56 protein-coding genes and 1 pseudogene (1 of these 57 only partly in view) are annotated in these 57,132 nt (G+C 71.3%); 23 read left to right on the top strand and 34 right to left on the bottom strand.

The annotated features are described in order from the left end of the window. Positions 1-717, bottom strand: a 717-nt coding sequence (locus E1288_RS16635) for a Clp protease N-terminal domain-containing protein (protein ID WP_328592463.1), incomplete at its 3' end; no start/stop codon positions are given. Between the two features lie 283 nt (positions 718-1,000). Next, positions 1,001-1,288, bottom strand: coding sequence for a hypothetical protein (locus tag E1288_RS16640; protein ID WP_235883599.1), 288 nt, complete (start codon positions 1,286-1,288; stop codon positions 1,001-1,003). A gap of 400 nt (positions 1,289-1,688) precedes the next feature. Between E1288_RS16640 and E1288_RS16645 the strand changes: the two genes are divergently transcribed. Next, positions 1,689-2,090: a GNAT family N-acetyltransferase gene (locus tag E1288_RS16645; RefSeq protein ID WP_207954387.1), complete on the top strand. Its 402-nt coding sequence runs from the start codon at positions 1,689-1,691 to the stop codon at positions 2,088-2,090. Positions 2,091-2,106: 16 nt separating this feature from the next. On the opposite strand, the gene E1288_RS16650 is transcribed toward E1288_RS16645, so the two are convergent. Beyond that, positions 2,107-2,982 (bottom strand): helix-turn-helix domain-containing protein, encoded by an 876-nt coding sequence (locus E1288_RS16650; protein ID WP_132486057.1) that lies wholly within the window; start codon positions 2,980-2,982, stop codon positions 2,107-2,109. 149 nt (positions 2,983-3,131) lie between these two features. Here E1288_RS16650 and E1288_RS16655 point away from each other — a divergent pair, with 149 nt between their 5' ends. Continuing rightward, entirely contained in the window at positions 3,132-4,316 is a 1,185-nt protein-coding gene (locus tag E1288_RS16655) for an MFS transporter (RefSeq protein WP_132486059.1), read from the top strand. Between the two features lie 17 nt (positions 4,317-4,333). After that, positions 4,334-5,146 (top strand): alpha/beta fold hydrolase, encoded by an 813-nt coding sequence (locus tag E1288_RS16660; RefSeq protein WP_132486061.1) that lies wholly within the window; start codon positions 4,334-4,336, stop codon positions 5,144-5,146. Positions 5,147-5,196: 50 nt separating this feature from the next. On the opposite strand, the gene E1288_RS16665 is transcribed toward E1288_RS16660, so the two are convergent. The 4 genes from E1288_RS16665 to E1288_RS16680 all read right to left on the bottom strand — a co-directional run bounded on the left by E1288_RS16665 (position 5,197) and on the right by E1288_RS16680 (position 10,009). Further along, on the bottom strand, positions 5,197-6,759 hold the full coding sequence (locus E1288_RS16665; RefSeq protein ID WP_132486063.1) for an FAD-dependent monooxygenase: 1,563 nt from the start codon (positions 6,757-6,759) through the stop codon (positions 5,197-5,199). Positions 6,760-6,808: 49 nt separating this feature from the next. Next, positions 6,809-7,432 (bottom strand): acyl-CoA-like ligand-binding transcription factor, encoded by a 624-nt coding sequence (locus tag E1288_RS16670; protein ID WP_132486065.1) that lies wholly within the window; start codon positions 7,430-7,432, stop codon positions 6,809-6,811. Positions 7,433-7,487: 55 nt separating this feature from the next. Beyond that, on the bottom strand, positions 7,488-8,156 hold the full coding sequence (locus tag E1288_RS16675; RefSeq protein WP_408013472.1) for a phosphoribosyltransferase: 669 nt from the start codon (positions 8,154-8,156) through the stop codon (positions 7,488-7,490). 95 nt (positions 8,157-8,251) lie between these two features. Next, the gene (locus E1288_RS16680; protein ID WP_132486067.1) at positions 8,252-10,009 is read right to left on the bottom strand and encodes an ABC-ATPase domain-containing protein; all 1,758 of its coding nucleotides are present in this window, start codon (positions 10,007-10,009) and stop codon (positions 8,252-8,254) included. Positions 10,010-10,359: 350 nt separating this feature from the next. Between E1288_RS16680 and E1288_RS16685 the strand changes: the two genes are divergently transcribed. Then, complete coding sequence (locus E1288_RS16685) at positions 10,360-11,139, top strand: lysozyme (protein ID WP_132486229.1); 780 nt, start codon at positions 10,360-10,362, stop codon at positions 11,137-11,139. A gap of 70 nt (positions 11,140-11,209) precedes the next feature. Here E1288_RS16685 and E1288_RS16690 read toward each other — a convergent pair whose 3' ends face one another. Together E1288_RS16690 and E1288_RS16695 are read right to left on the bottom strand one after the other, a co-directional pair. Continuing rightward, the gene (locus E1288_RS16690; protein WP_235883600.1) at positions 11,210-12,202 is read right to left on the bottom strand and encodes an LCP family protein; all 993 of its coding nucleotides are present in this window, start codon (positions 12,200-12,202) and stop codon (positions 11,210-11,212) included. Between the two features lie 331 nt (positions 12,203-12,533). Then, entirely contained in the window at positions 12,534-13,790 is a 1,257-nt protein-coding gene (locus E1288_RS16695; RefSeq protein ID WP_132486071.1) for an aspartate aminotransferase family protein, read from the bottom strand. Between the two features lie 117 nt (positions 13,791-13,907). On the opposite strand from E1288_RS16695, the gene E1288_RS16700 reads away from it, so the two are divergent. Then, positions 13,908-15,389 carry an NAD-dependent succinate-semialdehyde dehydrogenase gene (locus E1288_RS16700; protein WP_132486073.1) on the top strand — a complete coding sequence of 494 codons (1,482 nt, stop codon included), beginning with the start codon at positions 13,908-13,910 and terminating at the stop codon, positions 15,387-15,389. Between the two features lie 83 nt (positions 15,390-15,472). Here the strand turns inward: E1288_RS16700 and E1288_RS16705 are convergent, their stop codons facing one another. From E1288_RS16705 to E1288_RS16720, 4 genes are all read right to left on the bottom strand, one after another. Continuing rightward, positions 15,473-16,165, bottom strand: a complete 693-nt coding sequence (locus E1288_RS16705) for a GntR family transcriptional regulator (RefSeq protein WP_132486075.1) — start codon at positions 16,163-16,165, stop codon at positions 15,473-15,475. Positions 16,166-16,179: 14 nt separating this feature from the next. Next, positions 16,180-16,929: a maleate cis-trans isomerase family protein gene (locus tag E1288_RS16710; RefSeq protein WP_456320502.1), complete on the bottom strand. Its 750-nt coding sequence runs from the start codon at positions 16,927-16,929 to the stop codon at positions 16,180-16,182. A 137-nt stretch (positions 16,930-17,066) separates the two neighbouring features. Continuing rightward, positions 17,067-17,825 carry a maleate cis-trans isomerase family protein gene (locus E1288_RS16715; protein WP_132486079.1) on the bottom strand — a complete coding sequence of 253 codons (759 nt, stop codon included), beginning with the start codon at positions 17,823-17,825 and terminating at the stop codon, positions 17,067-17,069. A gap of 11 nt (positions 17,826-17,836) precedes the next feature. Beyond that, positions 17,837-18,331, bottom strand: coding sequence for a DUF3830 family protein (locus E1288_RS16720; protein ID WP_132486081.1), 495 nt, complete (start codon positions 18,329-18,331; stop codon positions 17,837-17,839). 259 nt (positions 18,332-18,590) lie between these two features. Between E1288_RS16720 and E1288_RS16725 the strand changes: the two genes are divergently transcribed. Both E1288_RS16725 and E1288_RS16730 read left to right on the top strand, forming a co-directional pair. Continuing rightward, positions 18,591-19,568: a D-2-hydroxyacid dehydrogenase gene (locus E1288_RS16725; RefSeq protein WP_132486083.1), complete on the top strand. Its 978-nt coding sequence runs from the start codon at positions 18,591-18,593 to the stop codon at positions 19,566-19,568. Then, positions 19,568-20,986, top strand: a complete 1,419-nt coding sequence (locus E1288_RS16730) for an amidase (protein ID WP_132486085.1) — start codon at positions 19,568-19,570, stop codon at positions 20,984-20,986. Before E1288_RS16725 ends, E1288_RS16730 begins: the two co-directional genes overlap by 1 nt. Before the next feature lie 8 nt (positions 20,987-20,994). Here E1288_RS16730 and E1288_RS16735 read toward each other — a convergent pair whose 3' ends face one another. After that, positions 20,995-21,999, bottom strand: a complete 1,005-nt coding sequence (locus tag E1288_RS16735; protein ID WP_235883601.1) for a YeiH family protein — start codon at positions 21,997-21,999, stop codon at positions 20,995-20,997. A 136-nt stretch (positions 22,000-22,135) separates the two neighbouring features. On the opposite strand from E1288_RS16735, the gene E1288_RS16740 reads away from it, so the two are divergent. Further along, the gene (locus tag E1288_RS16740; RefSeq protein WP_132486089.1) at positions 22,136-23,050 is read left to right on the top strand and encodes a LysR family transcriptional regulator; all 915 of its coding nucleotides are present in this window, start codon (positions 22,136-22,138) and stop codon (positions 23,048-23,050) included. Between the two features lie 79 nt (positions 23,051-23,129). Here E1288_RS16740 and E1288_RS16745 read toward each other — a convergent pair whose 3' ends face one another. Together E1288_RS16745 and E1288_RS16750 are read right to left on the bottom strand one after the other, a co-directional pair. Further along, on the bottom strand, positions 23,130-24,569 hold the full coding sequence (locus tag E1288_RS16745) for an aldehyde dehydrogenase family protein (protein WP_132486091.1): 1,440 nt from the start codon (positions 24,567-24,569) through the stop codon (positions 23,130-23,132). 103 nt (positions 24,570-24,672) lie between these two features. Beyond that, complete coding sequence (locus tag E1288_RS16750) at positions 24,673-25,947, bottom strand: MFS transporter (protein WP_235883602.1); 1,275 nt, start codon at positions 25,945-25,947, stop codon at positions 24,673-24,675. Between the two features lie 69 nt (positions 25,948-26,016). Between E1288_RS16750 and E1288_RS16755 the strand changes: the two genes are divergently transcribed. The 6 genes and pseudogenes from E1288_RS16755 (at position 26,017) to E1288_RS16775 (ending at position 31,234) form a co-directional block, all read left to right on the top strand. After that, on the top strand, positions 26,017-26,727 hold the full coding sequence (locus tag E1288_RS16755; RefSeq protein WP_235883603.1) for a GntR family transcriptional regulator: 711 nt from the start codon (positions 26,017-26,019) through the stop codon (positions 26,725-26,727). Positions 26,728-26,945: 218 nt separating this feature from the next. Beyond that, positions 26,946-27,320 (top strand): annotated as a pseudogene (locus tag E1288_RS48790) (DUF4158 domain-containing protein); the annotation flags it as partial. 58 nt (positions 27,321-27,378) lie between these two features. Beyond that, entirely contained in the window at positions 27,379-27,702 is a 324-nt protein-coding gene (locus tag E1288_RS48795) for a hypothetical protein (RefSeq protein ID WP_235883615.1), read from the top strand. A 366-nt stretch (positions 27,703-28,068) separates the two neighbouring features. Beyond that, positions 28,069-29,049 (top strand): thiamine pyrophosphate-dependent dehydrogenase E1 component subunit alpha, encoded by a 981-nt coding sequence (locus E1288_RS16765; protein ID WP_207954390.1) that lies wholly within the window; start codon positions 28,069-28,071, stop codon positions 29,047-29,049. Continuing rightward, positions 29,046-30,059 (top strand): alpha-ketoacid dehydrogenase subunit beta, encoded by a 1,014-nt coding sequence (locus E1288_RS16770; protein ID WP_132486093.1) that lies wholly within the window; start codon positions 29,046-29,048, stop codon positions 30,057-30,059. Before E1288_RS16765 ends, E1288_RS16770 begins: the two co-directional genes overlap by 4 nt. Beyond that, positions 30,056-31,234, top strand: coding sequence for a 2-oxo acid dehydrogenase subunit E2 (locus E1288_RS16775; RefSeq protein WP_132486095.1), 1,179 nt, complete (start codon positions 30,056-30,058; stop codon positions 31,232-31,234). Before E1288_RS16770 ends, E1288_RS16775 begins: the two co-directional genes overlap by 4 nt. 185 nt (positions 31,235-31,419) lie before the next feature. Here the strand turns inward: E1288_RS16775 and E1288_RS16780 are convergent, their stop codons facing one another. From E1288_RS16780 to E1288_RS16800, 3 genes are all read right to left on the bottom strand, one after another. Next, complete coding sequence (locus tag E1288_RS16780; RefSeq protein ID WP_235883604.1) at positions 31,420-32,649, bottom strand: integrase core domain-containing protein; 1,230 nt, start codon at positions 32,647-32,649, stop codon at positions 31,420-31,422. Between the two features lie 519 nt (positions 32,650-33,168). Beyond that, positions 33,169-33,435, bottom strand: coding sequence for a transposase domain-containing protein (locus tag E1288_RS50355; protein WP_132486099.1), 267 nt, complete (start codon positions 33,433-33,435; stop codon positions 33,169-33,171). A gap of 505 nt (positions 33,436-33,940) precedes the next feature. Further along, positions 33,941-35,131, bottom strand: coding sequence for a GRAS family protein (locus E1288_RS16800; RefSeq protein ID WP_132486101.1), 1,191 nt, complete (start codon positions 35,129-35,131; stop codon positions 33,941-33,943). A gap of 341 nt (positions 35,132-35,472) precedes the next feature. Here E1288_RS16800 and E1288_RS16805 point away from each other — a divergent pair, with 341 nt between their 5' ends. Then, on the top strand, positions 35,473-35,880 hold the full coding sequence (locus E1288_RS16805) for an FCD domain-containing protein (protein ID WP_235883605.1): 408 nt from the start codon (positions 35,473-35,475) through the stop codon (positions 35,878-35,880). 127 nt (positions 35,881-36,007) lie between these two features. Here the strand turns inward: E1288_RS16805 and E1288_RS16810 are convergent, their stop codons facing one another. Next, positions 36,008-36,460: a VOC family protein gene (locus E1288_RS16810; RefSeq protein WP_132486103.1), complete on the bottom strand. Its 453-nt coding sequence runs from the start codon at positions 36,458-36,460 to the stop codon at positions 36,008-36,010. 55 nt (positions 36,461-36,515) lie between these two features. Continuing rightward, positions 36,516-37,505 carry a helix-turn-helix transcriptional regulator gene (locus E1288_RS16815; protein WP_132486105.1) on the bottom strand — a complete coding sequence of 330 codons (990 nt, stop codon included), beginning with the start codon at positions 37,503-37,505 and terminating at the stop codon, positions 36,516-36,518. Positions 37,506-37,566: 61 nt separating this feature from the next. On the opposite strand from E1288_RS16815, the gene E1288_RS16820 reads away from it, so the two are divergent. Beyond that, complete coding sequence (locus tag E1288_RS16820) at positions 37,567-38,157, top strand: DinB family protein (RefSeq protein ID WP_132486107.1); 591 nt, start codon at positions 37,567-37,569, stop codon at positions 38,155-38,157. Between the two features lie 143 nt (positions 38,158-38,300). After that, positions 38,301-39,398, top strand: a complete 1,098-nt coding sequence (locus tag E1288_RS16825) for a winged helix DNA-binding domain-containing protein (protein ID WP_132486109.1) — start codon at positions 38,301-38,303, stop codon at positions 39,396-39,398. Between the two features lie 12 nt (positions 39,399-39,410). Here E1288_RS16825 and E1288_RS16830 read toward each other — a convergent pair whose 3' ends face one another. Beyond that, on the bottom strand, positions 39,411-40,007 hold the full coding sequence (locus E1288_RS16830) for a TetR/AcrR family transcriptional regulator (RefSeq protein ID WP_132486233.1): 597 nt from the start codon (positions 40,005-40,007) through the stop codon (positions 39,411-39,413). Between the two features lie 129 nt (positions 40,008-40,136). On the opposite strand from E1288_RS16830, the gene E1288_RS16835 reads away from it, so the two are divergent. The 3 genes from E1288_RS16835 to E1288_RS16845 are packed head-to-tail and all read left to right on the top strand — an operon-like array spanning position 40,137 to position 42,172. After that, on the top strand, positions 40,137-40,934 hold the full coding sequence (locus tag E1288_RS16835; RefSeq protein WP_207954396.1) for a class I SAM-dependent methyltransferase: 798 nt from the start codon (positions 40,137-40,139) through the stop codon (positions 40,932-40,934). A 10-nt stretch (positions 40,935-40,944) separates the two neighbouring features. Continuing rightward, positions 40,945-41,772: a helix-turn-helix domain-containing protein gene (locus tag E1288_RS16840; protein ID WP_207954391.1), complete on the top strand. Its 828-nt coding sequence runs from the start codon at positions 40,945-40,947 to the stop codon at positions 41,770-41,772. 4 nt (positions 41,773-41,776) lie between these two features. Continuing rightward, positions 41,777-42,172 carry a VOC family protein gene (locus tag E1288_RS16845; protein ID WP_132486113.1) on the top strand — a complete coding sequence of 132 codons (396 nt, stop codon included), beginning with the start codon at positions 41,777-41,779 and terminating at the stop codon, positions 42,170-42,172. Positions 42,173-42,238: 66 nt separating this feature from the next. Here the strand turns inward: E1288_RS16845 and E1288_RS16850 are convergent, their stop codons facing one another. The 3 genes from E1288_RS16850 to E1288_RS16860 all read right to left on the bottom strand — a co-directional run bounded on the left by E1288_RS16850 (position 42,239) and on the right by E1288_RS16860 (position 44,729). Then, on the bottom strand, positions 42,239-43,387 hold the full coding sequence (locus E1288_RS16850; RefSeq protein WP_132486115.1) for an SPFH domain-containing protein: 1,149 nt from the start codon (positions 43,385-43,387) through the stop codon (positions 42,239-42,241). 16 nt (positions 43,388-43,403) lie between these two features. Next, complete coding sequence (locus E1288_RS16855) at positions 43,404-43,835, bottom strand: NfeD family protein (protein WP_132486117.1); 432 nt, start codon at positions 43,833-43,835, stop codon at positions 43,404-43,406. A gap of 87 nt (positions 43,836-43,922) precedes the next feature. Further along, positions 43,923-44,729, bottom strand: coding sequence for a DUF3097 domain-containing protein (locus E1288_RS16860; RefSeq protein WP_132486119.1), 807 nt, complete (start codon positions 44,727-44,729; stop codon positions 43,923-43,925). Between the two features lie 140 nt (positions 44,730-44,869). On the opposite strand from E1288_RS16860, the gene E1288_RS16865 reads away from it, so the two are divergent. Then, complete coding sequence (locus tag E1288_RS16865; protein WP_207954392.1) at positions 44,870-45,643, top strand: hypothetical protein; 774 nt, start codon at positions 44,870-44,872, stop codon at positions 45,641-45,643. A 60-nt stretch (positions 45,644-45,703) separates the two neighbouring features. Here the strand turns inward: E1288_RS16865 and E1288_RS16870 are convergent, their stop codons facing one another. From E1288_RS16870 to fabG, 3 genes are all read right to left on the bottom strand, one after another. Next, complete coding sequence (locus E1288_RS16870) at positions 45,704-46,723, bottom strand: ferrochelatase (RefSeq protein ID WP_165968148.1); 1,020 nt, start codon at positions 46,721-46,723, stop codon at positions 45,704-45,706. A gap of 67 nt (positions 46,724-46,790) precedes the next feature. After that, a complete protein-coding gene (gene fabI, locus E1288_RS16875; protein ID WP_132486123.1) occupies positions 46,791-47,558 on the bottom strand; it encodes an enoyl-ACP reductase FabI in 768 nt (255 codons plus the stop codon). 130 nt (positions 47,559-47,688) lie between these two features. Next, the gene (fabG, locus tag E1288_RS16880; protein WP_132486125.1) at positions 47,689-48,393 is read right to left on the bottom strand and encodes a 3-oxoacyl-ACP reductase FabG; all 705 of its coding nucleotides are present in this window, start codon (positions 48,391-48,393) and stop codon (positions 47,689-47,691) included. Positions 48,394-48,674: 281 nt separating this feature from the next. Between fabG and E1288_RS16885 the strand changes: the two genes are divergently transcribed. Together E1288_RS16885 and trxA are read left to right on the top strand one after the other, a co-directional pair. Then, a complete protein-coding gene (locus E1288_RS16885; protein WP_132486127.1) occupies positions 48,675-51,527 on the top strand; it encodes an FAD-binding and (Fe-S)-binding domain-containing protein in 2,853 nt (950 codons plus the stop codon). A gap of 95 nt (positions 51,528-51,622) precedes the next feature. Further along, positions 51,623-51,976, top strand: coding sequence for a thioredoxin (gene trxA / locus E1288_RS16890; protein ID WP_132486129.1), 354 nt, complete (start codon positions 51,623-51,625; stop codon positions 51,974-51,976). 70 nt (positions 51,977-52,046) lie between these two features. Here the strand turns inward: trxA and E1288_RS16895 are convergent, their stop codons facing one another. From E1288_RS16895 to mobA, 6 genes are all read right to left on the bottom strand, one after another. Continuing rightward, complete coding sequence (locus tag E1288_RS16895) at positions 52,047-52,769, bottom strand: MgtC/SapB family protein (protein WP_132486131.1); 723 nt, start codon at positions 52,767-52,769, stop codon at positions 52,047-52,049. Between the two features lie 37 nt (positions 52,770-52,806). Next, entirely contained in the window at positions 52,807-53,397 is a 591-nt protein-coding gene (locus E1288_RS16900) for a class I SAM-dependent methyltransferase (RefSeq protein WP_132486133.1), read from the bottom strand. Positions 53,398-53,622: 225 nt separating this feature from the next. Continuing rightward, positions 53,623-54,603, bottom strand: a complete 981-nt coding sequence (locus tag E1288_RS16905; protein ID WP_207954397.1) for a VWA domain-containing protein — start codon at positions 54,601-54,603, stop codon at positions 53,623-53,625. 2 nt (positions 54,604-54,605) lie between these two features. Continuing rightward, entirely contained in the window at positions 54,606-55,559 is a 954-nt protein-coding gene (locus E1288_RS16910) for a DUF58 domain-containing protein (RefSeq protein ID WP_132486137.1), read from the bottom strand. A 14-nt stretch (positions 55,560-55,573) separates the two neighbouring features. Beyond that, positions 55,574-56,707, bottom strand: coding sequence for an AAA family ATPase (locus E1288_RS16915; RefSeq protein WP_132486139.1), 1,134 nt, complete (start codon positions 56,705-56,707; stop codon positions 55,574-55,576). A gap of 206 nt (positions 56,708-56,913) precedes the next feature. Next, positions 56,914-57,132: the 3' end of a molybdenum cofactor guanylyltransferase gene (mobA, locus tag E1288_RS16920; RefSeq protein ID WP_132486141.1), read on the bottom strand. 363 nt of this gene lie beyond the right edge of the window; only the last 219 of its 582 coding nucleotides appear in the window; its start codon lies beyond the right edge, outside the window; its stop codon occupies positions 56,914-56,916.

A 57,132-nucleotide genomic window follows, 5' to 3' on the forward strand; every position in this document is an offset into this window, starting at 1 on the left:
CTCCACGATCGCGGTCTTGCCCACCCCCGGGTCCCCCATGAACACCGGGTTGTTCTTCGACCGCCGCCCCAGCACCTCGATCGCCTGCTCGATCTCGGCATCCCGGCCCACCACCGGATCCAGCTTCCCGGCCCGCGCCAGCTCCGTCAGATCCAGCCCGAACTCGTCCAGCCGCGGCGTCACGCTCAACACCGACCGAGCCGCACCCCGATCACCCAACTCGATCGCCCGCGCCAACGCCCTCCCGGCCACCGAATCCGCATCCGCGGCCAATCCCAACACCAGGTGCCGCGCCCCCACCACGTCGACACCCTCGCCCAACGCCTGCTGATAAGCCCCCAGCAACGCCCGCCGGGCCGCCGACGACAGCACCGGTCGGCCCACCGCCCCGGAATCCTGCGCCACCACCGCCGACCGCACCGCGGCCGCCAACTCCTCCACCCGCACCCCGGAGGACACCAGCAACTCCGCCGTCGCCGGCACCTGCGTCACCGCCCACAGCAGATGCGCACCGTCCAGCTCCCGGCTGCCCCAGTCCACAGTGGCCCGAACCGCCTTCGACACCACCTCGTGCGCCTGCGCATCCAGCAACGTGCCCAACGCCAGACCGCGCTCCGACGCCGAAGCATCGCCCGACGTCCCCGAGAACACCTCGCTGAACAGCGAATCAAAGGCGGCAGAGGAATCACCGACACTGCCGCGAACCAAAGGGGCCACCTCCACACGCACACGCAGGCCCCGCCTGCAACCGAACTCCAGCAGCAGACCAGCACGCAGCACCCGCGGCAGGACCGGCGCCCGACCGCCGACCTGCCAACGCGCCCACCAGCAGCGCCGCGCTGATCCCCACGACCGCGCCACCGAGCCCGCTCCGCGGAGCGCATTCGATCATCGCGGTCGTGATGTTGGCACCAACATACTGAGAGGCCCGCAACAGCCGTGCAGCACCACTACGCTCGCCGCGGCGCAGCACCGACGGTGTTCGCCCGCGCGCCCCGCGTCAGCTCGCGCGCTTCTGCGCCTTCTCGATCGCGTCGGCCAACCGGGTCAGCTCCTTGCCGATGTGCGACAGGCGCTCCGACATCACGCTGGCGTGCCCGGACAGCGGGCCGACGTGCCCGGCCGCCCGCAGCCACTCGGTCACCCCGCCGCACCCGGCGGCCATGCCCTCGACCGTCAGCGAGAACCCGCGCATCACCTGCTCGATCTCCTCGACGCTGTGCGGCACAGCGGGGTCGCGCAGCCGATCGCCCAGCGCGGCGGCGGCCTCGCCCACCTGCCACGCCACCTCGGCCGAATAGCCCGACTCGCCGGAATCGGCACTCCGTCTCGTCCCCGACCGCCGAGGTGGCGTGTGCCTACCCGCCTGCGTCGGCGTGTTGTCGGAATGTCCAGCGGCAGTCATAACGAACCAATCAACCCGAGACGGACACCTAGCTCCACCCTGACGCGCCAGAAGCCCCCCGACCGGTGGCGCAAGTCCACCCGTTTCCCGGTTCTCCGCAGCGCAGGAGTAGGTGCCGCGAGGTTATCGCGTCATGGCCTCGGTTGGTGGAGGTTGGTCCGGAGGATTAATTTTGATCGACACTGAAATCATGAGAAATATCAAACTGAATGTCGCGGCGGGGGCGGATTCCCGCGCCGGAAAAGCGATTTGCTCCCCGGCGGCGGGCTGCGACCATCGGGCGGTGGAGATCGACTACCGATGGCGGGCCGAGGCCTCCGACGACGAACTCGTGTCCCTGACCCTCTCCCACGGCGGCACGGCCGAGCCCGGCTGGTGGGACCGGGTCCGCGCCCACAGCCTGGGCTGGGTGACGGCGCGGCTGCCAGGCGGCGCGCTGATCGGCTTCGTCAACGTCGCCTGGGACGGCTCCGACCACGCCTTCCTGCTCGACACCAAGGTCCGCCCAGACCACCAGCACCGCGGCATCGGAACGGAACTCGTGCGGCGCGCGGCGCAGGCCGCCCAGGGCGCGGGCTGCACCTGGTTGCACGTCGACTTCGAGCCGCACCTGCGCAGCTTCTACTTCGACGCCTGCGGCTTCCGCCCCACCGACGCGGGCCTGGTCCTCCTGGCGGACCGCTGACGCCCGGCGATCCGGATCAGCCGGGCAGCGACGCGGGCAGCTTCGCCGCCCCGCCGATGGAGGTTCCCAGCAGCCGCAGCGCCGCTTCGGAAGGAGAACCCGGTTCCGCGGTGAACAACTCCAGCCGCTGATCCTGCTGGTCCGGCACCTGCAAGGCCTGGTACTCCAGCTCCAGCGGCCCGACCAGCGGATGCCGCAACTGCTTGCATCCGTAGGTGCAGTCACGCACCCGTCGCCGGCCCCACAGCTCCGCGAACTCGGGGCTCTTCATCGAAAGCTCCCCGATCAGCCCCGCGATCAGCGGGTCGTCCGGGAAGCGGCCCGCGACCAGCCGCAGGTAGGCGACGTGCCCACGCGCCTCGTCCGTCCACTGCGGATAGAGCTCGCGGGTGTGCGGGTCGAGGAACAGCATCCGCGACAGGCTGGGCTGGTCCGCCACCCGGTTCGGGCTGCCGAATTCCAGGTGCCCCGCCAGCAACGCGTGCCCGAGCCGGTTCCAGGCCAGCACGTCGTTGCGGCGGCCGATCACCAGCGCCGGCACCGCATCCATCGAATCCAGCAGGTGCCTCAGCCGCGGCCGCACCGACTCCGGCCGCGGCGTCCGCCGCTTCGCGCGCACGGGCCGCGCCAGGTCCCGCAGGTGCGCCTGCTCGGTGTCGTCCAGGCGCAGCGCCCGCGCGATCGCGTCGAGCACCTCCGCCGAGGCATTGCGGCTCTGCCCCTGCTCCAGGCGCGTGTAGTAGGCGACGCTCACGCCCGCCAGCTGCGCCAGTTCCTCGCGGCGCAACCCCGGGACCCGCCGCCGCACACCGTACGACACCAGGCCCACGTCCTCGGGTTTCAGCCGCGCCCTCCTCGACCGCAGGAAGGCCCCGAGCTCACCATCGTCCACATCGGCCAGTCTGCCCGACGCACGGCGCCGCAACCTGACCCTGCCAGGGGTACGCACCGCGCTCCTACGAAACGGCGAGGCCTGGGCAGCCCCGCAGCCGCGGCCGAGGCTTGCCCGGTCAACACCAACCGGCACGAAAGGCCGTCGCCATGCCCCTGGCCCTGCTCGCCCTGGCCATCAGCGCGTTCGGGATCGGTACCACCGAATTCATCACCAACGGCCTGCTGCCCGACCTCGCCGCGGCGTTCGGCGTGTCCATCCCCACCGCGGGCCTGCTCACCTCCGGTTACGCCCTCGGCGTGGTCGTCGGCGGCCCGGTGCTCACCGCGGCCACCACCCGGTGGTCCCGCAAGCAGACCCTGTTGGGCCTGATGCTGGTGTTCCTGATCGGCAACGTCGCGTCCGCGCTCGCCCCGACCTACGGCATGCTGATGACGGGACGGGTCGTGTCGGCACTGGCCCACGGCGCGTTCTTCGGGGTCGGCTCCGTCGTGGCCGCCGATCTGGTGGACGCCCGCAAGAAGGCCGGCGCGATCGCGCTGATGTTCACCGGGCTGACGCTGGCCAACGTCCTCGGCATGCCCATGGGCACCCTCCTCGGCCAGCACTTCGGCTGGCGCTCGGCGTTCTGGGGAGTGACCGCGCTGGGCGTCGTCGGCCTGATCGGCATCGCCGCCCTCGTACCCCATCAGCCCGTCAAGCCGGGCAGCGGCCTGCGCGGCGAACTCGCCGCCTTCCGCCGCCCGCAGGTGTGGCTGGCGCTGGCCGTCACCGCGATCGGCTTCAGCGGCCTGCTCACCTCGTTCACCTACGTCGCCCCGATGCTGACCGAGGTGGCGGGCTTCTCCCCCGCCAGCATCGCCTGGCTGCTGGCGATCTACGGGGCCGGACTGGTCGTGGGCACCTACCTCGGCGGCAAGGCCGCCGACCGCGCACTCCTGCCGACGATCTTCACGCTCCTGACCGCGCTCGCGGCCGTCCTGGCGCTGTTCCCCGCAGCGCTGCACCACCCGGCCGCAGCCGTGGCCGCGCTGTTCCTGCTGGGTGCGGTCGGCTTCGGCACGATCCCGCCGCTCCAGACGCGCGTCATGCAGCTGGCCGGCGGCGCGGCAACGCTCGTCTCGGCCGCCAACATCGCCGCATTCAACCTCGGCGCCGCCGCCGGGGCGTGGCTGGGCGGGCTCGCCATCGACGCAGGCCTCGGCTATGCCTCCCCCAACCTGGTCGGCGCCGCGCTGACCGCGGCCGGTCTCGTCCTCGCCATCGTCACCGCGGGCCGGCGCCGCGCTGACAGGCATCCCGCATCCGCGAACCACGCCCCGGCCCACCACTGACCACGAAGGACATCGCCATGCCGACCACCACCACGAGCTGCGCCGTCGATTACCACTTCACCGGCTCCGGTCCCGGGCTGCTGCTCATCCACGGCACCGGAGCCGACGCCGAGAGCAGCTGGACCGAGCTGATCGACAGCGTCGCCGCCCGCTTCACCACCGTCGCGATCAACCTCCCCGGATCCGGCCGAACCCCGGTCTCGCCCGAACCGCTCGACATCGTCACCCTCGCCGACCAGGCCGCCGCCACCGCGGTCGCAGCGGGCCTGACCGATTTCCACGTCGTGGGACATTCGCTGGGGGCTGTGATCGCCACCGCCGTCGCGGCCCGCCACGGCGCCCGGGTGCGTTCGCTGGTCGCCCACGCGGCCTGGACGCGAAGCGGCGCGCGAGAGGCGTTCCAGTTCGGCCTGTGGGAAAGCCTGCTGCGCGCCGACCCGGAGCTGCTGGCCCGGCACCTCCAGCTCACCGCCATGGGCCCGGCCACCCTCGCGAGCCGAACGGCCGAGGACTTCGAGCAGGCCGTCGCCGGCTTCACCGAGATGCTGGGCCGACAGCGGTTGCAGCCGCTGATCGAGCTCGACGCACGCGTGGACATCCGCTCGCTGCTCCACTCGATCACGGCGCCTTCGCTGGTCCTGGCCAGCCGCGACGACCAGATCGTGCCCGTCTCCCACCAGCGCGAACTCGCCCGCGCGATACCCGGCGCCGGCTACCTGGAGCTGCCCGGCGGCCACGCCCTGCCCTTTGAGGACCCTGCCGCCTTCACCGCAGCCATCGCCGACTGGCTGGACTACCAGGAGTCCGCGCTCGGATCATCGCACCGGTGACCGCCCGGAATACGCGGACTGACCACAATGGACGGCCGGTGGTTTCCCGGTCAGGCGCGGGCGGTCACCGGAACGCCGAACCATCGCCCGACCGCCACCTGGAGCGCGTCCAGCTCGGTGGCATCCGGGCGGGGCGATGCCGATGTCCACGCCACGTAGCAGTCCGGCCGGAGGAGCAGGGCGGTGGCACCGATGTCGGCTCCGGCGAGCCGCCCGCGGACCACGTCCACCTGGTCGGTGCGCCCGACGAGCGTTCCCGGGGAGCCGTCCTCGGTCAGGTCGATCAGCAGCGGGCGCGCGCTGCGGGTCAGCTCCGCCAGCCGCACCGGCCCGGTTTCGGTGTGCAGCTCGAATTCCGGGGCGCACCGGCCGATGAGCGGATGCGCGCCGGCGGCTCCCATGTCGTAGCGGACGTCGGAGCCCGCGGTGAGGTCCGCGATGCGCTGGACGGTGCCGGGGTCATCGAGCAGCTCGGTGAACAGCTCGCGCAGCGCGGTGACGTCGCTGCCCGGGGCGATCAGCGCGGACTGCGCCTGGGCGTAGGTGATCATGCGCCGGGCCGCCTCGCCGCGTTCCGCCTCGTAGCTGTCCAGCAGCCCGGGCGGGGCGTCGCTGCGGAGCTCGGCGGCGAGCTTCCAGCCGAGGTTGATCGCGTCCTGCAGGCCGAGGTTGAGCCCGGGCCCGCCGCCCGCGGTGTAGACGTGCGCGGCGTCGCCGAGCAGGAACACCCGGCGGTCCCGGAACCGGTCGGCCACGCGGGTGTTGCCGCCGCTGCGGCGTCGCAGCACGTGTGGCCCCGCGCCGGCGGGCGGGCCGAGCGGCACGTCGGCGCCCAGGACCCGGCGTGCGCTCTCCCTCAGCTCGTCGAGGGTCATCGGCGCCTCGGTCTCCGGCTCGTCCCACTCGATGGTGCTGATCAGGGGGTCCTGCCCCGGCAACGGCGCGTACCCGAACCCGCCGTGCTCGGTGCGGTGCGGCAGGAACGGCAGGATCGCGCCGCTGCCGGGCACGTTCAGCGCGCCGGTCGCGGGGTCCACCCAGTCCGCGGGAACGGTGGCGTTGGCCGTCCGGTTCGTCGTCCGGTCGTAGCTGACGCCGGGGAAGCCGATGCCGGCGCGCTTGCGGATGACGCTGTGGGCGCCGTCCGCGCCGACCAGGTACCGGGCGCGCAGCCGGTACGGCCCGTCCGGGCCGGTGACCTCCGCCGCGACCGCGTCGTCCTCCTGAGACAGGCCGGTGACCTCGTGTCCCCAGCGGATGTCGGTGTCGAGCTCGGTGGCCCGCTGCGCGAGGACTTCCACGATGCGGCGCTGCGGCACGGCCAGGTTGTAGACGGGGCTGTCCGCCAGCAGGCCCAGGTTCAGGCTCATCCCGGCGAACATGAAGTACGCGGAGTTCGGCTGAGGTGGCTGCGGGCCGCCGCTGAGCGGCTCGTGCAGCCCTCGGCGGTCGACCATCTTCACGACCTGGCCGACGAGGCCGTTGGCCTTGGGCTCGTCGCTGGGCTCGGTCAGGCGCTCCAGCACGATCGGCCGCAGCCCGGCCAGGCGCAGCTCGCAGGCCAGCATGAGCCCGTTCGGGCCGCCACCGGCGATGACGACATCGGCGATCATCGGGGGTTGTGCTCCTTCGTCGAAGTGGGCGGAATGGGCCGGATCGTCCTCATGGGACCGGGAGTCCGGCGGCGATCCGGGCGAACGCCTCGCGCAGCAGCGGCAAGGCGGAGCCATGCGGGTCTTCGCGCAGCCAGTGCGTCACGGCCGTGGCGCTGCCGGCGCCGACCACTGCGGCGACCAGTTGCGGGTACAGGTCGTGCGCCACGTCGGTGCCGATGCGTTCGGCGATGGCCTTCGCCAGCTCGTCCTGCGCGATCGCGTTCGCCTTGAGGACTTCGCCCTGCACGGCGGGTTCGGCGAGCATGAGCCGCAGGCCGTCGATCCAGCCCTGGTCGCGGGGCTGCCGGTCGTCCGGCGCCGGCGCGAACTGCGCCTGCACTGCGTTGCCGATGGCCTGCCACAGCGGCTCGGCGGCCGGTCGTGCGCGCAGCTCCTCGGCGATCCGCAGGGCGCGTTCGAGGTGGCTGGCGGCGATGGCCTCGGCCTTGCCGGCGAAGTAGTTCCGGAAGGTGCGCGGCGAGACGTCGGCGGCCGCGGCGATGTCGTCCACCGTGACGTCCTGCCATCCGCGTTCGACGGTCAGGCGGATCGCCGCCCGGCTCAACGCGAGGCGTGTCTGGCGCTTCTTGCGTTCCCGCAGCCCGATGCGGGCGTCGTCTTCGGCGGTCATGCGGACAACCATAGCGAAACTTACCACATTTGCAAGATTGCCAGTTTGGCAAGTTTTACGGCTGGTCGAGCGCCCGCAAGATCTCGAAGATCTCCTCGTCCGTGGTGGCGTTGAAATCGCGGTACCACTGCCCCACCGCGGCGAAGCCGACCGGCTGCAGCACGCACACCACCACGTCGGCTTCCGCGCGCAGCGCGGTGACCGCGTCCGGCGCCCCCACCGGCACGGCCAGCACCACGCTGCGCGGCGCCGACCCGCGCAGCATCCGCACCGCCGCGCGCGCCGTGGCCCCGGTGGCCAGCCCGTCGTCGACCAGCACGACGTCACGCCCGGCCAGCGGCAGCGGTTCGCCACGCTGGAACAGCCGCTCCCGGCGCCGCGCCTCGGCCCGCTCACGCTCGCAGGCCGCCTCCAGGGTCCGCTCGTCGAGGTTGAACGAGCGCACCAGCTGCTGGTCGTAGCTCGGCGGGCCGTCGGCGGTCACGGCGCCGACGGCCAGTTCCGGCTGGCTCGGCGCGCCGATCTTGCGGGCCACGCAGACCCGCAGCGGCGCCTGCAGCATCCGGGCCACCTCGGCGGCCACCGGCACCCCTCCCCTGGCCAGCCCGAGGACCACGGGATCGACCAGCTCCAGGCCGGTCATCCGCTGGGCCAGGACCCGCCCGGCGTGCCGGCGATCGGCGTAACCAGTGGTGGTTCGATCCGGGAAACCCATGCGAGGCATCGCTCGCCTCCCGTCCGCCGCGCGTGCGCGCGACAGCACATCGGGGAAACCACTCGCCTCGATGATGCCCGCCCGCCGCCACCGGGCAAACCTCCTCACGTGCGAAAGCCGGCCACCCTCAGCACCCGGAGCCGGTTCAGCGCGGCCGCCAGCTCGAAGCGCCGCGGCACGGCGAAATCGCCCACGTAGCGCTCGTCGACGGCCAGGACACCGCGCTCGGCGACGTCCGCGGCGAAGGCGTCGAGCACCTCCGCCACGGTGCGGGCTCCGTCGAGCACACCCCGCCGCGCGCAGCTGACCAGCGCCAGCCCGATCCCGGTGACCTGCGCGGGGTCGACGACCTGCTCCACGCCGCGCAGTTCCACAGTGGATTCTCCCAGGGTCAGCGCGTCCACTCCGCGGGCGCGGACCTTCGGTCGTTCGGTGGGGATCGAGCGCGGATCCACCACGCGGTGCCGGACCTGCGGGAACGCCTCGGCCTCCGAGCGGCGGCCGGTGGGCGCGGCGGCCAACTGCCGGGCGCGCTCGGTGACATCACGGGCGTGGTAGGCGTCGAGCATCAGCACCTGGTCGGCCACGTCCATGTAGTCCCCGGAGCCTCCCATCACCAGCACCGTCGACACCCCGTGCGCGGCGTGCAGCGGCCGGATCAGGTCGACGAACGGCGTCAGCGGCTCGGACTCCTTGGCGACCAGCGCCTGCATCCGGGCGTCGCGGATCATCAGGTTCGTCGCCGCGGTGTCCTCGTCGACCAGCAGCACCTTCGCCCCGGCCTCCACCGCCTCCACGATCGCGGCGGCCTGCGAGGTCGAGCCGGAGGCGTTGTCGGTGGAGAAGTCGGTGGTGTCGGCGCCGGTGGGCAGGTGGCCGACGAACGGGCTGACGTCCACCCGGTGCACCCGCCGCCCGTCCTCGGCGCGCACCTTGACGGTGTCCTCGCGGCACACCACCAGCTCCCGGCCGTCGCCGGGAACGTGGTCGTAGACGCCGAACTCCAGCGCGCGCAGCAGCGTGGACTTGCCGTGGAACCCGCCCCCGACGATCAGGGTGATCCCCTCGGGCACCCCCATGCCGCGCACCCGGCCCCGGTTGGGCAGCTCGACCTCGACGCTCAGCGACTCCGGCGTGGTGAACGGCACCCCGTCGGTCAGCGGCCGCTCGTCGACGCCGCTGCGCCGGGGCAGCATCGCGCCGTCGGCGACGAACGCCACCAGCCCCAGGTCCGGCAGCATCCGCCGCAGCGCATCGGTGTCCTCAATGGAGTCCACGAACTCCCGCAGCCGCCGCTGATCGGCCGTGGCCCAGCGCAGCGCGGCCTCCACCGCGTCGGGCAGCTCGTCGCAGAGCGCCTGCTCCGCCTGCCTGCCGTCGATGGTCCGGCCGCGTCCCGGCAGGTCGATGCCCAGGCGCAGCACCACCGCTCCCCCGGCGATCTGGCAGGCGCTGCGGTCCAGCACCTCCTGCCGGCCGGCGTCGACCCGCAACCGGCTGTCGCGGAGCCTGCGGTACACCGCCCGCACCAGGTACCCGGCCAGCGCCCGCGCGCGCACCGGCGTCGACCACAGCTGCTCGGGGAAGCCCGCGACCGCCGGGTCGACCCGGACCTCGCAGCGGCTGGCCGGGGCGAACGGGTCCGGCTGCACGCGCTGGACCTCCAAGGTGAATCCGCCGAAGGACCAGCGGCCGCCCAAGGACTTGTAGCGGCCGTAGCTCGCGCCGTGCATGGCGCGCAGTTCCTGCCGCAGCGCTTGCTCGTCGCCGCGATCACCGCGGGGCCGTTCGTCGCGCCGGCGATCACCCGGTCGCCGGTCCCTGTACCGCCCCGCTCCGGGACCGCCCGTTCGCTGTGCCATGCCCGAGACCTACCGGACGCGAGGCCGATTCTCCAATCGGGAGACGTGGATCACGCCGATTACCACCACAGTGGACGGCCCGTGTCCACATGGGGCAAAACCGGCGAAACGCCGTGGCGGGACTCAGCGGGTCCGCAATGTGCGGGTTATTCTCCGAACGCGCAAGATCCCCACCCCACCCCGGTCCGAGACCTCGGACGCCCGGTCCCGCTCGACGACGATGCCTTTGCTGGTGAGGAGGCGAGTGCATGCTCCGCAGATTCCGCGGCCCGATCTTCAGCCGCCAACGGCGACGCCCGGCCCGCGACGTTTCCCGCCGTCCACGTAGGACCGCAGCGCTGCTCGCGGCAATGATCGCGACGGCCGCGTTGGCCGGTGGCACGGCCAACGCCGAGCAGTCGCGCACCGCGCCGCGGCTGAGCCCCGACGATCCCAACGGCGCCTGGGCGGGCTACAGCCTGCCGGGCGGCAAGGACACCCAAGCGCGTTCCCTCCCCCTCCCGGCCGGTGCGGTGTCCGGAATGGACGTCAGCGGCCACCAGGGCGACGTCGACTGGCCCCGGGCCTGGGCCGACGGTGCCCGGTTCGCCTACGTCAAGGCCACCGAGGGCACCGGTTTCCGCAACGCCCGCTTCGCCCAGCAGTACGACGGTTCCCACGACGTCGGCATGACCCGCGGTTCCTACCACTTCGGGCTGCCGGACCGCTCCACCGGCCGCGACCAGGCCAACTTCTTCGTCGACAACGGCGGTGACTGGCGCCACGACGGTCGCACCCTGCCGGGGGCGCTGGACATCGAGTACAACCCGTACGGCGAGGCCTGCTACGGCCTGGACCCGGCCGCGATGTCGCGGTGGATCGCCGACTTCAGCAACACCTACCACGACCGGACCGGGCGCTTCCCGGTCATCTACACCACGACCGACTGGTGGAACCGCTGCACCGCGTCCAATCCGGACTTCGCCCCGAACAACCCGCTGTGGATCGCCCGCTACGGCACCGACCTCGGCGCGCTGCCGGCCGGCTGGGGCTACCAGACCATCTGGCAGCACAACGACAAGGGCATCTTCCCCGGCGGGCAGGACACCTTCAACGGCAACGGCAAGCAGCTCAAGCGATTCATCTCCTGACCGTCCCTCCCAACGGCGATGCGGGCCGCTCCGGAACCTCCGGGGCGGCCCGCATCGTTGGTCGCGCGGTCTACTTGTTCAGCAGGTCCGGCGGGATCGGCTGGTCGTTGGCGATCGCGTCGAACATGCGACTGGCTGCCTTGGAGTCCCAGACGATGACCGAGCCGCCGTCGGAGTCCTTGCCGAAGCGGCCGAACGGCGCGCTGGTGGTCACGCCCTCGCCGCCGCTGATGTCGCCCATCGCCAGGCCCAGCGACGCCAGGTGCCACAGGTGGTCGCTGTCGTTGACCACGAACGTCTTGCTCGCGCTGGAGGCCAGCGGGAACAGCCGGAACGGGTTGATCAGCGTAGACGGGCTGGTCGCCTTGTTGACCAGGGCGCCCAGCAGCTTGCGCTGGTTCTCCGCACGCTCCAGGTCACCGCCCTTGAGCGAGTAGCGCGCCCGGACGAAGGCCAGGGCCTGCGGGCCGTCCAGCTCCTGGCAGCCGGCCGGCAGGTGCGCGTTCGCCATGTCGTCGTCCATCGGCTTGTCCAGGCAGATCTCCACCCCGCCGACCGCGTTGACCAGATCGGAGAACCCGCCGAAGCCGATCTCCGCGTAGTGGTCGATGTGCACCCCGGTGGCCTTCTCGACGGTCTCCGCCAGCAGCTGCGGGCCGCCGAAGGAGAACGCCGCGTTGAGCTTGGTCTTGCCGTGGCCCGGGATCTCCACGTACGAGTCGCGGGGCAGGCTGATCAGCGCGGGCTGACCACCGCCGCTGGGGATGTGCACCAGCATCACGCTGTCGGTGCGCTGGCCGCCGGCGTCGCCGGCCGACAGTTCTTCGCGCTGCGCGTCGTCGAGGCCTTCGCGGCTGTCGGAGCCGACCAGCAGCCAGTTGGAGCCGGACGAGTCCGGGGCCTGCCCGCTGAACGACAGCGCGTCGGTGCGCTGCAGCATGCTGTCGAAGTAGATCACCAGGCCGCCCAGCAGCAGCACCAGCACGACCAGGGTGATGCCGATGCGCCGGCCCCACCGCTTCTGCTTGCGCCTCGGCGGCGGCGGTGGCCGCTCGTCGTCCATCGGCCGCCGAGGGCCTTGATGAGGCGGAGGGGGCGGCGGCGGACGCCGTCCGGGTGGCGGCCCGCTCGGGGCGCCCCGGTAGTAGTCGTACCTCTCGCCGCCGCCTTGCGGTCTCCGGCTCCTCGGCGGTTGCCCCGCCGACCAGTCGCTCATGCACACACCCGCGTCGGTTCGATCCGGCGCGCCCCGCACGCGCCGGGTTTGGCGTGAAGCATCGCAGAAGACCGCCGGGGAATCACCCACCGCTACCGAACGGTGATCGGAGACCACCTGTTTCGGCTGGTGGCGGGCATGAGGGCGACCTCACAACCCGCCACCACGGCCGTGGTGGTCAGCCGTTGACGGCGTCGCGCACCGCTTCCGCCCACAGCCCGACGGCGTCGTCGACCTGCTCGGCCGTGACGATCAGCGGCGGGACCATGCGGACCACGTTGCCGTGCGGTCCGCAGGTCAGCAGCAGCAGCCCGCGCCGGGCGGCGGCCTGGTGCGCGCGGGTGGCCGTCTCGGTGTCCGGCGCGCCCTCGGGGGTGCTGAACTCGTTGCCCAGCATCAGGCCCAGCCCGCGCACGTCGCCGATCACCGGGTGTTCGGCGGCGACCTTGCGCAGGCCCTCCTGCAGCCGGGCGCCCTGTTCGGCGGCGTTGTCGACGAGCCCCTCGTCCCGCACCACGTCGAGGGTGGCCAGCGCTGCAGCGGCCGACACCGCGTTGCCGCCGTAGGTGCCGCCCTGCGAGCCGGGCCAGGCCTGGCTCATCAGCGCATCCGGCGCGGCGATGGCCGACAACGGGAAGCCGCTGGCCAGGCCCTTGGCGGTGATCAGGATGTCGGGGCGGATGCCGGCGTGGTCGTGGCCCCAGAACCGGCCGGTGCGCCCGACGCCGGTCTGCACCTCGTCGAGGATCAGCAGGATGCCGTGCCGGTCGGCGCGTTCCCGCAGGCCGGCGAGGAACTCCGGCGGCGCGGGGATGTAGCCGCCCTCGCCGAGAACCGGTTCGATGATGATCGCGGCGGTGTCGCGCGGCGAGCTGACGGTGACCAGCAGCTGGTCGAACTCGGCCAGCGCGAAGCGCACCGCGTCGGCCTCGCTGCAGCGGTGCCGGTAGGCCTCGGGGAACGGGGTGAACACGACGCCGGGCATCATCGGGCCGATCCCGGCCCGCACCTTCACCCCGGAACTGGTGAGCGCGCCGGCGCCCATCGTGCGCCCGTGGAAGCCGCCCTGGAAGGCGACGATGTTCTGCCGTCCGGTGGCCTGCCGGGCCAGCCGGACCGCGGCCTCCACCGCTTCGCTGCCGGAGTTGACGTAGAACAGCCGGTCCAGGCCGGCCGGGAGCACCTCGCCGAGCCGTTCGGTCAGCCGCAGCAGGGGCCGGTGCATGACGGTCGTGTACTGGCCGTGGATGAGGGTACCCACCTGGCGCTGGGCGGCCTCGACCACGCGCGGGTGGCAGTGTCCCGTGCTGGTGACCCCGATCCCGGCGGTGAAGTCCAGGTAGCGGCGATCCTGCTCGTCGTAGAGGTAGACCCCTTCCCCGCGAGCGGCCAGGACCGGCGTGGCCTGCTTCAGCACCGGCGAGAGCTCAGCCATGATCGACTCCAAGGTTCGTGACATGCAAAATGTAGGATTGTTGACAATCTCCGCTGACATGCAACCATCACCGAGCGTCGCTGTCCACCACCCGAGGCAGAAGGGTTCGCCGTTGCCATGACGATCTCAACCGAACAGCACCCCCGAGAGGCCGCCGTCGTCGACGCCGCGCCCAAGCAACTGCTCATCGGCGGCAAATGGCGCGACGCCGAAGGAGACCGCAGCTTCGAGGTCGAAGATCCGTCCACCGGCCGTGCGCTGTGCTCGGTCGCCGACGCCTCCCCGCACGACGGGCTGGCGGCGCTGGCGGCCGCGGCCGACGCCCAGCCGCAGTGGGCCAAGCACCCGCCCCGCGAGCGCGGCGAGATCCTGCGGCGCGCCTTCGAGCTGATCATGCAGCGGCACGAGGACCTCTCGCTGCTGATGACGCTGGAGATGGGCAAGCCGCTGACCGAGTCGCGGGCCGAGGTCACCTACGCGGCGGAGTTCTTCCGCTGGTTCTCCGAGGAGGCCGTGCGCATCGGCGGCGACTACGCGGTGGCGCCCAACGGCAGCGGCCGGTTCCTGGTGATGCGCCAGCCCGTCGGCCCGGCGCTGCTGATCACTCCGTGGAACTTCCCGATGGCGATGGGCACCCGCAAGATCGGCCCGGCCATCGCCGCGGGCTGCACCTCGGTGATCAAGCCGGCGCACCAGACGCCGCTGTCGATGCTGGCGCTGGCCGAGATCCTCATCGAGGCCGGGCTGCCCGACGGCGTCCTCAACGTGGTCACCTCGCGCAGCGCGGGCAAGCTGATGGAGCCGATGATCCGCGACGGCCGCGCCCGCAAGCTGTCGTTCACCGGGTCCACCGCGGTGGGCCGCAAGCTCATCGAGCAGTCCGCCGACCAGGTGCTCAAGGTGTCGCTGGAGCTGGGCGGCAACGCGCCGTTCATCGTGTTCGACGACGCCGACCTGGACGCCGCGGTCGACGGCGCGATGCTGGCCAAGATGCGCAACATCGGCGAGGCCTGCACCGCGGCCAACCGGTTCTACGTGCACGCCGACGTCGCCGAGGAGTTCTCCCGGCGGCTCGCCGAAAGGATGAGCGGCCTGCGGGTCGGCCGCGGCGTCACCGACGAGATCCAGGTGGGCCCGCTGATCGACGACGCCCAGCTGGGCAAGGTCACCGAGCTGGTCGCCGACGCGGTGCGGCTCGGCGCGGACGTCGTCACCGGCGGCGCCGGCCGCGACGGCGAGGGCTACTTCTACCAGCCGACCGTGCTGACGAACGTGCCGCTGGAGGCCCGGATGGGCCGGGAGGAGATCTTCGGGCCGGTCGCGCCGATCACCACCTTCACCGACGAGCAGGCCGTCGTCGCCCAGGCCAACGACACCGAGTACGGCCTGGTCAGCTACCTCTACACCCGCGATCTGCAGCGCGGCCTGCGGGTGTCGGAGGCGCTGGAGAGCGGCATGGTGGGCCTCAACCAGGGCATCGTGTCCAACCCGGCGGCACCGTTCGGCGGCGTGAAGCACTCCGGACTGGGCCGCGAAGGCGGCAAGTTCGGCATCGACGAGTTCCTGGAAACCAAGTACGTCGCCGTCGGCGGCCTCTGACGAGAAGAGGGTTCGCGGCTCGTCCTGCATAGCGGGCGGGGCTCCCTCCACTGTGGAGGAAACCCCGCCCCGCTTCAGGTGCGTCAGCTCGCCATGGAGCCGTTGAGGCGCTCCAGCGCGTCGGTCATGTGCGCCGTCAGCCGCTCCAGCAGCAGCTGCTCGTCGCCCGTCTCGATCGCGTCGACGAGCCCCTTGTGCTCATCGACCAGTGCCTGCACGTCCGCGTGGTACTTGTCCTGCAGCGCCGTCAGGCACATCCGCTTCTCCACCAGCAGCGTCTGCGCCATCCGCTGCAGCCGCGGGCTGCCCGACACCCGCACCAGCGTCTCGTGGAACTCCTGATCGGCGTCGGCCAGCTCGATCGAGTCGCCCTTGCCCGCCGCGGCGACCATCCGGCTCTGCGCCGCGGTCAGCTCCGCCACCGCCTCCACCCGGTGGTGGCGGACGATCTGCTCGCACGCGGCCCGCTCCACCGCCAGCCTGGCCAGGTAGATGTCGTGGACGTCCTCGGCGTCCAGCGTCATCACGAACAGCCCGCGGTGCGGTTCACTGCGCAGCAGCCCTTCGGCGACCAGCCGCTGCATGGCCTCCCGCAGCGGCCCCCGGCTGACGCCCAGCCGGGCGGCGAGTTCGGCTTCGCCCAGCTGACTTCCCGGCGGCAGCGACCCGTACATGATCGCCGCCCGCAGCTGGTCGGCCACGATCGCCGCGGTCGACTTGCGCTGGACCGGCTCTAACTCACCCGGCTGCTGGTTCTGCTCGTCGGTCCCGAGCACCTGACACCATCTCCTCATTCCAGGGAGGCATTGCGCTCCCCTCCTGTTCCCTTGCGGAACAGCGTTCCCAATCCGTCGTGCGCCGCCCGATCACCCGCCAGCCGCAGCGCCTCCCAGGCGCTGACCTGGTTGGCGGTGAGCACCGGTTTGCCGAGCCGGTCCTCCAGCTCACCCAGCCACGCCGCGGTGTGCAGCGCGGTGTCCGGCATCAGCAGCGCATCGGCCCGGTCGTCGTCGTTGGCCGCCGCGAACTCCAGCACCGCGTCGCGGCCGAGCGTGCCCACCTCGGCGGCGGTGATGATGCCCCGGCTGGACAACCTCACCACCTCCAGGCCCGCGGCCTGCAGGAACTCGACGAAACTGGTGGCCACGTCGTCGGGGTAGGTCGCGGCCACCGCCACCCGCCGCAGCCCCAGGGCCGCCGCGGCGTGCACGAACGCGAAGGACGTGCTGGACGTCGGCAGCCCAGTGACGGCCTGCAGCTTCTCCACCTGCTCCCGCGCGCCCTGCGGGCCGAAGACGAAGCTGCCGCTGGTGCACGCCCAGATCACCGACTGCACGCCGTGCTCCAGCAGCTGCCGCGCACCGTCGGCGAGCACGTCGTCCGAGCCGATGTCCAGCAATGCGTCCACCCGATGCGCGTCCTCGCGCATCAAGGTGTGCACCAGGGGCAGCCGGATATCACCACCGAGCAGCCCTTCGAGCGCGGGGTAGTCGTCCTCGGCGCTGTAGCCGGGGTAGAGAATTCCTGCGGTGAACGGCACCGGTAGCTCCATCCTTAGTCGACATCGTTTCCGACACCACCGCTGCGGATCCGTCGACGCCAACACCGCACAACCGGTCGATTGTTGACAATGTTACCGCAGGGTCCGTCGCGGCTAACCCGTTCTTGATGCGATCGTCACGCGGCCGGCGCGTCCACCACCTGCATCAGCCGCTGTTCCGGGGCCACCGCCTGCAGCCCCATCTCGCGCAGCGCCGCCCAGATCGTGACCTGGTTGGCCGTCAGCACCGGCTTGCCCAGCTCCTGCTCCAGCGGCCCGATGATGTCGTAGGTCGGCAGGTTGGTGCAGCTGATGAACATCGCCTCGGCCTCCGGCCGGTCGACCGAGCGCACGATGTCCACCACCTGCCGGTAGTTGACCTTCCAGATCTGGCCGAGCAGACCCAGGCCGACGCTGGTGACCACGTCGATCCCGTGCTCGTCGAGGAAACCGTGCAACCGCTCGGTCACGCTCTCCACGTACGGCGTGGCGATCGCGATCCGGCCGGCGCCCAGCATCTGCAGGGCCTCCACCAGCGCGCCGGAGGCGGTGACCGCGGCCGGCGCACCGGCCTGCCGCATCACCTCCACCAGCGCGCGCTCCCCCGTCGCCCCGTTCACGAAGCTGCCGGAGGTGCACGCGTAAGCGACCACCTCCGGCTCCGGGACCAGCAGGTCGCGGGTCGCGCCGTGCACCGCCGCCTCGTCGCTGACCAGGCTGGCCTGCTCGACGGTCACCGGCACCGGCACGAACGCCGTGCGCGTCAAGTACAGCGAGACACCCTCTGGGGTCCACCGCCACAGTTCGCGGTCCAACGCCAGGTCGAACGGGGCGATCACTCCCACGCCGCGTTGCGGCTCCGGGCCCGATACCGCCCCGAGGAAGTCAGGCGGCATTTGTTCCCCCGTCAATCCTGGTAGCGGTCGTAGCGGAGGGTCTCGCCGACGCTGCCGGACCGCCAGACGTCGTTGCACGCCTCGGCCATCCGGTCCAGCCCCTCCACGATGGTGGCGTACACGTTGCCCGGCACCCAACCCACGTCGCCGTTGAGCAGCAGGTTGTTCCGCCCGTAGAAGATCGCCAGGTCGATCACGCCGGGCAGCTCGTGGATGTTCTTCTCCTCCTTGAACTGGCGGTCGAGCATGCCGCCGGGGAAGGAGAAGTACACGACGTCGCCGGGGATCGGAGTGACCGTCGGGTTCTCCTGACCGGGTTCGTCGGCCGCGAACCGCGGCACCATCGTGTAGATCTCGTTGCGCGCGTACTTGGCGTGGTGCACCGGTCCGACCTGGGGCAGCGCTTGCCACACGGCTTCGCAGGTGCGGGGGGCGTCCTTGTCCAGCAGCTCCGCCACGCAGGACACACCGCGCTTTTCCAGCGTGATCGACAGGTACCTGGGCATCGTGATCTTCCGTTCGCAGGAGTGGGGACTGTTGACTCATCTCCTCCGGTCCCGGCCCCGCCGCGCGTGGTCGGGAATCGCCTCGGTCGCCGAGGGTACCCGTGGATTGTTGACAATCCTACGAACGCTTCATAGCGTGTCAATGCCCCGTACCGACGCGGTTTTCCCGTTCAGCGCGGGCGAAACGAACTCTTAACCCGGCGCGCCCGACGATCACCGCTGCCCGGCCCCCACACCCCACCGCACCTAAGGTCAGGTCATGATCCACCGCACTCCCACGGTCGTCGTCCTCCACGGCGGGACCCCACCGGCGGAAATGGCCCGCATCCAAGCCCACGCCGAGCTGCGCTACGCCGACGCCGACCAACTGGCCGACGCGCTGCCCGGCGCCGACGTGCTGTTCGTCTGGGCCTTCCGCTCCGAGGCCGTCACCGACGCCTGGCCCCGCGCCGACGCCCTCCGCTGGGTGCACGCCGCCAGCGCCGGAGTCGACCGCCTGCTGTTCCCCGCGCTGCAGGACTCCGACGTGCTGCTGACCAACTCCCGCGGCGTCTTCGACCGCCCGATGGCCGAATACGTGCTCGCCACCGTGCTCGCCTTCGCCAAGGACCTGCACACCACGCTGCGGCTGCAGGACCGCAAGCAGTGGCAGCACCGCGTGACCGAACGCGTCGCGGGCAAATCCGCCCTCGTCGTGGGCACCGGACCGATCGGCCGCGCCATCGCCCGCCAGCTCACCGCCGCCGGGCTCACCGTGTCCGGCGCCGGACGCGTCGGGCGCAGCGACGACCCCGACTTCGGAGACGTGCACGCCTCCAGCGACCTCTCCCACGTCATCGGCGCCTTCGACTACGTCGTGCTCGCCGCCCCGCTGACCGAGCAGACCAAGGGACTCGTCGACGCCGAGGTCCTCGCCCACTGCCGGCCCACCGCACGGCTGATCAACGTCGGCCGCGGCGAACTCGTCGTCGAAACCGACCTCATCGCCGCCCTGCGAGCCGGGCAACTGGGCGGCGCCGCCCTGGACGTCTTCGACACCGAACCACTGCCGGAGACCTCGCCGCTGTGGGAGATGCCCAACGTGCTCGTCTCCCCGCACATGTCCGGCGACACCATCGGCTGGGTCGACGAACTCGTCGACCTGTTCCTCGAGAACCTGCGCAGCTACACCGACGGCACGCAGCTGCGCAACGTGGTCGACAAGCAACGGGGTTACATCAGCGGAACGGAGCACTGATGGCGAACACGCACCCGGCCGAACGCACGGTCGCCGACCTCACCGCCACCGAACTGCTCGCCGCCTACGCCGCGGGCGAGCTGTCCCCGGTGGAGGCGACCGAGGCCGCGCTGCGCCGCATCGCCGACGCCGACCCGGCCGTCAACGCCTACTGCCTGGTCGACGCCGACCGCGCGATCGACCAGGCCAGAGCATCCGAAAAGCGGTGGCACCGCGGCGAACCCGCCGGGCGCCTCGACGGCGTGCCGACCTCGATCAAGGACATCTTCCTCACCGAGCACTGGCCGACGCTGCGCGGCTCCCGAACCGTCGACCCGCACCAGCAGTGGACCACCGACGCACCCTCCGTCGCCCGCCTCCGCAAGCACAACGCCGTGTTCGTCGGCAAGACCACCACGCCGGAACTGGCGTGGAAGGGCGTCACCGACAGCCCGCTGCAAGGCATCACCCGCAACCCGTGGGACCCCACCCGCACCGCCGGCGGCTCCAGCGGCGGCGCCGCCGCGGCCGTCGCGCTGGGCATGGCGCCCCTGGCCATCGGCACCGACGGCGGCGGATCCGTGCGCATCCCCGCCGCGTTCTGCGGCATCGTCGCCCTCAAAGCCACCTACGGCCGGATCCCGCACTACCCCGCCAGCCCCTACGGCACCCTCGCCCACGCCGGACCGATGACCGGCACCGTCACCGAGACCGCGCTGATGCTCGACGTGCTGTCCGAACCGGACAGCCGCGACTGGTCCGCGCTGGAACCACCGAGCACGTCCTTCCTGGACGGACTCGACTCCGGAGTGCGCGGCCTGCGCATCGCGATCAGCCTCGACCTCGGCTTCGGCACCCCCGTCGACCCCGAGGTGGCCCGCGCGATCACCGCCGCCGCCCGCACCTTCGAAGAACTCGGCGCCGTCGTCGAGCAGGTCGACCCCGGCATCACCGACCCCGTCGAGGACTTCCACGTGCTGTGGTTCGCCGGTGCCGCCAAGTCCGTCGAACACCTCACCCCCGAACAGCGCGAACTGCTCGACCCCGGGCTGCACGAGATCTGTCGGCAAGGCCTCACCTACTCCGCGCAGGACTACCTCGAAGCCACCAACACCCGGATGCTGCTGGGCCAGCGCATGGGCGCCTTCCACCAGACCTACGACCTGCTGCTGACCCCGACCGTGCCGATCCCGGCGTTCGAAGCGGGCCTGGAAGTCCCGCCCGGCTCCCCCCACCCGCGCTGGACCAGCTGGACCCCGTTCACCTACCCGTTCAACATGACCCAGCAACCGGCCATCAACGTCCCCTGCGGGAACACCACCGACGGGCTGCCGATCGGCCTGCAGATCATCGGCCCCCGCCACGCCGACGCCAAGGTCCTCCGCGCCGCCCGCGCCTACGAGCAGACCCAGCCCCGGCTCCGCCCGCACACCCCCTGAATCCGTCATCACGCCAGCGACAGCATGGTGGCGAAGCCCAGCGCCGTCACCAGCAGAGTGGAACAAGCCGCCAGCGCAAAGGCCTTCGGCCCGTTGCGCAGCAACGCCTTGACCCGCACTCCGAAACCCAGCGCGAACAACGCACCCGCCAGCAGCAGCGTGGTCAACTGCTTCCCACCATCGAGCACCACGACCGGCAGCACATCCACGCTGCGCACCGCCACCGCGACCAGGAACCCGAGCACGAACAACGGCATCACCGGCGGACGCTCACCACCGGCCGCACCACGCCGCCGGCGCTCCACCAGGCTGACCGCGGTCACCATCGGCGCCAGCAACACCACCCTGCTCAGCTTGACGACCACCGCGACCGCCACCGCCGCACCGCCCGCCGGCGACGCGGCCGCCACCACCTGCGCCACCTCGTGCACGCTCCCACCGGCGATCCGGCCGATCTCATCGGCCGACAACCCCATCCCGGCGGCCATCGCAGGCAACGCCAGCATCGCGATCGTCCCGAACACCGTCACCATCGCCACGCTCGTGGCCACGTCCTCGTCCTCGCGCTCGACGACGCTCTCCATCGCCGCCACCGCCGACGCACCGCAGATCGAGAACCCCGTCGCCACCAGCACCGACAACCCGCGCGGCACCCGCATCAACCGGCCGATGAGCAACGTCCCCAGAAACGTCAGCCCCACGATCAGCAACACCGCCACGACGGTGCCCGCCCCCAGCCCCAGCACCTGCGAAACCGACAGCTGCAAACCCAGCAGCACCACCCCGACGCGCAACAGCTTCTTCGTCGCCCACGCGATGCCCGGCCGCGTCGCCTCCGGAAAGCCCGGCACGTTCCCGGCCACGATGCCCAGCACCACCGCAGCGGTCAACTCACTCACCGCCGGGACCAGCCCGGACACCACCAAGGACACCGCGACCGCCGCGCCGGTCACCACCAGCCCCGGCCACAACGCACCGACACCCGACTGCTGCGAGCTGAACGTCTTCGTCACCAGTACAGGCTCGCCACCAGGACACCCGCGCAGTAGCCGTGATCTGCACAGGACGTCATAGCCGAAGTGCATGCCCCACCAGCACGGAAACCGGTGGCCGACCGGCACCGCCTGGCCACCGACCTATCCTTGGGGCATGGCTCCGCCCGACCCCGAATCGCTCCGGCTGCTGGTCCTCATCGGTGAACTAGGCAGCATCGGGGCCGCCGCGGCCGAACTGCGCATCAGCCAGCCCTCCGCCAGCAAGCGGCTCAGCAGGCTGGAACGCCAGCTCGCCCTCCCGCTGGTGGAACGCACCCGCCAGGGCTGCACGCTCACCCCCGCCGGAGCCATGGTCTGCGACTGGGCCAGGAAAGTCCTCGCCCACATCGACGGCCTGATGAACGGCGTGCGCGCCCTGCGCGCCCAGCACGAAGCCAAGCTCCGCGTCGCCGCCAGCATGACCATCGCCGAATACCTCGCGCCCCGATGGATCAGCCGGCTCCGCGCCGCCCTCCCCGACGTGCCCCTCGAACTCGACGTGGCCAACTCCCTGGCCGTCGCCGAAGCCGTCCGCCACGGCCACGCCGACCTCGGCTTCATCGAAACCCCGGTGCCACCCGAAGGCGTCTCGGTCCGGTTCGTCACCCGCGACCGCATGGTCGTCGTCGCCCCGCCCGAACACCCCTGGGCCAGGCTGCGCCGCCCGCTGACCGCCACCGAACTCGCCGCCACCCCGCTGATCGTGCGCGAACACGGCTCCGGAACCCGCGAAACCCTCCATCGCGCACTCGTCGAAGTCGGCGCCGAGCCCGTCACCCCGCTGCTCGAACTCCGCTCCACCACCGCCGTGCGCAACTCCGTCGTCGCCGGCGCCGGCCCCGCGGTCCTCAGCGTCCTCGCCGTCGCCACCGACCTGGCCGAACAACGCCTCGTCGACGTGCCCGCCACGGGCCTCGACCTACACCGACCGCTGCACGCGGTCTGGCGCGCCGGACTCCAGCTCGCCGGACCGGCCGCCGCCCTGCTGGCCATCGCCATGCGCACCCCGGAAACCGGCTCCGCCGCCTGACGGCCCGCTACAGAGCCCGTTCTGGCTGTGATGGCCTGGATGTTGCAGGTCAGGGTTCTAAGCGAGTCCTCCGCAGGCTCTACTCGTCGTCCCAGGCCGACATCACGTGCTTGATCCGGCTGTACTCCTCCAGCCCGTAGCGGCCGAAGTCCCGCGCCGACGCCGAATGCTTGAACCCGCTGTGCGGCATCTCCGCCGCGAACGGGTGGTGCGTGTTGATCCACACCGTCCCGGCCTGCATCCGCCGCGACACCCGCATCGCCCGCGCGTGATCACGCGTCCAGATGCTCGACACCAACCCGTAGCGCACCCCGTTGGCCAGCTCCACGGCCTCCTGCTCGCTGTCGAAGCGCTGCACCGTCAGCACCGGCCCCAGCACCTCGTTCTGCACCAGCTCGTCGTCCTGCTCCACCCCGACGACCACCGTCGCCTCGTGGAAGAACCCGCGCTCCCCCTTGCGCCGCCCACCCGCGACGATCCGCGCGTGCTCCGGCAACCGCTCCAGATGCGCCTGCACCAATTCCAACTGCCCCAGGCTGTTCAACGGCCCGAATGCCGCATCCGGGTCCTGCGGCGGCCCCGGCCGCATCGCCTCGGCCCACTCCACCAACGCCGCCACCAGCTCGTCGAACACCTCCGGACCCGCCAGCACCCGGCTCGCGGCCGTGCAGCTCTGCCCCGCATTCCCGAAGGCCGCCGCAGCGATCCGCCGCGCCGCCCGCGGCACGTCCGCATCGTCGAACACCACCGCCGGCGCCTTCCCGCCCAACTGCAGGTGCGCCCGCTTGAGATCGGCCGCCACCGAACCCGCGACCTCCATCCCGGACCGCACCGTGCCGGTGATCGAAAACATCCCGGGCACCTCGTGCGCCACCATCGCCCGGCCGCTATCGCGATCCCCGCAGATCAGGTTCAACGCCCCGGCCGGCAGGAAACCGCCCGCGATCTCCACCAGCAACGCCGTGCTCACCGGCGTCGTCTCGGCCGGCTTGAGCACCACGGTGTTCCCCGCCGCCAACGCCGGCGCGAACTTCGCCGCCGCCAGCAACAGCGGATGCGTCCACGACGTGACCTGCGCGCACACGCCGATCGGCTCCCGGCGCGAGAACGACGTGTGCCCCGGCTGGTACTCGCCGCCCGCACCGTCCTCCTGCACCCGCGCGGCACCCGCGTAGAAGCGGATCAGGTCCACCGCCAACGGCAGCTCGTCATCGCGCACCACCGACCAGGGCTTGCCGGTGTTGCGGCACTCCGCGACCACCAGCTCGTCGGCCCGATCCTCGATCGCGTCGGCGACGTCCAGCAACGCCTGCTGCCGCTGCCGAGGCGTCGTCTGCGACCAGGATTCGAACGCCGACGCGGCGACCGTCATCACCGCGTCCACATCCATCCACCTCGTCAGCGGAGCGGTGCCGTACTCCTCGCCGGTGCTCGGATCCACCAGCGGCAACGTCTCTCCGGCCAGGGTGTCGGCGGGCTCGCCGCCGACGAAGTTGTGCAATTCCAGCGCCGCGGTCAACAAGGGCCTCCATCGCTGAGCCCGACCGTCGGTGGCCGGTCGGTGCCACGTCCGCCCACCGACCCTAGCTCCCCCGCCGGGCGCGTGTAGGCGGCTCGCCGAGTCACGCCTTCACCGGCCGCCTCAACCACTGCGCCACGGCGCCCACCGCCATCAGCACCAGCACCGGGGCGAACGCCCAGCGGTACGCCTGCGCCGCGGGCAGCTGCGACACCGCCTGCAGCACCGCGCCCACCAACAGCTGGACCAGCACGGCCGCGGAGAACCCGCCCATGTTGACCACGCCCGACGCGGTCCCGGACCGGTGCGCCGCGTTGGCCATCCGCGCCCCGTCGAAGGCCAGCATGGCCCCGCCACCGCCAACACCGACGAGCACCAGCGCCACCACCAGCACCGGCATCGGCAACGTCCCCGGCCAGCCGACCAGCACCGCCCACACCAGCACCACGACGGAGGACAGGCCCAGGGTGAACCGGTCGCGCCGCTGCGGGCGGCCGGAGATGTACTGGCCCGCGAACCACGAACCCGCGATGAACCCGAACACGCTGAGCATCAGCAGCGAACCGACCTCGGCCTGGCCGTGCCCCTGCGACTTCGTCAGCCACGGTCCGCCCCACAGCGTGGTCACCGCCAGGAACTGCGACATCAGCACGAAGTGCACCCAGAAGGAGTGCTTGGTGCCGCGCTGCGCGACCACGTGGCGCAACGTGTGCCAGACCCGCTCCGGCGACTCGGGCGCTTCGTGCTCCGGCCGTGCGTTCGCGGGTTGGTCCCGGATCGCCAGTCCCGCGACCACCGCGAGCACGACCGTCAGCCCGGCCGCGCCGAGGAACGTCGGCACCCAGCCCACGCTGTGCAGTGCCAGGCCCAGCGGAAGCGTCGAGACCACCTGTCCCAGGCCGCCCGCCAGCCCGGTCAGGGCCGCGACCTTGCCGTACCGGTGCGGCGGGAACCAGTGCGCCGCCAGCCGCAGCACGTTGGTGAACATGAAGGCGTCGCCGAAGCCGATGAGCATCCGGCCGGCGATGCCGCCGATGATCGACCCGGTGAGCGCGAACACCGCCGACCCGACGGCCATCGCGACCATGCCGCCGGTGATCACCTTCCGCGGCCCGAGCCGGTCGGCCAGCAGCCCCGACGGCACCTGCAGGACCAGGTAGACACCGAGCTGCAGCGCGGAGAACAGCGCCAGGACCGCGGGCCCGGTCTCGAAGCGCTGCAAGGCTTCCGGTGCCGCCACGCCGAGGCTGGCGCGGTGGAAGAGCGCCGCGCAGTAGCAGAGCGCGCCGACTCCCCACACCAGCCACGCCACCCTCGACGAGCTGGGGCGATCACCCTGCTCCCTGACGGGTGGCGCGGTCATGACAGTCTCGGACACCGGAAACTCCTCCCCTGGAAAATCTTGTATTAACCATAGATACAAGTTCGGTGGAAGTACGATGACCTCGTGTCGAGCGCAACACCACGCGAAGCCGTGTCCTCCGCCACTGCCGCCGCAGCCGAGCTCCCCGCCGCGGACCGCGCCTACCAGCACGTCAAGGCCGGCCTGCTGGACGGCAGCTACCCCGACGGTGAGCTGCTGTCCGAGGGCGAAGTGGCGAACGCGCTGCAGATGTCGCGCACCCCGGTGCGCGAAGCGTTCCTGCGACTGCAGACCGAAGGATTCCTGCGGCTGTACCCGAAGCGCGGCGCGCTGGTCGTGCCGGTGACCCCCACCGAGGCACGAGCCATCGTCGAGGCGCGGCTTGCGCTGGAGAGCTTCGCCATCGACAAGCTCGCCATGCAGGGCCGCGAGGCGATGACCGCGGTCGGCGAGCAGCTGGCCGCGCACCCGGCCTGCGATGCCGCCGACCTCAGCGACGCCGAGATGCACGAGACCGACCGCGCGTTCCACGCGACCCTGGTCGCCTCGGCAGGCAACCCCGTGGTCGCCGACCTCTACAACGCCCTGCGCGACAAGCAGATGCGGATCACCGCCATGGCCCGCACCCACGCCGTGCGCCCCCGCATCACCCAGCAGCACGCGCACCTCGCGGACGCGCTCCGCGACGGCGACCCCGAGCTGGCCAAATCCCGGCTGCGCGAGCACCTCCTGGGCACCGTCCGCGCGTTCGGCGTGGCAGGCGGCCCCTACCTCGACCCGGATTCGGACGTCTGACGCCGTTTTTGAGCAGTGAGCCGGTGCGGTCGGCTACCGGAGGGTTAATTTCGATCAACACTGAAATGATTATGTTTATAAAAATTTTATGACGGGCAAACTCAATGCCATGCAACCGGGGGTCCCCGTAGTACTCAGGAAATTTCGGGCGGATATGCCTGAGTAAGCTTCTGAGCTGGGGGTCTTCGGGGTGCTGGCTGGAGGCGTGGGTGGCGCAGGTGTTCGCGGACGAGGAGTTGGAGCGCCTGCGGGGCTTCCCGGAGATCGGCCGGGACGAGCTGTTCCGGTTCTTCACCCTCACCCCTGCGGACGTCGCCTTCGTGGACCCCGGTCGGGGCCGAGGTCCGGCGGACCGACTGGGCCTTGCGGTGGCGCTGTGCACGCTGCCGTGGCTGGGATTCGTGCCGGACAAGGTGTCTACCGCACCGCCGGTAGCGGTGGCCCGGCTGGCCGACCAGTTGGGTATCGACCCCGTCGAGCTGCGGTCCTACGGCCGGCGGGCGAAGACCCGCACCGAGCACCTGCGGCTGGTCGCGCAGTACCTGGGTTGGCACCCGCTGTCGACGCAGGAGCTCAAGGAGCTCGACGAGTTCCTGCTTACGCAAGCGATGGAGCACGACTCGCCCACGCTGCTGTACGGCCGAGCGGAAGATGCGCGACGCGCTGACCGAGCGCGGGAAGTCCGGAGAGGACCGCCAGGCCCTGCTCGACGAACTCCTGGACATCATCTTCGACCTGGGGCTCGACGACGAGCGGATCGGCGGCTTGATCCGGGGCGAGCGGATCGGGTGGCCCCGCCTACGGTCGGCACGGGAGCAGGCCGCGCCTCGGCTGCCGCGCGACCACGGGCACCTGGCTGCCCTGGATGGCTCCTACGGGTACCTGCGGCAGTTCACTCCGCAGGCCGAGGTGTCAGCGTGGCTGCTGCACTCCCGGTTCCCGCAGCAGCAGCGTCATTTCTTGCGGCTTCGGTGATCGCCACGCTCCCGCCGACGGCAGGAGGGCCTGTGACTCCGCCAGCGTGGGTGAGGGGAGCAGGCCGCTGCCAAAGCTCTTGAAGCGATGGCTTTGTGACGGTGAGGAAGGTGGGGCGAGCATCGCGAGGGTGCTGTGCCGGTGCCGGGCGTCGTAGCGGCGCATCTGGCAGTGGTCGAGTTGGCCTCGAAAACCGACGGATGAGTGTCTCGGCGCAGTCACGATGTTCCTCATTTGCCCAGCTGTGCATTCTCCGGTGTCCTAACGGGCACTCCCCGTGACCTCGCTCCCGACTTGTACGAAAGTCAGTGACCAAGTGGGATCACCTGGTGCCCAGGTGGTCGAAGTTCCCCCGAGGAGACGAATGTGGCCAGCGCAGCACCCCATCTAATCGGCGGCAGCACCACTGCGACGGAGACCACGGCACCCCAGCCCCGGACAGGCGCGGAGCCCCTGTCGCGGCTACCGGCCGAGGACCTCGACACCCTGCTGATGATCCGTCACTTCGAACTGGCCCTGCTGGAACTGTTCTCACAGGGTCTGCTGCACGGCACCACGCACACCTGCCTCGGGCAGGAATACATTCCCGTCGCACTCTACGCACTGCTGGACGAGGGCGACTACGTCTTCAGCAACCACCGCGGGCACGGCCACTACCTGGCCCGCTTCCGGGACCCGCACGGCCTGCTGGCGGAGATCATGGGGCGCGAGGGCGCCGTGTGCCACGGGGTGGGCGGCAGCCAGCACATCTACCGCGACCGCTACCTGTCCACCGGCGTACAGGGCGAGAGCCTGCCGGTGGCCGCGGGTGTCGCCCTGCACCTGCGACGGGCCGAGCCCGGACGGATCGCGGTGGTGCACATCGGCGACGGCACGTGGGGCGAAGGCGCGGTGTACGAGGCGCTCAACATGGCCCAGTTGTGGCGGCTGCCCCTGCTGGTCGTGGTCGAGAACAACAAGATCGCCCAGTCCACTCCGACCGAGCGGCAGATGGCCGGCACCATCCAGGCGCGCGCGGCGGCCTTCGGCATCCGGCACTACCACGTCACCTCTCATGATGTCGCCCGGGTGCGCCGGGAGTTGTCCGGCGTGATCGACGACGTCCGCACCCAACACCAGCCCTTGGTGGTGGAGTTCACCACGAACCGCGTGGGCCCACACAGCAAGGGAGACGACTCCCGCCCCGCCGAGGTGATACGGCACGCGGCCGCGCACGACTGGTACCACCGGTACGAGGAGCAGCACCCGGAGCATTTCGCCGTGGCGGACCGGAGCCAGCGACTGGCGATCGCCGAGGTCGTGCGCGAGGTCCAGGCCCGCCCCGCGTCCCGCTGGGAGCACTCATGACCAGGCCGGAGCGGGTGATCGGCAACCTCAACCGGGCCCTGCACACGCTCCTCGACAACGATCCCCGCGCCTACGTCATCGGCGAGGACATCGCCGACCCGTACGGCGGCGCCTTCAAGGCCGCCCGGGGCCTGTCGGACCGCCACCCGGAACGGGTGATCTCCTCGCCGATCAGCGAGGGCGGCATCGTGGGCGTCGCCGCCGGGCTCGCCCTGACCGGCAACCACCCGGTCGTGGAAATGATGTTCTCCGACTTCGCCGCCCTCGCCTTCGACCAACTCCTGAACTTCGCCAGCAAGTCCGTGTCGATGTACGGCCGCACCGTTCCGATGAGCATGGTGGTCCGCTGCCCCACCGGCGGCAACCGGGGCTACGGGCCGACCCACAGTCAGAGCCTGCAGAAGCACTTCATCGGCATCCCCGCGCTCAGCCTGCACGAGATGTCGCCGTTCCACGACAACGCGGACGTCCTCACCGCCATGCTCTCCCGCGAGCAGCCGTGCGTGCTGTTCGAGGACAAGACGCTCTACACCCGCACGATGCACCAGGGCGGGGTCGTCGACGACCTCTTCCGGTACGAGCTGCTCGACGACCCGAGCCGGACCGCGCGCGTGTTCCCCGTGGACTGCGGCGACCCGGACTGGATCATCCTGGCCCCCGGGGGCCTGACCGAGCGAGCCGTCGCCGCCATGCGCACCCTGCTGCTGGAGGAGGAAGTCACCTGCGAACTCCTGGTGCCCTCCCGGCTCTACCCGTTCACCGTCGAACCGCTGCTCGCGACGGTGTCCCGCGCCCGCCGCATCTGTGTCGCAGAGGACAGCGCGGCAGACGGCACCTGGGGCGAAATGCTCGCCCAGCAGCTGCATGAGCACCTGTGGCGACGGCTGGCCCGCCCCGTACTGCTGCTCAGTGCCCAACCGAGCGTCATCCCCACCGCCGCCCACCTGGAGCACACCGTCCTGCTCCAGGCGACCGCACTCCGCCGCGCCCTCACGGAGGCTTCCCAGTGATCAGCGTCAAGCTGCCCACCCTCAACACCAACGACGCCAGCTACGTCTTGGTCGAATGGCTCGCCGAGCACGGCTCACGCATCAAGAAAGGGCAGCCGCTGGTGGTGATCGAGACCTCCAAGGCCCAGGAAGAGATCGACAGCACCGCCGACGGCATCCTGCACACCCTCCTCGCAGGCGGCGCTGACTGCCGCCCCGGTCAGACCGTCGCCCACCTCTTCGCCTCGGCGGACGAACGCCATGCCTACCTCTCCGCACCAACCGTCGACCCCACCGCACGGCCGGAGCCGGCAACCGATGCCGGCCTGACGCTCACCAAGGCGGCGCGCGCCCTCGCGGACCAGCACGGCCTGACCGACAACGAACTGCGCGGACTGGGCCGCACCGTGATCCGCGCAGCCGACATCGAAGCGCTGCTGCCACGCCCCGCGCAAGCCGGTGCCCCCACCGACCGGCAACTGTCGGCGCAACAGCGGACGGTGGGCGCCGTGGTCACCGAGTCGATGCGCACCATCCCGGCCGCCGCCGCCTACGCCAAGGTCGACGTCGGCCAGGCTCAGGACCTCGCCCGGCAACTGCGCCAGCGCACCGGCAGCATCGTCTCCCTGCTCAGCCTCCTCATCAAGTCGGTGGCAGACCAACTCCCGGCGCACCCAAGCCTGTTCACCCGGCTCCTCGACGACGGCACCATCCAGCCCGCCCCCTGCGCACACGTCGCGGTGGCCGTGGACGCCGGAAAGGGCCTGTACACCCCGGTCGTACACAACACCGCCGCGCTGAGCGTCGCCCAGATCGCCGACTTGATAACAGGATTCCGCGACAAAGCCGTCCGCGGCACTTTCCGAGCCGACGAGCTCACCGGCGCCAACATCTTGATCGCTCCGCACACCGCCGACGGTGTGGTCTTCGCCACCCCCATCGTCTTCCCCGGCCAGACCTGCGCGCTCTCCCTGGGCGGCATCGACGAACAGCTCGTCCTGGACCAGCGAGGCAGGCCGGAAGCCCGCCGGTTCACGTACCTCGGTCTGGTCTACGACCATCGCGTGGTCAACGGCCGCGACGCGATGGCCTTCCTTGGCGACCTCAAACAAGCACTGGAGACACCAGCCGCCCTCGCGGCCGGTACCGAAGGCGACGAGGACGCGCCAAAGAAGGCGTGCGAGCCCCCGACCTGACAGGGGGCCTCCACGCGCGGCGCGGCAGCCGGAGCACGGCGTCCGAAGCCCACTCCTCGGCATACGACTGCGGGTGCCGGGGAAGTGATCGCTGCCTATGCACCCACCTGGTCCCTGTGATGTGTGACGTCTCAATTGATCTTTGACCTTTTGTTGTCGACACATGCTTACCCTCATGCGCGGCGTCATGGGGCAGGGGCTTTGAAGTGCCGGATGGGCTGTTGGGTGTTGCGGGGGTGGACGGACAGCTCGGTGGAACCGTCGAGGACCCGGAAGTGGGTGTCCTCGACGAGGATGGTGACGGTCTTGCCGGCGTGAGTGCGTCCGATGCGGAGCCGCTGGCGGGCGACCATGACCACGCCGTCTTTGGGCACGCGACGCTGGACGTGCTGCGAACCGGATGGTGGGCGCGGTGGCAGCGGCTCGGTCGTGATCCGCGCTCCACGCAGGCGTGCGCGCTGGTCGTGGTCAACGGGCGCGGGCAGGGTCTTGACCAACTGGCCGTCGCGGATGACGTGCGCGAGGTGGCCGTCCAGGCGAAGGGTGACTTGTGCACCGGCGAGTTGTGGATCGAGGTAGAGGTACTTGCCTCCGAGCTGCGTGGAGCCGTCGCGGGTGACGATGCGGTCGACCTCGATCACGGTGGCTGGCGGAAGAAGGCTGGCGCGGGGCGGCGCTGGCGCAGCGGGCGCCGGTCCGGCTGGGCGTGCTCCACGCATCATCAGCTGCTGGAGGTGCGTGTCGGACAGGCGGGAAGAGACGGTCTTGAGGTGGTTGCCGTCGAGGAGGACGTGAACGCTGCGATGGTCGGCCCAGACGGTGATGAGCCGGCCGACGAAGTGCTTGCCCAACCACAGTTGCTGATGTCCGACCAGACTGACATTCCCCGACGTCGGAACGATCACGTCGATCTCCACCGCGTTGTGTAACGCGGTGTTCGACGCCGCGGGAGCTGCCGGTGGTGTGATGGGACTCGGGCCCTGTAGTTCGACATCCGCGGTGTCGACTGGTGCTGGTCGTTCCTGATCGACCGCTGTGTTCGTCTGCCGAAGGCGAGGCCGGAAAAGACTGGCGGGGGTTGCCATGTCCAGCGATTGGTGCGGCCGGTCGTGATTGTAGGACTGGATCCAGGCGTCCAGAGCATCCTGGGCTGCGTGGATGTCGGCGAACTCGCCGGCCTCGTCCAGGAGCTCGCGGCGCAGGGTTTGGTGCCAGCGCTCGATTTTTCCCGTAGTGGTGGGCGACCGGCGTTTGGTCAGCCGGTGGGTGACTCCATACTCGCGGCACGTCCGCTCGAACAGCACCTCGGCGGGGACAGGACGGGTGAACCGGCCGGTGAACTGCTTGCCGTTGTCCGTGAGCACTTCGAACGGCACACCGTAGTGACGTATTGCCGCGGTGAACGCCTCGACCACCGCGCCGCCGGTTGGGCGTTCCAGCACGGTGGCGGCGACAACGAACCGGAGTGGTCGTCGATGGCGGTGAGGATTTTGCACTCCCGGCCGTCGGCGAGGAACACCCCGCCCACGAGGTCGAGCTGCCATAAGTGCATCGGCGCTTCCCGTTGCGATGTCTCGAGGCGTCACACGACACCCGGCGGCGGGGCGAGCGTGCGCCCGTAGTCGCGTGGAGCAGGTGGCGCCGGTCCCCTATGAGGAGCGGTCCAGCGGTCGGGCCGGCAGGTTTGTATCCAGTGCTCCATGAAGGAGTTCATCGACGGCATTCGGATGCCGCTGGTGACGACAGTGATCCCGTCGAAGGACTGAGTGTGCGGCTGGTCCGGTCAGTCAGCCTTCGGCGGCGCTCCGCAATGCCGAGAAGTTAGGGCTCGGGCTGCTCCCTCAAGCGAGTGGGCGAAAGTCTGTAGTGCCCCTGTTTGGGTCGTTCCAGGAAGCCGAGAGTGGCCCCCGCGGACGCGTCCCAGCCAGGCGCGGTTATCGGTGGTGTCCGGCATGTGCAGTGAGTGGCAGCCGTCGAAGGCCACCGTGCGTAGCCCGCGATAGCCCACGCCCGGCGTGCCGACCGAGGAGCGGAACCGCCAGGACCTCGAACAATGCGCGAAACGGCGTCGGCCCCGGCCGGGCCCGCAGATGCCGCAGCGCCGCCGCAGTAGGGCGCGTAGTCCGAGTGCCCCATGAGTGGACCAGCTTCTCCCACACCAGTGCCATCCCCAGGTGCGGGAACAGACTCAAGGCGGGCACAAACTACACGCCGCAGAGGGATGGCAGCAGGCGCAGTCGTTGCTGGAGCCGACCGGTCTCCGTCAGGACCGGTCGGCGTCCCTCCTGAACGACGGTCTGGCTATCGGGCGGCCCGGGAACCTCCGGCGCCCTGGGGATCTCGACGCACGGTCATCGTCCCCAGGTCCTCGGCGGTTGCCGGCGTCAGCGTCCCCCTGGCCCATTACGTGACGTTCCGGGTGGGGAATTGGCTGACCGTCGACACATGTACAGCCGTGCGCGCTTCCAGCCGCTCCTGCATACCCGGATCTCACCCAGCCATAAAGAGTGCCGGCAACGGCACGGCCCGGCCGGAACCCGGAGCCGACATCCCGCTGTTCGTCGCCTCCTGCGTGTTCACCAAGCAAGGCCGCGCGTTCGGTTGTCCGAAGGCCGCGAGCGCCACTTGAGGTATGGATAAGCAACCGCGGAGAGCACAGACAGGTGCTCGGCAGGTGCGGTCAACCGCGCAGGCCCCCGGGATGCCTCATCCGGCAGGACGCGCGCCGATGACTGAGCAGACCGTGGCGTCGCGATAACCGAGCCGGACCTGCTCGGGCAGGACGCGAACCGTGAAGTCCGCGGGGAGCGAGGGTACCCGAAGCCCCGGGGCGTCACCGTAAGGCTCGAAGCCGCAGCGGCGCAGCCGGTTGATCCAGGTAGCGGCCGCCTCGTGCCGCTCGAAACGCTGGTCGTCGGTGCGCGAGCCGACGATGTTCATGACCTCGCGGGCGAAGAACGTCTTCATGTGGTCCTTCTCCTGCCGGGTGGCAGGCGCGGCCTCGATGGCGCGAAGGATGGTGCCGAAGAACCGCCATGAGTTGAAGAACCGCTGCGGGAAGGACACCTCATGGTGGTCGGTGTCGAACTCGTTCAGCACCACCCCGCACGGGACCAGCATGCGCAACCGCTGGAAGAACTCGTCCCGGGCGTCGTGACCGGGACTCGGGTCCTGCATGTGGTGGAGCGCCAAAGAGGCGTTGACCACCAACGGGACGTCAATACGGGACAGGCTCATCCAGTCGTCATCGTCAAGTTCCTCAGCCACCTTCGCCACGGGGAGGAAGTCCAGATCGACACCGTGCTCGGCCGCGGCCTGCCGCAGGGTGCGCTCGGCTGTGGCCAGGCTTTCCCGGTCGGGGTCGACACCGATGACCGTGCAGTGACGCAATCCCGGGTTTCCGGCCGCGAGACTGTGCAGCAGCGCGCTCTCCTGGCGGCCGTGCCCAATGCCGACCGACATCAGGGCGAAGTCGTCCGCGGCGCCCACCTGCCCGGCGAGCAGCTCGTTGACGACCCGGCTCGTGTCCATGAACGGCAGGTGGGTGGTGAGCAGGTAGTACAGATCGATCTGCGGCTGGTCGTAGGCCTGTGTGTACAGGTTGGTCTCCGAGGGGCTGCCGTGCTCCTCGACACGGTTGACCAGTGCGGCACGGTAGAGCTCGTACGCCGCGTCCTGCGGCCGCACCTCGGGCCCGATCAGCTTCCGCAAGGTCTCCAGCGCGGGACGGGCCTGCGCGGGGCGGCCGGCGTGGATGTGGGCGACGGCGTCGCACAGCAGGGCAAACTTCTCCATGCCTGTCCGCGACAGGGGCTCCGCGCCTGTCCGGGGCGCGGGTGCCGTGGTCTCCGTCGCAGTGGTGCTGCCGCCGATGAGATGGTGTGCTGCGCTGGCCACAGTCGTCTCCTTAGGGAACTTCGACCACCTGGGCACCAGGTGATCCCACTTGGTCACTGACTTTCGTACAAGTCGGGAGCGAGGTCACGGGGAGTGCCCGTTAGGACACCGGAGAATGCACAGCTGGGCAAATGAGGAACATCGTGACTGCGCCGAGACACTCATCCGTCGGTTTTCGAGGCCAACTCGACCACTGCCAGATGCGCCGCTACGACGCCCGGCACCGGCACAGCACCCTCGCGATGCTCGCCCCACCTTCCTCACCGTCACAAAGCCATCGCTTCAAGAGCTTTGGCAGCGGCCTGCCCCCTCTGCCGTGGCTGGGATTCGTGCCGGACAAGGTGTCTACCGCACCGCCGGTAGCGGTGGCCCGGCTGGCCGACCAGTTGGGTATCGACCCCGTCGAGCAACTGGCCGCGCACCCGGCCTGCGATGCCGCCGACCTCAGCGACGCCGAGATGCACGAGACCGACCGCGCGTTCCACGCGACCCTGGTCGCCTCGGCAGGCAACCCCGTGGTCGCCGACCTCTACAACGCCCTGCGCGACAAGCAGATGCGGATCACCGCCATGGCCCGCACCCACGCCGTGCGCCCCCGCATCACCCAGCAGCACGCGCACCTCGCGGACGCGCTCCGCGACGGCGACCCCGAGCTGGCCAAATCCCGGCTGCGCGAGCACCTCCTGGGCACCGTCCGCGCGTTCGGCGTGGCAGGCGGCCCCTACCTCGACCCGGATTCGGACGTCTGACGCCGTTTTTGAGCAGTGAGCCGGTGCGGTCGGCGGCCGATCAGAGGATTAATTTCGATCAAACTGAAATGATTGCGGTTATAGAATTACTGCGCCGGGCCGAGCCGAAGCCCGGCCCGGCGCAGGTCTACGCCACGCAGAACTCGTTGCCTTCGGGGTCCTGCATGAGCCACCAGTGCCCGGCGGGCCCCTGGTCGAACTCGCGGACGCGGGTCGCTCCCAGCCCTTCCAGCCGGGCCACCAGCTCCTCGCGGCCGCCGGGCTCGCTGTGGACGTCGACGTGCAGGCGGTTCTTGCCGGCCTTGCCCTCGGGCACGTCCTGGAAGAGCAGTCGCCTGCCGCGGCCGACGCCGCTGGTCTCGTCGAACGGGTCCTCGGGGTGGCGGACTGCGGCGTAGCCGCGGAAGTTCTTGCGGCCGCGATGCTCGACGACCGCCTCCTCGCCGATGTGGCCGGCGGCCAGCAGCTGCTCGATGAGCGCGCTGGGGTCTTCCACCTCGTAGCCCAGGGCCTCGGCCCAGAAGTCCGCGAGGACGGGTGCGTTCGCGCTGTCGATGACCAGCTTCCAGTTCAGTGCCATGTAACCAGTTATATCGGTTACAAGGCTTCCACAGCAACCGGTGCGCCGCGCTCCCCTAGCGGCTCCGGCCGCTCGCCGCGGCGGCGTAGCGGCGGGCGAGGTGCGCGAAGGCGTCCTTGAGCTCGGTCGGCCCGACGACCTCGATGTCCGCGTCGAACCTGCCGATGGTGGCGGCCAGGCCGGGCCACGACCAGGAGCCGAGGACGAGACGGCAGCGGTTCGGGCCGAGCTCCTCGACCACGCCGTCCCGGACGTAGGGGGACACCGCGCCGGCGGGCACGTCGAGGATCACCTCGCTGCGGCAGGGCCAGTCACCGGAGCCGTCGAAGCCCCGGAACCTGCCGGCGACGAAGGCGGCCACGTCACCTCCCGGCAGTTCGCGCGGGACGAAGCGGGGTCCTGTGGGGATGCGCGGGGTCATCCGGTCCGCGCGGAAGGTGCGCCAGTCCGCGCGGTCGAGATCCCAGGCGACGAGGTACCAGCGCCCGCCCCAGGTGACGAGGTGGTGCGGCTGCACCCGGCGCGGCGCGCCGCCTTTGTCCATCCGCGACGGGGACACGGGCGCGTAGTCGAAGCGCAACACCTCGCGGGCGTGGACGGCGGCGCTGAGCGCCATGAGCACGCCGCTGTCGACCTGCGGTGGCGGCGCGGTCGCGTGCCGCTCGACGGCGGTGATCTGGAAGGTGTCGATCCGTCGGCGCAGCCGTGCGGGCATGACCTGCCGGACGGTGTTCAGCGCGCGCGCCGCTGCTTCCTCGATGCCGACGCCGGCGGTGGCGGCGATCTGGAGCGCGACGGTGAGGGCGATGGCCTGCTCGTCGTCGAACAGCAGCGGCGGGAGTTCCGCGCCCGCGTCCAGCCGGTACCCGCCGTCCGGGCCTTTGGTCGCCACCACGGGATAGCCGAGTTCGCGCAAGCGGTCGACATCGCGGCGCACGGTCCGCTCGCTGACCTCCAGCCGCTCGGCCAGCAGCGCCCCCGGCCAGTCGCGGCGCGCCTGGAGGAGGGAGAGCAGCGACAGCAGTCGCGCTGATGTCTTCGGCATGAACCAATACTGCCCCGAGAAGCGGACATAACCTGACCGCTACTCCTGCGACCGTGGTCTCATGCAGAACAACGAGAACGACCGCACGGGCGCGACCGCCACCCTCGACGGCGAGCGGGCCGACCTGGTCACCGCGCTCGCGACCGCGCGATCCGCCCTGACCAACACGACGCGCGGGCTCAGCAACGAGCAGGCCGGCGAGCGCCCGACGGCCAGCGCGCTGTGCCTGGGCGGGCTGATCAAGCACGTGGCTGCCATGGAGGAACAGTGGATGCGTTTCGTGCTCGACGGGCCGTCGGCGATGCGCTTCGACCTGCCCGACGGTGTCACCTGGGCGGACATGGCGGCCGGTACCGCACGCGAGATCCCGCAGTGGGCGGTCGACCACCAGAACGACTTCCAGATGCTGCCCGGTGAAACGCTGGCCGGGGTCGTCGAGCGCTACGAGCAGGTCGCCGCCCGCAGCGAGGAGATCATCGCCGCCGTCCCCGACCTGTCGGCGACGCACCCGCTGCCGGAAGCGCCCTGGAACGAGCCGGGAGCTGTGCGCAGCGTGCGCCGGGTGCTGGTGCACGTCATCGCCGAGACCACCCAGCACGCCGGGCACGCGGACATCCTGCGCGAGACGCTCGACGGCCAGACCTCGAGCTGACCCGGCATCTCGACCAGATCGGGCTTGCACGGAATCGAAAGGAACTGCGTCGCTGTGAAGATGTGCGAGCGTGGGCGGGTTCTCCCCCACCGCCTGGGCACCATGATCGACCGAGTCCGGATCACCGGCGAGGTGCCGGCCCGATGACCGTTCTCGACGCCCGGGCGCTCAACCGCGCGACGCTCGCCCGGCAACTGCTGCTCGATCGCGCCGACATGCCTGCTCTCGACGCCGTCGCCCATCTCGGCGGCTTGCAAGCGCAGGAACCGCAGGAACCGTTCGTCGGACTCTGGTCCCGGCTGCGCGCGTTCGCCCCGGCGGCGCTCTCGGACCTGCTGACGGAGCGTGGCGCGGTGCGGATCCACCTCATGCGCCGCACCGTCCACCTCGTCACCGCCGACGACGCGCTGTCCTGGCGGGCCCGCTACGACGCCATGCTGCGCCAGCGGGTGCTCGGGACCTACCGCCGCGAGCTCGACGGAGTCGATCTCGACGAGCTCGCGGCGGCGGGCCGGGCGGTGATGGCCGACGGTGAGCCGCGCTCGATGCCCGAACTCGCGCGGGCTCTTGCCGACCGCTGGCCGGCGGCGGGGCTGCGGGCGCTGGGCGAAATGCTGCTCGCCGCCCTCATCCCGGTGGTGCAGCTGCCGCCGCGCGGGCTCTGGCGGGCGAAGGCAGGCGTGCGCAATGCACTGTTCTCCCACTGGCTGGGGCGCGAGATCGACCCACTGCCCCCGGACGGCTCCGACCCGGTGGGACAGGCGCTGGTGCGGCGCTACCTGGCCGCGTTCGGCCCGGCCTCGTCGGCCGACCTGCGCGCCTGGTGCGGCCTTGCCGGACTGCCCGCGGCGGTGGCCGCGATGCGCGATGAGCTGGTGGTCCTCCGCGACGAGCGAGGCCGGAAACTGCTGGATCTGCCCGACGCGCCACGCCCCGACCCCGACACCCCCGTCCCGGTGCGGTTCCTGCCGGCGTTCGACAACGCGGTCCTCGGCTACGACGACCGCAGCCGGATCATCGACGACGCCCATCGCGGCCTGTCGGTCACGGGCGCTCGCTTCGTCCTGGTGGACGGCCGGGTCGCCGCGACCTGGACCGTCGAGGCCGACACCATGATCGTCACCCCGCTGCGCCGCTTCTCCCCGGCCGACCGCATCGCCGTCGCCGAGCAGGGCCGGGAGCTCGCTTCGTTCCTCTCCGACGACGACAGCGACCGCGTGCAGATCACCTCGCCCGGGTGAACCGGCACCGTTTTACAGCAGGCGTCGCTGCACGACATCGGCGATCACCGCGGTGACGACCTTGTCGACCGCTCCGGCATCCGGCGATGCCCCACCGGCGAACAGCAGGTGCCCGGCCCCGATCAGCGAGAGCGCGAGCGAGTCGACGTCCGCGTCGGCGGCGATGCGGCCCAGCTCGCGCTCGTCGGCGAGGTAGGAGGCGATCATGGCGCCGGCTTCCGCCAGGAGCGGGACGCCGTGGGCTGGCCCGGTCCGGCGCAGCCGGGAGCGGAGCTCGTCGCGGAAGACGACGAGGCCGACGATCGCCACCGCGACCGAGTCGAACAGGTCCGTCAGCGCACCGGTGAGGTTGCCCGCGACGGTGCCGGTCCCGGCTGCGGCGCGGAGGCCGGTGGTCTGGGACTCGATCCGGGCGGTGCGATCTCGCACGAGCTCGGCGAGGAAGGCGTCGAAGTCGGCGAAGTGCCGGTGCAGGACGCCCTTGGCGCATCCCGCCTCGTCGGTGACCGCCCTGCTGGTCAGCGCGCTCGGCCCGTCCCGCAGCAGGACGCGCTCGGCGGCGTCGAACAGCTGCTGTCGCGCGTCACGAATGTGCACCCCGGTCGGCACCGCGCAATCCCTCCGCACCTCGATGGCCCGTTGCCCTAGTGGGCACATGCCCACTAGGGTGGGCACATGCCCACTATACCGTCCGGGGAGCCGTCCCCGGCCCGTCCCGATCCGCATCGAGCCCGGAAGATGGCGGAGTCGTTCGGCGTGGACCCCGAGCGCTACGACCAGGCCCGGCCCCGCTACCCCGACGCCCTGGTGGAGCGGATCGTCGCCGCCACCCCCGGCCATGACGTCCTCGACGTCGGCTGCGGCACCGGCATCGAGGCCCGCCAGTTCCAGGCGGCCGGCTGCGCCGTGCTCGGCGTCGACCCCGACGCGCGGATGGCCGAGTTCGCCCGGCGAACCGGCGTCGAGGTCGAGGTGGCGACGTTCGAGGCGTGGGACCCCGCCGGCCGGACCTTCGACGCGGTCGTCGCCGGTCAGGCCTGGCACTGGGTGGACCCGGTCGCGGGCGCCGCCAAGGCCGCGCGGGTGCTTCGGCCCGGCGGCAGGCTGGCGGTGTTCGCGCACGTCTTCGAGCCCCCTGCCCCGGTGGCGGAGGCCTTCGCCGCGGCCTTCCGGCGGGTGGCGCCGGACTCGCCCTTGGACGTCCGCGCCCCACCCGCTCTGGACGTCCACCAGGCGATGTTCGCCCGGGCCGCCGACGGGATCCGGCAGGCAGGCGCGTTCGACGAGCCGGCGCAGTGGCGATTCGACTGGGAGCAGCACTACACCCGCGAGGAATGGCTGAACCTGCTGCGCACCACCGGCGGCCTCACCGGGCTCCCGCCGGACGAGCTGGCAGAGGTGCTGGACGCCGTCGGGATCGCCATTCACGAGATCGGGGGCGGCTTCACGCTCCCCTACACGACGATGGCGGCCACCGCGGCGCGATCCGGCGCCGCCGTCGAGTCGGGCAACGCGGGCGTCAGTCCCGGCGTCTAGTCTGCGGGGCGTGGCTGAGACGCAGTACGTCAAGGCGACGCCGCCGCCCCACCTGCGACCGCTGATCACCGACATGGCGGGATACCGCATCCGCTCGGCGCCCGGCGTGCACCGCGGCCTGCCGTCGCGGAGCCTGACCGTGGTCCTCACCCTGGACGAAACGGTCGACATCGCCCCCGATTCGGGGCCAGCGCAGTCCTACACCGCCCTCGTCGGCGGGCTGCACCGCAGACCGACCCGGATCACGCACGGCGAGCTGCAGCACGGCATCCAGCTGGGCCTGACGCCGCTGGGCGCCCGCGCGCTGCTGGGCATGCCCGCCGGGGAACTCGTCGACACCGGCATCGACCTCGCCGCCCTGCTGGGCGCGGCTGCCACCGACGAGCTCGTCGAGCGGCTGCGCTCCGCGACCACCTGGAGCGATCGCTTCGCCCTCCTCAACGACGCGCTCGCCCGGCTCGCCGCCCCAGCCACCCTCCCCTCCCCCGAGCTCGACTGGATCTGGCGGCGGATGACCGAGACGCACGGGCACGCTCCCGTCGCCTCCCTGGCCGACGACGTCGGCTGGAGCCGCCAGCACCTCGGCTCGCGGTTCCGCCGCGAGTTCGGCCTGCCGCCCAAGCTGATCAGCCGGGTGATGCGGCTCGAACAAGCGCGCGGCAGGTTGATCAGCGGCGCCCGCGGCAGCCTCGCCGACGTCGCCGCCGACTGCGGCTACTCCGACCAGGCCCACTTCAACCGCGACTGGCTGGAGTTCACCGGCGTGCCGCCGTCGCGGTGGATGGCCGAGGAGCTTCCATTCGTCCAAGGCGCGACGCACCTCGCCGACGCATCCTGAGGCCATGACGACGAATGCGACGCGAACCGGCATCTGGCCGCTGATCCCCTACACCGACAAGAAGGCCGCCATCCGCTTCCTGGTCGAGGCGTTCGGCTTCGAGGAAACCCTGATCGTGCCCGGCGACGACGGCGAGATCGTGCACGTGGAACTCGGCTGGCCGCACGGCGGCGGGATCATGTTCGGCACCTGCGACCAGGCGAGCCCGTTCGCCAAGCCGCGGGGCTCGGGCACCGCCTACGTGGTCACCGACGATCCCGACGCGCTGTTCGAACGCGCCGTCGCGGCCGGGGCGGAGGTCGTCCTCGAACCGTCCGATCAGGACTACGGCTCGCGTGACTTCGTGGTCCGCGACCCGGAAGGCAACACCTGGAGCTTCGGGACCTACGCGGGCAGCTGACGGCCAGGACGACGAGAAGGGCCCGGCGGAAACCACGTTCCGCCGGGCCCTTCTCCTGGTTTCAGCTCAGCCCTGCTCCGGCTGCTCCGGCAGCGCACGGGTGCTCAGGTCCGTCGCGCTGGGCACCTCCTTGCGGGCCACCGCCTCGGCCGCCCGGACGGCCTCCGCGACCTCCGGCGTGGTCGAGGTGTCGAACCAGGACTTGACCGAGTCCTCCTCCTCTTCCGGCGCGCCGGTAGGCGGCTCCTCCTTCGGCGGCTCGTAGCGGAACACGCCGTCCTCGCCGGGCGCGCCGAGCATCCGCGCGAAGCCCTCCAGGGACTTGCCGAACTCGCTGGGCACCAGCCACACCTTGTTCGCGTCGCCCTGCGCCATCTGCGGCAGCGTCTGCAGGTACTGGTAGGCCAGCAGCTCCGGCGTCGGCTTGCCGCGCTTGACGGCCGCGAAGACCTTCTCGATCGCCTTCGCCTGACCCTGCGCCTGCAGGTACCGGCTGGCCCGCTCACCCTGCGCCCGCAGGATGCTGGACTGGCGGTCGGCCTCGGCGGCCAGGATCGCCGCCTGCTTCTGGCCCTCGGCCGCGAGGATCGAGGCCTGCTTCTGGCCCTCGGCGGTCTTGATCGCCGACTCCCGCGCACCCTCGGCGTTGAGGATCATCGCGCGCTTCTCCCGGTCGGCGCGCATCTGCTTCTCCATCGAGTCCTGGATGGACGGCGGCGGGTCGATCGCCTTGAGCTCGACCCGCGCGACCCGGATGCCCCAGCGCCCGGTCTCCTGGTCCAGCACCCCGCGCAGCTGCGTGTTGATCGCGTCCCGCGAGGTCAGCGTCTCCTCCAGGCTCATCGCGCCGACCACGTTGCGCAGCGTCGTGGTCGTCAGCTGCTCCACCGCGATGATGTAGTTGGAGATCTCGTACACCGCGGAGCGCGAGTCGGTGACCTGGAAGTACACCACGGTGTCGATGGACACCGTCAGGTTGTCCTGGGTGATCACCGGCTGCGGCGGGAACGAGACGACCTGCTCGCGCAGGTCGATCCGGGCGCGCACCCGGTCGAAGAACGGCACCAGGAAGTTCAGGCCCGGCTCGGCCACCGACCGGAACTTCCCGAGCCGTTCGATCACCGCCGACTGGGCCTGCGGCACGACCATCACCGACTTGACGGCGATGATCAGCACCAGCAGCACCACGACCACTAGCACGATCAGTCCGGTCATGCGTACATCAATCTCCTCACGGCTCGGCCCACACGACGGCGGTCGCGCCCGCGATCTCCATCACGGTGACCGTCTGGCCCGCCTCGATAACCTGGGTTTCGTCGAACGCCCGCGCCGACCACAGCGCCCCCTCGATGCGCACCTGACCACCATGCGCGTCCACAGTGGATTCCACCAGCGCGTGCTTGCCGACCAGGGCGTCCACATTGGTCTTGAGCTCGTGCGGCAGTCGCAGCCGGCGCTTCAACGCGGGCCGCGCCAGGAAGATCAACCCCAGTCCCAGCACCGCGAACACCACCGCGTCCACCGGCAGCGGCGCGCCCAGTGCCGAAGCGCCGGCGGCACCCAACGCCGCGGCGCCGAGCATCACCAGGACGAATTCCCCGGAAAGCACCTCGGCACCGATCAGCAGTACCCCGGCGATGAGCCAAAGCAGTGCGGGCGTCATGTCACCCATGGTGACAGACACCGCGAGAGCGGGAATGAACGAATCGCCCGACGTGATCAACGCGTGATGTCGTCGGCCACGCTCGGCTCAGCTCGGCTCGGTGACGAAGTCGATGAGCCGCTCGACCGCGCCAAGCAGCGGCGTCTCGACGTCCCGGAAACCCGACACCGACGACAGGACGCGCCGCCACCCGTCGGCCGGTTCGCCCCAGCCCAGCTCGGCGCAGACGCCCTGCTTCCAGTCCGTCCCGCGCGGCACCCGAGGCCAGCCGGGGATGCCCAGCACCTGCGGCTTGACCGCCTCCCAGATATCGACGAACGGGTGGCCGGTGATCAGCACGTCCGGGTCGTCGATGCCTTCGACGAGGCGGGACTCCTTGCTGCCGGGCACCAGGTGGTCCACCAGCACGCCGACCCGCCGCCCCGGCTCGGGCGCGAACTCCGCCAGCAGCCCGGGCAGGTCGTCGACGCCGTGCAGCGGCTCCACGACCACGCCCTCCACCCGCAGGTCGTGCCCCCAGATCCGCTCGACGAGCTCGGCGTCGTGCAGCCCTTCCACCCAGATCCGGCTGCCGCGCGCGGTGCGCGCCCTCAGTCCTTCGACGCGCACCGACCCGGACGCCGACCGCTTCGGCTTCGCGGGCGCGCCGCCGCGCACCGGCACCAGCGTCGCCGGCTTCCCCTCGAACAGGAACGCGGCCGGCCGCATCGGGAACAACCGCTGCTTGCCGTGCCGGTCCTCCAGCACGACGGTGTCCTTCTCCACCCGCAGCACCGCGCCGCAGAACCCGCTGGCCGGGTCCTCGACGACCAGGCCGGGTTCGGCGGGGATCTCGGGCACCTTCCGCCGCCGCGGGCCCGCGAGGATGTCCTTGCCGTAGTTGACCGAACGCACGGGACGTCACGTTAATCCGATCGGGGACAACGTGGTCGGCGGCGCGCCGCCGAAGCGCAGATCACAGCCGCAGCCCCCGGGACGACACGACCCGGGTCCGGTCCGTACCCTCTCTCGACGTGCCTTGCCCAAGCGCCACGATGGTTGTCTGGACGTCCGCCTGGCTGCACGGTGCAGCCGCCTCGGACGACATGCTCGATGCCCTGCAGACCTGGGCCGAGTCGCAGGAAGTGCTCGCCGCCGACGAGGAACTGGCCGCGCGGCTGGACCTCCCCGGCCCCCAGGAGACCCCGGCCGGTCCGGCGCTGCTGCTCGCCGCACTGCGCAAAGCCGACGCCGGTGACGGCCAGCTGGTGCTGCCGGTGCCCGGTGATGCCCGCGGTCTCGGTGGTATGAGCCCGTTCGCGAAGCTGGCCATGCGCGGCGGCGAGGCCGTCGTGCTGCCGCGGGCCGGGATAGGCCTGGTCCCCCAGCGCATCGCCGAAGGAATCCTGCGCTGGACGGTGTTCGGCATCGGGGACCTGCCGCCGGCCGAGCACCTGCCGATCGGCGAGGCCGAGCACGGCATGGCCTCGGCGATGCGGGAAGCGGCCACCGCGCTGATCGACCTCGGCGTCGCCAAGCACCGGCCCGGGGTCCGCGAGGAGATCGCCCAGACCATCTCGGCCCGCCCGGTGCCGCCGTGGCCCGAGGGCGTGCCGCAGCGCACCCTGCGCATCCTGCAGCGAGCCACCGAGGTGGAGGCGATCCTGTGGGTCGCCACCGACGACGCTCCCGGCGGCGCCCTTTCCGCCTCGGCGATCCGCGGCCGCACGGAGGCCCTGCGCCCGCTGTTCGACGCGGTCCGGGCGGCCCGCCGCGCGTCGGTCGCCGAAATGGTCCGCGTCATCGGCGACCACGCGGAAAAACCCTGAACAAGACGATGGGGTCACCTTCGCCTGAAGGTGACCCCATCGTTTCGCCAGGTCCGGACTTCAGCAGCCCGGGGCGCAGGGTTCGCCGTTGGTACTGGAGCCCGCCGCCGGGAGCTCGGAGAGCTTGCGGGGCTCGGCTCCGTCGGTGTGCTCCGCGATCAGCTCGACGATCAGCTTCGCGAAGCGCGGGTCCGGCCCCGCCGTCGCCGCGCGGGCGAAGCCCATGCCCAGCTCGGCGGCCTTCTCCGCGGCCTCGTTGTCCAGGTCCCAGATCACCTCGAGGTGGTCGGAGACGAAGCCGATCGGGCTGACCACCACCGCCTGGACGCCCGTGGCGTGCAGGTCGTCGAGGTGGTCGCAGATGTCCGGCTCCAGCCACGGCACCTGCGGCGGGCCCGACCGCGACTGCCACACCAGGTCGTAGGCGTCCACCCCGGCCGCCTCGGCGACCAGCCGTGATGCCTCCGCGACCTGGCGGGAGTACCACTGCGGGCGGCCGTCCGGCCCGTCCTGGGCGTCGGCCTTCAGCGGGATCGAGTGCGCGGTGAACACCAGCCGCGCCTGCTCGCGCTGCGACGGGTCCAGCTCGGCGAACCCGCGGCGCACCGCGTCGGCGTTGGCCTCGATGAACAGCGGGTGGTCGAAGAACTGCCGGATCTTCACCAGTTCCGGCGCCCGGTCGCCGACCGCGGCGCGGGCCCGCGCGATGTCCTCGTGGTACTGCTTGCAGCCCGAGTAACCGCCCCACGCGGACGTGGCGAACACCAGCGCGCGGCGCACCCCGTCGTCGGCCATCTTCGCGACGGTGTCCTCGGCCATCGGGTGCCAGTTGCGGTTTCCGAAGTACACCGGCAGCCGCCGGCCCTGCTCGGCGAGCTCGGCCTCCAGCGCGGACATGATGTCCTTGTTGAGCCGGTTGATCGGCGACACCCCGCCGAAGTGGTGGTAGTGCTCGGCGACCTCGTCGAGGCGTTCCGGCGGCACTCCCCTGCCTCTGGTCACGTTCTCCAGGAACGGCCGGACCTCATCCGGGCCTTCGGGCCCACCGAACGACAGGAACAGCAACGCATCAAAGCTCACCCGACCATGATGCCGCCGAGCGATGAGCGCCCGCAGCCGGGGGCACCGGCTGCGGGCCGCGACAGCCTCAGATGCCGAGGGCGTGCACGCCGCCGTCGACCATGATCATCGAGCCGGTGGTCGCGGGCAGCCAGTCCGACAGCACCGCGCAGACCGACTTGGCCACCGGCGTCGGGTCGTTGACGTCCCAGCCCAGCGGCGCGCGGTCGCCCCAGCCGGCCTCCAGGTCGGCGAAGCCCGGGATCGACTTGGCCGCCATCGTCCGCACCGGACCGGCCGAGACCAGGTTGACGCGGACGCCCTTCGGCCCCAGCTCGCGCGCCAGGTAGCGGGAGGTCGACTCCAGCGCGGCCTTGGCCACGCCCATCCAGTCGTAGGCCGGCCAGGCGACGCGGGCGTCGAAGTCCATGCCGACGATCGAGGCGCCCTCGGACAGCAGCGGCAGCGTCGCGGTGCTCAGCGACTTGAACGAGTACGCCGAGACCTCCAGCGCCGTCGAGACGTCCGCCCACGGCGCGGCCAGGAAGTCCCCGCCCAGGCAGGACGCCGGGGCGAAGCCGATGGAGTGCAGCACGCCGTCGAGCCCGTCGACGTGCTCGCGCACCCGGTCGGCGAGGCTGTCGAGGTGCTCGGCGTTGGTCACGTCCAGCTCCAGCACCGGCGCGGGCTTGGGCAGCCGGCCCGCGATGCGCTGCACCAGGCTCATCCGGCCGAACCCGGTGAGCACCACCTCGGCGCCCTGCTCCTGCGCGACCTTGGCCGCGTGGAACGCGATCGACGCGTCGGTGATCACACCGGTGACCAGAATCCGCTTGCCTTCGAGCAATCCGCTCACGTATTTCCTCCGCAATGCTTTCGTGAGGCGCCTGGGCACCTGCGACTACCGCCGGGCGCCGCCGCCGGGCGCGAGAAGACCGGATCGTCCACTGCGTCCGTCCACAGTGTTCGACCGCAGGGAGCCGGGCTCAGTGGCCCATCCCGAGGCCGCCGTCGACCGGGATCACCGCGCCGGTGATGTAGGCCGCGGCGTCGGAGGCCAGCCACTCCACGGTGCCCGCGACCTCCTCGGCGGCGGCGAACCGGGCCAGCGGGATCTGGCCGAAGATCTCCTTCTTCCGCTCCTCGGACAGCGCGTCGGTCATGTCCGTGGTGACGAAGCCGGGCGCCACCACGTTGGCCGTGATGCTGCGCGAACCGAGCTCGCGGGCGATCGAGCGGGCCAGGCCCACCAGGCCCGCCTTGCTCGCCGCGTAGTTGGCCTGCCCGGCCCCGCCGGAGAGCCCGACCACCGACGAGATGAAGATCATCCGGCCCCGGCGGAGGCGCAGCATGCTGCTCGCCGCCCGCTTGGCCACCCGGTAGGAACCGGCCAGGTTGGCGTCGATGACCCGGCCGAACTGGTCCTCGCTCATCCGCAGCAGCAGTGTGTCGTCGGTGATGCCCGCGTTGGCCACCAGCACCTCGACCCGGCCGTGCGCGGCCTCGACCTCGTCGAAGGCCGCGGTCACCTGATCCGGGTCGGTGACGTCGCACTGGACGCCGAACAGCCCTTCCGGAGCGCCCGATCCGCGGTGCGTGACCGCGACCTTGTCCCCGGCGGCCTGGAAGGCCTTCGCGATGGCCAACCCGATGCCGCGGTTGCCGCCGGTCACCAGAACGGACCGTGCCACTGTGGATCTCCCCTCGAACAATGCCGCAAGATTCGTTTCAGCCGCGACATTATCCGCTCGCCACCCACGGCCGCTCATCGCCTCCATACAGAAAAAACTGCACCATGTCGTGGTCCCCCTACAGCGACGAGAGCAGGCACACTGCGCTAGGGAAAACGTCGAGGACCCGACGCGGGTGGCGGAACTCGCGGGATTCGCGGTCACCACCCGGACTCCGGGATCTCCGACCTGCGCACCACCGAACGAGGACCGGCCCGATCAGCAACCCGGGAGGCGCTTGCATGGCAACCTCAGCCGACGTCCTCGCCGCCGAACTGCGCGGCGAGCTCTCCGGCCCGGCCCGCTTCGACCCCGGCACCCGCGCGATGTACTCGACCGACGCCTCCAACTACCGCCAGGTGCCGGTCGGCGTCGTGTTCCCGCGCACCGAGGACGACGTGGCCGCGGCGGTCGCCGTCGCGCGGCGGCACGGCGTGCCGGTCACCGGACGCGGCGCGGGCACCAGCATCGCCGGGAACGCCGTAGGCCCCGGCCTGGTGCTCGACTTCTCCCGGCACCTCAACCGGATCCTGGACGTCGACCCCGAGCGCCGGCTGGCCCGCGTGCAGCCGGGCGTCGTGCTGGATTCGCTGCGCGCGGCCGTCGCCGGTCACGGCCTCACCTTCGGGCCGGACCCGTCCACGCACAGCCGCTGCACGCTCGGCGGCATGATCGGCAACAACGCCTGCGGCACGCACTCAGTGGCCTGGGGGAAGACCGTCGACAACGTGCATTCGCTGGACGTGCTGCTCGCCGACGGCACCCGCCTGCAGGTCGGCGAGACCACGCCGGCCGAGCTCGACCGCTTGTGCTCGCGCGGCGACCGGACCGGACGGCTCTACCAGGAGCTCCGGGCGCTGCGCGACGACACCGGCGACCTGGTCCGGCGCTCGTTCCCGGACCTCACCCGGCGGGTGTCCGGCTACAACCTGGACCAGCTGCTCCCGGAGAACGGCTTCCACCTGGCCAGGGCGCTGGTCGGCACCGAGGGCGGTTGCGCCGTGGTGCTGGGCGCGACGGTCCAGCTGGTGCCCTCGCCGCCGGTCCGGGCGATGACGGTGCTCGGCTTCCCCGACACCTACGCCGCCGCCGACGAAGTGCCCCGGCTGCGCGGGCTGGACGCCCTGGCCATCGAGGGGCTCAGCGCGGAACTCGTCGACGTCGTGCGCCGGCGCAACCCGGCCTCCCCCGCGCTACCGCTGCTGCCCGGCGGGCGCAGCTGGCTGCTGGTCGAATCCGGTGGCGCCGATCAGGGCGAGGCCGAGGCGGCGGCGCGACGCGTCGCGGCGGCGATGGGCGAGCGCGCGGAGAGCGTGATCCACACCGCTCCGGCGCGGATGGCGGCGCTGTGGAAGATCCGCGAGGAGGGCTCCGGGTACTCCACGCGGATGGCCGGCTCCGAGCGGTGGTCCGGCTGGGAGGACGCCGCGGTGCCGCCCGAGCGACTGGGCTCCTACCTGCGGGAATTCGACGCGCTGCTGGCCTCCTACGGCCGCCGCGGGGTGACCTACGGCCACTACGGCGACGGCTGCATCCACGTCCGCATCGACTTCGACCTGCTGTCCTCGCCCGGCGCGACCGAGTACCGGAACTTCCTGGAGGCCGCCGCTGACCTGGTCGTCGCCCACGGCGGCTCGGTCTCCGGGGAACACGGCGACGGCCGGGCCCGGTCGGCGCTGCTGGCCCGGATGTACCCGCCCGAGGTGATCAAGGCGTTCGAGCGGTTCAAGGCCGCCTTCGACCCGGACGACCTGCTCAACCCCGGCCAGATCGTGCGCCCGCGCCCGGCCGACGCCGACCTGCGGCTGCTGGTGGCCCCGCCCCGGCTGCCCGGCCGGACCGAGCTGGCGCTGCACGCCGACTCCGGCGACCTCGCCGCCGCGACCCGCCGCTGCGTCGGGATGGGCAAGTGCCTGAACACCACAGGTGGGGTGATGTGTCCGAGCTACCGGGTGACGAAGGAGGAGAAGCACTCCACCCGTGGTAGGGCGCACCTGCTGTTCGAGATGCTGGCCGGCCGCGTCGTCCGCCGCGGCTGGCGCTCTCCAGAGGTCCGGGACGCACTGGACCTGTGCCTGTCGTGCAAGGGCTGCAAGTCGGACTGCCCGGTCGATGTCGACATGGCGACCTACAAGGCCGAGTTCCTGCACCACCACTACCGGCGACGCATCCGCCCTGCCGCGCACTACTCGATGGGTTTCCTGCCGTTGTGGCTGGCCGCCGGGCACCGCGCGCCCCGGCTGGCCAACCGGGTGCTGACCGGCCCGCTGGCGCCCGCGATCAAGCGGCTCGGCGGGATCGACGCGCGGCGCGAGGTGCCGCAGCTGGCCGCGCAGACACTACAGGCGTGGTGGTCCGGTCGGCGCACGATCTCCGATCCCACCACTCGCGTAGTGCTGTTCCCGGACACCTTCACCAACCACTTCGACCCGCACATCGGCCGCGACGCCGTCGCGGCGCTCGAAACGCTCGGCCACGCCGTGGAAATGCCGCGCGAACCGGTCTGCTGTGGACTCACCTGGCATTCGACCGGGCAGCTGCGCATCGCCCGCGCGGTGACCCGCCGCACCGCCCGCCTGCTGCGCCCGCAGCTGGACCGCGGCCTGCCGGTGGTCGGCCTCGAACCCAGCTGCACGGCGTTCCTGCGCAACGATGCGCTCGAACTCGCGCCGCACGACCCGGACGTCGCCGCGCTGGCCGCCGCGACCAAGACCTTCGCCGCGCAGGTCGAACCGACCCGCGCGCGGTGGCAGCGGGAGCCCGGCCCGGAGGCGCTGGTGCAGGTCCACTGCCACCAGCACGCCGAACTCGGCTTCGCCGCAGACCAGGCCACATTGGACGCCACCGGAACCCGCGCGCGGGTGCTGGACTCCGGCTGCTGCGGCCTGGCGGGCAACTTCGGCTTCGAACGCGGCCACTACGACGTGTCGATCGCCTGCGCCGAACAGGTCCTGCTCCCGGCCGTGCGAGCGGCCGACCCTGGCACCGAGATCGTGGCCGACGGCTTCAGCTGCCGGACCCAGCTCCGCCAGACCACCGACGCCGAACCCGTCCACCTCGCCAGCCTCGTCGCCCGCGCCCTTGGCGTTCCGTGACCGAGGGTGGCGGATGCGACACCCTCCCCGGGGAATGCGCGGACGGCCACGCCGCGTTGCCCCGGTACGCCCGCAACCGCCCAGGAGGAAAGCACATGGCAACGGTCGAGCTGACCACCGAGAACTTCGACGAGGTCGTCTCCGGCAACGAGTTCGTGATCATCGACTTCTGGGCCGACTGGTGCGGCCCGTGCAAGATGTTCGCGCCGGTCTTCGAGCGCAGCGCCGAGAAGCACGACGACATCGTCTTCGCCAAGGTGGACACCGAAGCCCAGCCGCAACTCGCCGGGGCCTTCGAAGTCCGCTCCATCCCGACGCTGGCGATCGTCCGCGACAACGTCCTGGTCTTCCAGCAGCCCGGCGCCCTGCCGGAGAACGTCTTCGAAGACCTCATCCGCCAGGCCCGCGAACTCGACATGGAAGAGGTCCGCAACAGCGCGAAGGAATAGCGTTCGTCGGACTCCTTCGGACTCCTCTTGCAGGTGGGCCAAGCGGCTGCCGCTTCAAAGACGCAGGTCGCTAGAAGCCTGGTTCGAAGGACTCCCCGACCGCGGTGTGCAGCACGCCCGGCAGCGCGCTGACCTCCTCGACCAGCGCGGCTGCCGGCACCTTCCCGCGCAGCCGCAGCGCGACCACCGCCGTCCGCTGCTGCTGGTCGTCGGTGTCCTCGCGCTCCACCTCCAGGTCCATCACCGTCCACCCGCGGCTGGTGCACAGCGTCAGCACGCTCCGCAGCACGCCGTACCCGTCGAGGTAGCCGACGCGCAGCACCTGCGGCTCCCGCAACGACTTGCGCATCAACCGCAACAGCCGCGGGTAGCCGATCGCCACGAGGAAGTGCACCGCCGTCGTCGCCGCGGCCAGCAGCACCAGTCCGCTGCCGCAGGCCATGCCGACTGCGGCGACCAGCCACACCGTGGCCGCGGTCGTCAGGCCGCGCACCGCGTCCCTGCGCACGAAGATCAACCCGCCGCCGATGAAGCCGATGCCCGAGACCACCTGCGCCGCCACCCGCGACGGGTCGAACGAGACCCTCTCGAACTCCAGCAGGTCGCCGAAGCCGTACTTGGACACCAGCACGAACAGCGCCGCTCCGACGCCGACCAGGGCGTGCGTGCGCAGCCCGGCGCTCTTGGCCCGGATCTCCCGCTCCAGCCCGACCAGGCTGGACAGCAGCAGCGCAGTGCCCAGCTCGACGAGCAGCGGAATCTCGCCGAACCCGGCTACTACCGCATCAGACACCCTTGGAACGTAACGCACCGCCGCCGCACGGTCACGGTCAGCTCGACCGTCGCGGCCGCCGGGCCAGGTAGGCCACCGCCGGCGGCAGGTTGCGCCAAACCGTCCGGCTGATCACCGTCTCCTCGAACTCGGCCCGCAGGTCCGCGAGCTGCCGGCGAGCCGGCGGGGCCCACCGCGTCCAGGTGTAGGCGAACTGCGTGTACGCCCCGCCCGGCGCCAGCGACTCGGCGACCAGCCGGATTAGCGGCACCCCGGCCACCGGCGCGTGCGCCACCCACGGCAGCCCGCTGACCACGACGTCGGCCCGCAAACCCCGCTCCCGAAGCAACTCCGGCAGCTCCCGGGCGTTCGCGCACACCGACTCCACCGCCGGGAACCGCTCCCCCAGCTCCGCCGCCCACCTCGGGTTGAGCTCCAGCGCCAGGTGCCGCCCCCGGCCGCCCAGGCGGCGCTGGATCGCCTCGGTGAACGCGCCGGTCCCCGGCCCCAGCTCGACGACCACCGGGTCGCCCGAGTGCGGGACCGGCGCGACCATCTGCTCGGCCAACGACCGGGAGCTGGGGCCGACCGCAGCGGTCGTGGTCGGCGATTTGACGAACTCCCACAGAAAACCCGCTGCCTGGCCCACCGGCGCTCCCGTCGCTAAGAGGTTCTTCAGAATGCGGCGTCAGCCGCATGTGGTGAGGGACTCAGCTCGCACCGCCGCGGGTTCTCAGACGTCGTCTGGCGAGGACAGCCCCGAAGCCGCGTATTGGACATACGTAAGTCGGGGCTCCCACAGTCCAGGCGACGTCTGTAACTCCCGCAGGGGGGCCGCCACCCGCACCGCCACGCAGACCCATTCTGCAACCCCCTAAGGCAACCTCCGGCCGGCGAACATCGATATCCCGGCCGCGATGATCGCGGTGAGCGTACCCAGCACCAACCACGGCTTGCTGGCATCTGTGTGCTTGGTCTCGTAGCCGATCTGCTCGCCGAGCGTCGCGTACACCTCGCGCAGCTGCTCCGCGCTGGCGGCCTTGTGGAACTCGCCGCCGGAGAGCCGGGCGATCTCCTGCATCGCGTCGTCGTCGACCTCGACCCACTCCTGCTCGCCCTGGATCTCGATGCTGCCGTGCTTGGTGCCGAAGGAGATCGTGGAGATCGGGATGCCGGCCTGCTTGGCCTCCTTGGCCTTCGTGTAGGCGCCGCGCGGTGCGTCCAGGTCGCGCGGGATCGTCTGCCCGCCGTCGGCCATCAGCACGATCCGCGCCGGCGGCGCCCCGGCCGGGCCACCGACCATCTTCCCGAACGAGTCGATCGCCTGCATCGAGGCGTTGATCCCGTCGCCGGTGGCCGTCGCCTCCGCCAGCTTCAGGCTGTCGATGGCCTGCTTGACGCCGGCCCGGTCCGTCGTCGGCATCACCAGCACCGTCGCGGTGCCCGCGAAGGACACCAGCCCGAGGTTGATGCCCGGCGTCAGCTTGTCGGCGAACTCCTTCGCGGCGACCTTCGCGGCCTCCAGCCTGCTGGGCTCGACGTCGGTGGCCTTCATCGACAGGGACACGTCGATGGTGAGCATCACGGTGGCCCGGTTGCGCGGGATCCGCTGCTCGGCGGTCGGGCCGGTCAGCGCCACCGTCAGCATGATCAGCGCCACGCCCAGCAGCGCCGGCGGCACGTGCTTCCACCAGCCCTGCCGCTTCGAGGCGACCTGGTCGAGCACCTCCAGGTTGCTGAACCGCAGCGTGTCCCGGCGGCGGCGCCGCAGTGCCCACACGTATCCGACGACCAGCGCCGCGACCACCAGCAACAGCAGGAACCACCACGGCGTGGCGAATCCCGACAAACTCAACATCAAGCAGCTCCTCCGGACCAACCCCGCTTGCGCGCAACGACGAACCGCACCACGTCGGCGATCCAGTCCGAATCCGTGCGCAGCGCCAGGTGCGCGCACCCGGCGCGCCGCAGCACGGCGGCGACCTCATCGCGGTGCGCCGCCGCCGCGGCGGCGAATTCCTTGCGCAGCACCGGGGTGGTGTGCACTTCCCGCCGCTTCCCCGTTTCCGGGTCCGACAGCAGCACGGTGCCGACATCGGGCAGTTCCAGATCGCGCGGGTCCAGCACCTCGATCGCCAGCAGCGAATGGCGGGCCCCCAGGCCGCGCAGCGCGCGCTGCCAATCCGTCGGGCCCAGGAAGTCCGAGATGACCACCGCGAGCCCGCGTCGCCGAGGCGGCCGGCGCAGCGACTCCAGCAGCTTCGCGAGATCACCGCGGGTGCCTTCGGCCGCGCGCGGCGTCTCGGCCACCTTCTTCAGCAACGCCCGCGCGTACGCCGCGCCACCGCGCGCGGGCAGCCGGACCTGCCCGGTGCCGTTGTCCACCACCGCACCGATCCGGTTGCCGCCGCCGCTGGTCAGGAACATCACCGCGGCCAGCGCCGCGACGGCCAGTTCCCGCTTGTCGCTGGCCGCCGAGCCGAAGTCCAGGCTCGGCGAGAGGTCCATCGCCACCCAGGTCTCCAGCTCGCGGTCCGCCACCGTCTGCCGGATGTGTGGTTCGGCGGTGCGGGCGGTGACCGCCCAGTCCATCCGCCGCACGTCGTCGCCGGGCTGGTAGACCCGGGCCTCGCCGGGCTCGGACCCCGGGCCCGGCACCAGGCCCAGGTGATTGCCCTGCAACAGGCCGTCGAGGCGGCCGCGCACGCTCAGCTCCAGCGTCCGCAGCGCGACCTCCAGCTGGCCCGTGTCCAGGGCCGGCGGCGCCCATGGCGGGCGGCCGTCGCGGGCGGAATGGGATGTCGACGACACCGCTGCGTCGCTCCTCACTGGTGCGGGTTCGGCCCGAGGTGCGGCTGCTGCTGCGGGTAGCCGACCGGGCCGGCCGGGCCCACCGGAGCGGGCGGGCCTGCCTGCGGCCGCGCCGACACCTGCGGCAGCGGCACGGTCTGCAGGACCCGGCTGACGATGTGCTCGACCGGGATCCCGTCGGCCAGCGCGTCGTAGGACAGCACCAGGCGGTGCCGCAGCACGTCCGGCACCACGTCCACCACGTCCTGCGGCAGCACGTAGTCCCGGCCGCGGACCAGGGCCAGCGCGCGCGAGGCGGCGATGATGCCGAGGCTGGCGCGCGGCGAGGCGCCGTAGGACACCCAGCCGGCGATGTCGGAGAGGCCGTGCTCGTTGGGCAGCCGGGTGGTCACGACCAGCCGCACGACGTAGTCGACCAGCGCGTGGTGCACGAACACTCCGGCGGCCACGTTCTGCAGGCGGATCAGCTCGTCGGGGTTGAGCACCGGGTTGGGTTCCGGCGCCGCCACGCCCATCCGGTAGATGATCTCCCGCTCCTCCTCCGCCGAGGGGTACTCGACGGGCAGCTTGAACAGGAAGCGGTCCCGCTGCGCCTCCGGCAGCGGGTAGACGCCCTCGTTCTCGATCGGGTTCTGGGTGGCCAGCACGAGGAACGGGGCGGGCATCGGGAAGCTCTGGCCGCCGATGGAGACGTGCCGCTCGGCCATGACCTCCAGCAGCGCCGACTGGACCTTCGCCGGCGCGCGGTTGATCTCGTCGGCGAGCACGAAGTTCGCCAGCACCGGGCCGAGCTCGACGTCGAAGCGCTCGCTGCCCTGCCGGTAGATCCGGGTGCCGAGGATGTCGGCGGGCACCAGGTCCGGGGTGAACTGCAGGCGGGAGAACGAGCCGCCCACGACCCGCGCGAAGGTCTCCACGGCGAGCGTCTTGGCGACGCCGGGCACGCCTTCGAGCAGGATGTGGCCCTTGGCCAGCAGCCCGGTCAGCACCCGCTCCACGAGCCGGTCCTGGCCGACGATCACCCGCTTGACCTCGAAGACGGTGCGCTCCAGCAGCTGCGCGTCCCGCGCCGGGGTGCTCACCTGGTCCGCCGGGCGCGCCGCCGCGGCTCCGGCGCCCCCGCTCTCACCGTTGCCGGCCTCGGTCACTTCTCCCAGCCTCCTGTCGTCGATGCGGCCGTTCGTGGCCGATCAAGATCCTGACACGCGCCGATCGCAGGCTCGCGCGGGGGCGATGCCCCATGAACACCCAACCGCACGCGCGGTGTGACCGCTGTTAAGCGGTTGATTTCACTCTTCACTGAAGTTATAGACACTACAAGCATTCAAGCAGCGGCCTTCCCGGGACGAGCAGCTCACTCGTTTCTTCGGGTTTCGCGGGCCCGGCGGAGGTCCTCGGGGGTGTCCACATCGGACGCTTCCGCCCCGGATGCGGGGATCAGCAGGGGCGCCAACGGAGCGAAGGCGGAGCGGATCGAGCCGTTGCGCGCCTCCCCCGGCATCGCCTCCCGGAGCGCGGCGGTCCGCCACACCCCCACCAGCCACTGCGGTTCGCCCGCGTCGTCGGCCAACAC

Source organism: Saccharopolyspora elongata (assembly GCF_004348985.1).
GTDB classification, from domain to species: domain Bacteria; phylum Actinomycetota; class Actinomycetes; order Mycobacteriales; family Pseudonocardiaceae; genus Saccharopolyspora; species Saccharopolyspora elongata.

Excerpts from the sequence above, each read along its gene's own strand:
- E1288_RS16655 (WP_132486059.1), top strand. The coding sequence starts at position 3,132 with ATGCCCCTGGCCCTGCTCGCCCTGGCCATCAGCGCGTTCGGGATCGGT.
- E1288_RS16660 (WP_132486061.1), top strand. The coding sequence starts at position 4,334 with ATGCCGACCACCACCACGAGCTGCGCCGTCGATTACCACTTCACCGGC.
- E1288_RS16665 (WP_132486063.1), bottom strand. The coding sequence starts at position 6,759 with ATGATCGCCGATGTCGTCATCGCCGGTGGCGGCCCGAACGGGCTCATG.
- E1288_RS16670 (WP_132486065.1), bottom strand. The coding sequence starts at position 7,432 with ATGACCGCCGAAGACGACGCCCGCATCGGGCTGCGGGAACGCAAGAAG.
- E1288_RS16675 (WP_408013472.1), bottom strand. The coding sequence starts at position 8,156 with ATGCCTCGCATGGGTTTCCCGGATCGAACCACCACTGGTTACGCCGAT.
- E1288_RS16680 (WP_132486067.1), bottom strand. The coding sequence starts at position 10,009 with ATGGCACAGCGAACGGGCGGTCCCGGAGCGGGGCGGTACAGGGACCGG.
- E1288_RS16685 (WP_132486229.1), top strand. The coding sequence starts at position 10,360 with ATGATCGCGACGGCCGCGTTGGCCGGTGGCACGGCCAACGCCGAGCAG.
- E1288_RS16690 (WP_235883600.1), bottom strand. The coding sequence starts at position 12,202 with ATGGACGACGAGCGGCCACCGCCGCCGCCGAGGCGCAAGCAGAAGCGG.
- E1288_RS16695 (WP_132486071.1), bottom strand. The coding sequence starts at position 13,790 with ATGGCTGAGCTCTCGCCGGTGCTGAAGCAGGCCACGCCGGTCCTGGCC.
- E1288_RS16700 (WP_132486073.1), top strand. The coding sequence starts at position 13,908 with ATGACGATCTCAACCGAACAGCACCCCCGAGAGGCCGCCGTCGTCGAC.
- E1288_RS16715 (WP_132486079.1), bottom strand. The coding sequence starts at position 17,825 with ATGCCGCCTGACTTCCTCGGGGCGGTATCGGGCCCGGAGCCGCAACGC.
- E1288_RS16720 (WP_132486081.1), bottom strand. The coding sequence starts at position 18,331 with ATGCCCAGGTACCTGTCGATCACGCTGGAAAAGCGCGGTGTGTCCTGC.
- E1288_RS16725 (WP_132486083.1), top strand. The coding sequence starts at position 18,591 with ATGATCCACCGCACTCCCACGGTCGTCGTCCTCCACGGCGGGACCCCA.
- E1288_RS16730 (WP_132486085.1), top strand. The coding sequence starts at position 19,568 with ATGGCGAACACGCACCCGGCCGAACGCACGGTCGCCGACCTCACCGCC.
- E1288_RS16740 (WP_132486089.1), top strand. The coding sequence starts at position 22,136 with ATGGCTCCGCCCGACCCCGAATCGCTCCGGCTGCTGGTCCTCATCGGT.
- E1288_RS48795 (WP_235883615.1), top strand. The coding sequence starts at position 27,379 with ATGCGCGACGCGCTGACCGAGCGCGGGAAGTCCGGAGAGGACCGCCAG.
- E1288_RS16770 (WP_132486093.1), top strand. The coding sequence starts at position 29,046 with ATGACCAGGCCGGAGCGGGTGATCGGCAACCTCAACCGGGCCCTGCAC.
- E1288_RS16810 (WP_132486103.1), bottom strand. The coding sequence starts at position 36,460 with ATGGCACTGAACTGGAAGCTGGTCATCGACAGCGCGAACGCACCCGTC.
- E1288_RS16815 (WP_132486105.1), bottom strand. The coding sequence starts at position 37,505 with ATGCCGAAGACATCAGCGCGACTGCTGTCGCTGCTCTCCCTCCTCCAG.
- E1288_RS16820 (WP_132486107.1), top strand. The coding sequence starts at position 37,567 with ATGCAGAACAACGAGAACGACCGCACGGGCGCGACCGCCACCCTCGAC.
- E1288_RS16825 (WP_132486109.1), top strand. The coding sequence starts at position 38,301 with ATGACCGTTCTCGACGCCCGGGCGCTCAACCGCGCGACGCTCGCCCGG.
- E1288_RS16835 (WP_207954396.1), top strand. The coding sequence starts at position 40,137 with ATGGCGGAGTCGTTCGGCGTGGACCCCGAGCGCTACGACCAGGCCCGG.
- E1288_RS16845 (WP_132486113.1), top strand. The coding sequence starts at position 41,777 with ATGACGACGAATGCGACGCGAACCGGCATCTGGCCGCTGATCCCCTAC.
- E1288_RS16850 (WP_132486115.1), bottom strand. The coding sequence starts at position 43,387 with ATGACCGGACTGATCGTGCTAGTGGTCGTGGTGCTGCTGGTGCTGATC.
- E1288_RS16855 (WP_132486117.1), bottom strand. The coding sequence starts at position 43,835 with ATGACGCCCGCACTGCTTTGGCTCATCGCCGGGGTACTGCTGATCGGT.
- E1288_RS16865 (WP_207954392.1), top strand. The coding sequence starts at position 44,870 with ATGGTTGTCTGGACGTCCGCCTGGCTGCACGGTGCAGCCGCCTCGGAC.
- E1288_RS16885 (WP_132486127.1), top strand. The coding sequence starts at position 48,675 with ATGGCAACCTCAGCCGACGTCCTCGCCGCCGAACTGCGCGGCGAGCTC.
- trxA (WP_132486129.1), top strand. The coding sequence starts at position 51,623 with ATGGCAACGGTCGAGCTGACCACCGAGAACTTCGACGAGGTCGTCTCC.